55 protein-coding genes and 1 pseudogene (1 of these 56 only partly in view) are annotated in these 56721 nt (G+C 68.1%); 6 read left to right on the top strand and 50 right to left on the bottom strand.

Annotated features, from left to right (window positions below):
* Positions 1–9: 9 nt before the first annotated feature.
* From E3T40_RS02845 to pyrR, 16 genes are all read right to left on the bottom strand, one after another.
* Positions 10–273 carry a phosphoribosyl-ATP diphosphatase gene (locus E3T40_RS02845; RefSeq protein WP_104171004.1) on the bottom strand — a complete coding sequence of 88 codons (264 nt, stop codon included), beginning with the start codon at positions 271–273 and terminating at the stop codon, positions 10–12.
* Positions 274–285: 12 nt separating this feature from the next.
* Entirely contained in the window at positions 286–954 is a 669-nt protein-coding gene (rpe, locus tag E3T40_RS02840; RefSeq protein ID WP_104171005.1) for a ribulose-phosphate 3-epimerase, read from the bottom strand.
* A gap of 744 nt (positions 955–1698) precedes the next feature.
* Positions 1699–3147: an RsmB/NOP family class I SAM-dependent RNA methyltransferase gene (locus tag E3T40_RS02835; RefSeq protein WP_104194875.1), complete on the bottom strand. Its 1449-nt coding sequence runs from the start codon at positions 3145–3147 to the stop codon at positions 1699–1701.
* Positions 3144–4061, bottom strand: a complete 918-nt coding sequence (gene fmt, locus E3T40_RS02830; protein WP_104100522.1) for a methionyl-tRNA formyltransferase — start codon at positions 4059–4061, stop codon at positions 3144–3146. Before fmt ends, E3T40_RS02835 begins: the two co-directional genes overlap by 4 nt.
* Positions 4062–6152, bottom strand: coding sequence for a primosomal protein N' (locus tag E3T40_RS02825; protein WP_134542613.1), 2091 nt, complete (start codon positions 6150–6152; stop codon positions 4062–4064). It abuts the gene before it with no gap.
* A gap of 19 nt (positions 6153–6171) precedes the next feature.
* The gene (gene metK / locus E3T40_RS02820; protein WP_104171008.1) at positions 6172–7365 is read right to left on the bottom strand and encodes a methionine adenosyltransferase; all 1194 of its coding nucleotides are present in this window, start codon (positions 7363–7365) and stop codon (positions 6172–6174) included.
* Positions 7366–7550: 185 nt separating this feature from the next.
* The gene (gene coaBC, locus E3T40_RS02815; protein WP_134542612.1) at positions 7551–8765 is read right to left on the bottom strand and encodes a bifunctional phosphopantothenoylcysteine decarboxylase/phosphopantothenate--cysteine ligase CoaBC; all 1215 of its coding nucleotides are present in this window, start codon (positions 8763–8765) and stop codon (positions 7551–7553) included.
* Positions 8766–8785: 20 nt separating this feature from the next.
* The gene (rpoZ, locus tag E3T40_RS02810) at positions 8786–9043 is read right to left on the bottom strand and encodes a DNA-directed RNA polymerase subunit omega (RefSeq protein ID WP_104100518.1); all 258 of its coding nucleotides are present in this window, start codon (positions 9041–9043) and stop codon (positions 8786–8788) included.
* A 61-nt stretch (positions 9044–9104) separates the two neighbouring features.
* Positions 9105–10025, bottom strand: coding sequence for a guanylate kinase (gene gmk, locus E3T40_RS02805; protein WP_134542611.1), 921 nt, complete (start codon positions 10023–10025; stop codon positions 9105–9107).
* A complete protein-coding gene (gene pyrF / locus E3T40_RS02800) occupies positions 10018–10932 on the bottom strand; it encodes an orotidine-5'-phosphate decarboxylase (RefSeq protein ID WP_370287856.1) in 915 nt (304 codons plus the stop codon). The genes gmk and pyrF overlap by 8 nt, the downstream gene beginning before the upstream one ends.
* On the bottom strand, positions 10929–14216 hold the full coding sequence (carB, locus tag E3T40_RS02795) for a carbamoyl-phosphate synthase large subunit (RefSeq protein ID WP_134542610.1): 3288 nt from the start codon (positions 14214–14216) through the stop codon (positions 10929–10931). Before carB ends, pyrF begins: the two co-directional genes overlap by 4 nt.
* Positions 14216–15409 carry a glutamine-hydrolyzing carbamoyl-phosphate synthase small subunit gene (carA, locus tag E3T40_RS02790; protein ID WP_174843634.1) on the bottom strand — a complete coding sequence of 398 codons (1194 nt, stop codon included), beginning with the start codon at positions 15407–15409 and terminating at the stop codon, positions 14216–14218. Before carA ends, carB begins: the two co-directional genes overlap by 1 nt.
* Positions 15393–15926, bottom strand: coding sequence for a hypothetical protein (locus E3T40_RS02785; protein WP_104194880.1), 534 nt, complete (start codon positions 15924–15926; stop codon positions 15393–15395). The genes carA and E3T40_RS02785 overlap by 17 nt, the downstream gene beginning before the upstream one ends.
* Positions 15919–17268 carry a dihydroorotase gene (locus E3T40_RS02780; protein ID WP_134542609.1) on the bottom strand — a complete coding sequence of 450 codons (1350 nt, stop codon included), beginning with the start codon at positions 17266–17268 and terminating at the stop codon, positions 15919–15921. Before E3T40_RS02780 ends, E3T40_RS02785 begins: the two co-directional genes overlap by 8 nt.
* Positions 17269–18219, bottom strand: a complete 951-nt coding sequence (locus tag E3T40_RS02775; RefSeq protein WP_104171013.1) for an aspartate carbamoyltransferase catalytic subunit — start codon at positions 18217–18219, stop codon at positions 17269–17271. It lies immediately after the preceding gene.
* Positions 18219–18782, bottom strand: a complete 564-nt coding sequence (gene pyrR, locus E3T40_RS02770) for a bifunctional pyr operon transcriptional regulator/uracil phosphoribosyltransferase PyrR (RefSeq protein WP_134542608.1) — start codon at positions 18780–18782, stop codon at positions 18219–18221. Before pyrR ends, E3T40_RS02775 begins: the two co-directional genes overlap by 1 nt.
* Positions 18783–18955: 173 nt before the next feature.
* Between pyrR and E3T40_RS02765 the strand changes: the two genes are divergently transcribed.
* Positions 18956–19165 (top strand): hypothetical protein, encoded by a 210-nt coding sequence (locus E3T40_RS02765; RefSeq protein WP_134542607.1) that lies wholly within the window; start codon positions 18956–18958, stop codon positions 19163–19165.
* A 17-nt stretch (positions 19166–19182) separates the two neighbouring features.
* Here E3T40_RS02765 and E3T40_RS02760 read toward each other — a convergent pair whose 3' ends face one another.
* The 5 genes from E3T40_RS02760 to cyoE form a co-directional block, all read right to left on the bottom strand.
* Positions 19183–20172, bottom strand: coding sequence for a DUF4190 domain-containing protein (locus E3T40_RS02760; RefSeq protein WP_166786553.1), 990 nt, complete (start codon positions 20170–20172; stop codon positions 19183–19185).
* Positions 20173–20194: 22 nt separating this feature from the next.
* A complete protein-coding gene (gene nusB, locus E3T40_RS02755; RefSeq protein WP_104100510.1) occupies positions 20195–20614 on the bottom strand; it encodes a transcription antitermination factor NusB in 420 nt (139 codons plus the stop codon).
* Positions 20614–21174, bottom strand: coding sequence for an elongation factor P (gene efp, locus E3T40_RS02750; RefSeq protein WP_104100509.1), 561 nt, complete (start codon positions 21172–21174; stop codon positions 20614–20616). Before efp ends, nusB begins: the two co-directional genes overlap by 1 nt.
* A gap of 110 nt (positions 21175–21284) precedes the next feature.
* On the bottom strand, positions 21285–21734 hold the full coding sequence (locus tag E3T40_RS02745; RefSeq protein ID WP_104171017.1) for a type II 3-dehydroquinate dehydratase: 450 nt from the start codon (positions 21732–21734) through the stop codon (positions 21285–21287).
* Between the two features lie 46 nt (positions 21735–21780).
* Complete coding sequence (cyoE, locus tag E3T40_RS02740) at positions 21781–22731, bottom strand: heme o synthase (protein ID WP_158252050.1); 951 nt, start codon at positions 22729–22731, stop codon at positions 21781–21783.
* Positions 22732–22916: 185 nt separating this feature from the next.
* On the opposite strand from cyoE, the gene E3T40_RS16220 reads away from it, so the two are divergent.
* Both E3T40_RS16220 and lepB read left to right on the top strand, forming a co-directional pair.
* Complete coding sequence (locus E3T40_RS16220) at positions 22917–23093, top strand: DUF1508 domain-containing protein (RefSeq protein ID WP_158252179.1); 177 nt, start codon at positions 22917–22919, stop codon at positions 23091–23093.
* A 126-nt stretch (positions 23094–23219) separates the two neighbouring features.
* Positions 23220–23954 carry a signal peptidase I gene (gene lepB, locus E3T40_RS02730; protein WP_104171019.1) on the top strand — a complete coding sequence of 245 codons (735 nt, stop codon included), beginning with the start codon at positions 23220–23222 and terminating at the stop codon, positions 23952–23954.
* A 413-nt stretch (positions 23955–24367) separates the two neighbouring features.
* Here the strand turns inward: lepB and E3T40_RS02725 are convergent, their stop codons facing one another.
* From E3T40_RS02725 to E3T40_RS02655, 16 genes and pseudogenes are all read right to left on the bottom strand, one after another.
* Positions 24368–24868: a histidine phosphatase family protein gene (locus tag E3T40_RS02725; protein WP_134542604.1), complete on the bottom strand. Its 501-nt coding sequence runs from the start codon at positions 24866–24868 to the stop codon at positions 24368–24370.
* Positions 24869–25082: 214 nt separating this feature from the next.
* The gene (locus E3T40_RS16215) at positions 25083–25244 is read right to left on the bottom strand and encodes a hypothetical protein (protein ID WP_166786552.1); all 162 of its coding nucleotides are present in this window, start codon (positions 25242–25244) and stop codon (positions 25083–25085) included.
* 97 nt (positions 25245–25341) lie between these two features.
* Positions 25342–25746, bottom strand: coding sequence for a DUF779 domain-containing protein (locus tag E3T40_RS02720; RefSeq protein WP_104171021.1), 405 nt, complete (start codon positions 25744–25746; stop codon positions 25342–25344).
* Between the two features lie 140 nt (positions 25747–25886).
* Positions 25887–27405 (bottom strand): annotated as a pseudogene (locus E3T40_RS02715) (aldehyde dehydrogenase family protein).
* Between the two features lie 222 nt (positions 27406–27627).
* Positions 27628–28755: a GAF domain-containing protein gene (locus tag E3T40_RS02710; protein ID WP_134542603.1), complete on the bottom strand. Its 1128-nt coding sequence runs from the start codon at positions 28753–28755 to the stop codon at positions 27628–27630.
* A gap of 194 nt (positions 28756–28949) precedes the next feature.
* On the bottom strand, positions 28950–30056 hold the full coding sequence (aroB, locus tag E3T40_RS02705; RefSeq protein WP_104171025.1) for a 3-dehydroquinate synthase: 1107 nt from the start codon (positions 30054–30056) through the stop codon (positions 28950–28952).
* Positions 30053–30568, bottom strand: coding sequence for a shikimate kinase (locus E3T40_RS02700; RefSeq protein WP_174843633.1), 516 nt, complete (start codon positions 30566–30568; stop codon positions 30053–30055). Before E3T40_RS02700 ends, aroB begins: the two co-directional genes overlap by 4 nt.
* Positions 30569–30586: 18 nt before the next feature.
* On the bottom strand, positions 30587–31792 hold the full coding sequence (gene aroC, locus E3T40_RS02695) for a chorismate synthase (protein WP_134542602.1): 1206 nt from the start codon (positions 31790–31792) through the stop codon (positions 30587–30589).
* A gap of 5 nt (positions 31793–31797) precedes the next feature.
* Positions 31798–32718: a shikimate dehydrogenase gene (locus E3T40_RS02690; protein ID WP_241981648.1), complete on the bottom strand. Its 921-nt coding sequence runs from the start codon at positions 32716–32718 to the stop codon at positions 31798–31800.
* Positions 32696–33937, bottom strand: coding sequence for an endolytic transglycosylase MltG (mltG, locus tag E3T40_RS02685; RefSeq protein ID WP_134542601.1), 1242 nt, complete (start codon positions 33935–33937; stop codon positions 32696–32698). The genes E3T40_RS02690 and mltG overlap by 23 nt, the downstream gene beginning before the upstream one ends.
* Positions 33934–34458 carry a Holliday junction resolvase RuvX gene (gene ruvX, locus E3T40_RS02680; protein ID WP_174843632.1) on the bottom strand — a complete coding sequence of 175 codons (525 nt, stop codon included), beginning with the start codon at positions 34456–34458 and terminating at the stop codon, positions 33934–33936. Before ruvX ends, mltG begins: the two co-directional genes overlap by 4 nt.
* 3 nt (positions 34459–34461) lie before the next feature.
* A complete protein-coding gene (gene alaS, locus E3T40_RS02675) occupies positions 34462–37116 on the bottom strand; it encodes an alanine--tRNA ligase (RefSeq protein ID WP_134542600.1) in 2655 nt (884 codons plus the stop codon).
* Between the two features lie 117 nt (positions 37117–37233).
* The gene (locus tag E3T40_RS02670) at positions 37234–37464 is read right to left on the bottom strand and encodes a hypothetical protein (RefSeq protein ID WP_104171029.1); all 231 of its coding nucleotides are present in this window, start codon (positions 37462–37464) and stop codon (positions 37234–37236) included.
* Between the two features lie 131 nt (positions 37465–37595).
* The gene (locus E3T40_RS02665; RefSeq protein ID WP_104171030.1) at positions 37596–37973 is read right to left on the bottom strand and encodes a DUF948 domain-containing protein; all 378 of its coding nucleotides are present in this window, start codon (positions 37971–37973) and stop codon (positions 37596–37598) included.
* Positions 37974–38107: 134 nt separating this feature from the next.
* The gene (gene rpsD / locus E3T40_RS02660; RefSeq protein WP_104100497.1) at positions 38108–38737 is read right to left on the bottom strand and encodes a 30S ribosomal protein S4; all 630 of its coding nucleotides are present in this window, start codon (positions 38735–38737) and stop codon (positions 38108–38110) included.
* 217 nt (positions 38738–38954) lie between these two features.
* The gene (locus tag E3T40_RS02655; RefSeq protein ID WP_104194886.1) at positions 38955–40295 is read right to left on the bottom strand and encodes a replication-associated recombination protein A; all 1341 of its coding nucleotides are present in this window, start codon (positions 40293–40295) and stop codon (positions 38955–38957) included.
* Positions 40296–40470: 175 nt separating this feature from the next.
* On the opposite strand from E3T40_RS02655, the gene E3T40_RS02650 reads away from it, so the two are divergent.
* The 3 genes from E3T40_RS02650 (at position 40471) to E3T40_RS02640 (ending at position 43277) form a co-directional block, all read left to right on the top strand.
* Positions 40471–41271, top strand: coding sequence for a peptidylprolyl isomerase (locus E3T40_RS02650; RefSeq protein ID WP_134542599.1), 801 nt, complete (start codon positions 40471–40473; stop codon positions 41269–41271).
* 89 nt (positions 41272–41360) lie between these two features.
* Positions 41361–42593, top strand: coding sequence for a DUF349 domain-containing protein (locus tag E3T40_RS02645; RefSeq protein ID WP_134542598.1), 1233 nt, complete (start codon positions 41361–41363; stop codon positions 42591–42593).
* 105 nt (positions 42594–42698) lie between these two features.
* The gene (locus E3T40_RS02640; protein WP_134542597.1) at positions 42699–43277 is read left to right on the top strand and encodes a hypothetical protein; all 579 of its coding nucleotides are present in this window, start codon (positions 42699–42701) and stop codon (positions 43275–43277) included.
* A 38-nt stretch (positions 43278–43315) separates the two neighbouring features.
* Here the strand turns inward: E3T40_RS02640 and E3T40_RS02635 are convergent, their stop codons facing one another.
* From E3T40_RS02635 to thrS, 13 genes are all read right to left on the bottom strand, one after another.
* Positions 43316–45589 (bottom strand): bifunctional (p)ppGpp synthetase/guanosine-3',5'-bis(diphosphate) 3'-pyrophosphohydrolase, encoded by a 2274-nt coding sequence (locus E3T40_RS02635; RefSeq protein ID WP_104100492.1) that lies wholly within the window; start codon positions 45587–45589, stop codon positions 43316–43318.
* A 103-nt stretch (positions 45590–45692) separates the two neighbouring features.
* Positions 45693–46706, bottom strand: a complete 1014-nt coding sequence (gene secF, locus E3T40_RS02630; RefSeq protein ID WP_134542596.1) for a protein translocase subunit SecF — start codon at positions 46704–46706, stop codon at positions 45693–45695.
* Entirely contained in the window at positions 46706–48442 is a 1737-nt protein-coding gene (gene secD / locus E3T40_RS02625) for a protein translocase subunit SecD (RefSeq protein WP_104171036.1), read from the bottom strand. The genes secF and secD overlap by 1 nt, the downstream gene beginning before the upstream one ends.
* A gap of 67 nt (positions 48443–48509) precedes the next feature.
* Positions 48510–48896, bottom strand: a complete 387-nt coding sequence (gene yajC, locus E3T40_RS02620) for a preprotein translocase subunit YajC (RefSeq protein WP_134542595.1) — start codon at positions 48894–48896, stop codon at positions 48510–48512.
* A 97-nt stretch (positions 48897–48993) separates the two neighbouring features.
* Positions 48994–50025, bottom strand: a complete 1032-nt coding sequence (gene ruvB, locus E3T40_RS02615; RefSeq protein ID WP_134542626.1) for a Holliday junction branch migration DNA helicase RuvB — start codon at positions 50023–50025, stop codon at positions 48994–48996.
* A gap of 32 nt (positions 50026–50057) precedes the next feature.
* On the bottom strand, positions 50058–50681 hold the full coding sequence (ruvA, locus tag E3T40_RS02610; RefSeq protein ID WP_134542594.1) for a Holliday junction branch migration protein RuvA: 624 nt from the start codon (positions 50679–50681) through the stop codon (positions 50058–50060).
* A complete protein-coding gene (gene ruvC, locus E3T40_RS02605; protein ID WP_104100487.1) occupies positions 50678–51280 on the bottom strand; it encodes a crossover junction endodeoxyribonuclease RuvC in 603 nt (200 codons plus the stop codon). Before ruvC ends, ruvA begins: the two co-directional genes overlap by 4 nt.
* Positions 51281–51286: 6 nt before the next feature.
* Positions 51287–52051, bottom strand: a complete 765-nt coding sequence (locus E3T40_RS02600) for a YebC/PmpR family DNA-binding transcriptional regulator (protein ID WP_104100486.1) — start codon at positions 52049–52051, stop codon at positions 51287–51289.
* A 150-nt stretch (positions 52052–52201) separates the two neighbouring features.
* Positions 52202–52744, bottom strand: a complete 543-nt coding sequence (locus E3T40_RS02595; RefSeq protein ID WP_134542593.1) for a DUF1697 domain-containing protein — start codon at positions 52742–52744, stop codon at positions 52202–52204.
* 9 nt (positions 52745–52753) lie between these two features.
* Complete coding sequence (gene pdxT, locus E3T40_RS02590; RefSeq protein WP_104171041.1) at positions 52754–53347, bottom strand: pyridoxal 5'-phosphate synthase glutaminase subunit PdxT; 594 nt, start codon at positions 53345–53347, stop codon at positions 52754–52756.
* A gap of 10 nt (positions 53348–53357) precedes the next feature.
* Positions 53358–54254: a pyridoxal 5'-phosphate synthase lyase subunit PdxS gene (pdxS, locus tag E3T40_RS02585; protein WP_104100483.1), complete on the bottom strand. Its 897-nt coding sequence runs from the start codon at positions 54252–54254 to the stop codon at positions 53358–53360.
* Between the two features lie 68 nt (positions 54255–54322).
* Entirely contained in the window at positions 54323–54886 is a 564-nt protein-coding gene (locus E3T40_RS02580) for an HIT domain-containing protein (RefSeq protein WP_104100482.1), read from the bottom strand.
* Position 54887: 1 nt separating this feature from the next.
* Positions 54888–56721, bottom strand: partial view of a threonine--tRNA ligase gene (thrS, locus tag E3T40_RS02575; protein WP_241981652.1) — the 3' portion only. Its footprint extends 89 nt past the window's final position; only the last 1834 of its 1923 coding nucleotides appear in the window; its start codon lies off the right edge, out of view; the stop codon is at positions 54888–54890.

Genomic DNA, 56721 nt, shown 5'->3' with positions numbered 1-56721 from the left:
GATGACGCGTCACAGATGGCGGTACAGGTCGGCGAGGGTCAGCCCCTTCGCCAGCATCATCACCTGCACGTGGTACAGCAGCTGGCTCATCTCGGCGGCGGTTTCGTCGTCGCTCTGGAACTCGGCGGCCATCCAGACCTCAGCGGCTTCTTCGACGATCTTCTTGCCGATGGCATGTACGCCGGCGTCGAGTTCGCGCACGGTCCCCGAGCCGTCGGGGCGGGTCCGTGCTTTGTCGCTCAGTTCAGCGAACAGGTCGTCAAAAGTCTTCACCTGACTAGGGTACTAGTGCGCGTGCTGGTGTTCGGTCGCGGCGGCGCGCAACAGGGCGATCTGCTTCGCCGGGTCCGCGGAGTTGAACACGCTGGAGCCGGCGACGAACGTGTTCGCCCCGGCCTCGGCGGCGATGACGATGGTGTCCTCGGTGATGCCGCCGTCGACCTGCAGCCAGACGTCCAGGCCGGACTTCTTCACGGCCTCCGACAGGGTGCGGAGCTTGCGCATGGTGGAGGGCATGAAGCTCTGCCCCCCGAAGCCGGGTTCGACGGTCATCACGAGCACCTGGTCGAATTCGGGCAGAAGCTCGAGGTAGGGCTCGATGGCCGTGCCGGGCTTGAGGGCGATGCCGGCCCGGGCGCCGATCGAGCGCAGCTTGCGGGCCAGGCCGACCGGGTTGGTCGTGGCCTCCGCGTGGAAGGTGACCGAGAACGCGCCGACTTCGGCGTAGCCGAGCGCCCAACGCTCCGGGTTCTCGATCATCAGGTGCAGGTCGAAGGGCAGCGGGGAGACTTGGGCGAGGCGGTCGACGACGGGCGGTCCGAACGTCAGATTCGGTACAAAATGGTTGTCCATGATGTCGACGTGCACCAGGTCGGCGGTGCGGATGCGCCCCAGGTCCCGTTCGAGATTGGCGAAGTCGGCGGCGAGGATGCTGGGGTTAATCCGGGTGACCATGCCTTCACCCTACTGCGGCGAGCCCCGGCGGCTCGAAAGTCCCATGCCGGTCGAGTCCAAGGCCCTGGAGCGATCCCGTCCCGAACGAATTCGACGGAGATTTTGCCGAAATGGGCCTAGAACCTTTCAAAAAAGTAGTTTTCAACCAGAATCTCCGTCGAATTCGTTCGGGCTGCGACGGAAAAGGATTTGGGTGCCTGGACCTCACAAGCCCTGCCGCAGATCCGGCGCGCGTTGTGGCTTACGCAGGAGATCCGTCCGGCTACACCGGCATCCGCAGTAGTCCCGTACTCGTCCGCGGCGGCTGGGCAGCCCGGACGACGGATGTCCTGAGTTGGCCACGCGGCGCGCGGGCGCGGCCGGGGCGACGCCGGCCCGCCCGCATGCCGGCTGGCCGAGGCAGAGCCGCGGCCGCAGGAACGACGCATCCACCGGATGCCGTCGGGCGGGCCGGACACTCGCCCCGCCCGCACAAGAACCGCTGCGCATTCGCGAGTGTCGTGGTCAACTCAGGAGATCCCGCCGGCCGGGTCGGATATCTACCCCGGTGCCGCACTGATTCGCGGAACCGGTGAACGCGCGCGACGGATGTCCTGCCTTAGCCACACGCGCGGGCACGGCCGGGCCATGCTCACGGAAGAACCAGGGGAGCCAGAATCTCCGTCAGATTGGGTCGAGGCCGGGGCCCGAATGCGCAGGGCACGAATGCGCAGGGCAGGAATGCGCCGGGTCCGGGTGCGCGGGCTACTCCGTGCGCTCGAGCAGGGTGATGAACATAGCGTCAGTGCCGTGCCGATGCGGCCACAGTTGCACGCTGCCCCCGTCGCCGGGCAGATCGAGCTCGGAGCTGCTCAGCCCCTGCAGCACGGATGCCGTGTCGAGAGTGCGCACACGGCCCTCCCATTTCTTGAGCGCGGTGGCCACGATCCCGCGAGTCTCCGCGATGTGCGGTGAGCAGGTGACGTAGGCCAGCACCCCGCCCGGCTTGAGCGCGCCAAGGGCCGCGTGGATCAGCCCGGACTGCAGATCGGAGAGCTCGGCGACGTCCTTGGGCTGCTTACGCCAGCGGGCCTCCGGGCGCCGACGTAGCGCGCCGAGCCCGGTGCAGGGAGCATCCAGCAGGATCCGGTCGAACTCCTTCGGATGATCGTCTCCGAACCGGGTGCCGTCCTCCTCCCAGACGGGCACCTCGCCGGGCACGGCGGCCAGCGCCTTACGCACGAGGGCGGCCCGGGCCGGGACGAGCTCGTTGGCGACGAGGCTGGCCCCGCCGGCCAGCGCCTCAGCGGCAAGCAGGGAGGCCTTGCCGCCGGGGCCCGCGCACAGGTCGAGCCAACGCTCCCCCGGCGCAACCGGGCGGGCCCGACTGAGCGTGAGGGCCGCCAACTGGGATCCCTCGTCCTGCACTCGGAGGCGTCCGCCGCTGTCCTGCATCAGGTGCACGGGGTCGCCGCCGGCCAGCACAAAACCGATGGGCGAGAAGTCGTTGGCAACGCCGAGACCGTCGGTGTCTTCGGTGTTGCTGAGGCCGGGCAGAATGACCATGTTCACCTTGGGCGCGGCATTGTCGGCCGACAGCAGCTCCTCGAGCTCGGTCTCTCGGCCCTCGAGGCGCAGCGACTGCCGGAACGCCCGCACCACCCAGATCGGGTGTGAGTGCTCCGCGGCAAGGCGGTCATCATCACTGGTGGCTTCGGTGAGCACGCGTTCGCGCCACTCGTCGGCGCTGGAGCGGGAGATGGTGCGCAGCACCCCGTTGGTGAAGCCGGTGGCGGCGTGGGAGCCCACCTGACGGGCGAGTTCGACAGACTCGTTCACGGCGGCGTGGGTGGCCACCCGGGTGGCGAGCAACTGGTGCGCACCGAGACGTAGCACGTCCAGGATGGCTGGGTCGATCGCGGTGACGGGCCGACCGGCCGCGTCGGCGATCACCCGGTCGTAGAAGCCCTGCATGCGCAGGGTGCCGTAGGTCAGCTCGGTGGCCAATGCGGCATCCGCGGTGCTGAGCGCCGCCCGCTTGATGCGGCTGGGCAGCAGCAGGTTCGCGTAGGCGTCTGATTCCCGCACGGCGGCGATGACCTCGTAGGCCACCCGCCGGGCCGGCTGCACGAAGTCGGTCTGCGGGCGCTCCAGGCCGCGGCCGCCCTGAGCACGGACGTCGTTCTTTCGCCCCTGGCGACGGTCGTCGCTCATGAGGCGACCACCTCCGTCCAATTCACTCCGCGCCACCAGTCGATTGCCTTCATCTGTGTCTTTCCGGCCGGTTGCACGGTGACCAGCTCGAGCGGCTCGGTCCCCGTTCCAATCAGCACTTTCTTGTCGATCTCACGGATCAGACCGGCCGGTTGCGGCTCGGATCCCTGGGTCAGGGCAACGCCCTGGAGTTTGAGGCGGGCGTCGCCGAGCACCGTGAACGCGCCCGGCTCCGGGGTGACCCCGCGCACCCGGTTGCGCACCGAGACGGCCGGTTCGGACCAGTCGATACGGGCATCCGCGAGAGTCAGCTTGGGGGCCAGGGTGACCGGACCGGACTGCGGGGTCGCCTGGACGCCGCCGGCTTCGAGGGCGTCGATCACCTGCAGCAGCAGGCGCGCGCCGCTGTCGCTGAGCGCCCGCAACAGGCTGCCCGCGGTGTCGTCCTCGACGATCGCCCGCGTCAGTTGCGCGAACACGGCGCCCGCGTCGAGTTCCGGAACCAGCTGGAATACGGCGGCGCCAGTCTGCTCGTCGCCGGCCATGAGTGCGCGCTGCACGGGAGCGGCGCCGCGCCAGCGCGGGAGCAGGGAGAAGTGCAGGTTGATCCAGCCGAGCCGGGGCACCGACAGGAGCGGTTCGCGCACGAGCCCGCCGTAGGCGACGATGACGCCGAGGTCGGGTCGCAGTGCGGCGATTTCCACGGTCGCGGCCTCGTCGAGGCGATTGGCCTTGATCACGTGCAGCCCGTTCTCGACAGCGGCTCGCGCGAGCGGCGAGGGGGTGAGCACGCGTTTGCGGCCGAACGGGGCATCCGCCCGGGTGATCACGGCCGCGAGGTCGTGGTGGGACTGAGCCAGGGCGCCCAGGCTGGGCACGGCCGCCTGCGGCGTGCCGGCGAAGACGAGTTTCATTTAGAGCAGCTCCGGGTCATCGAATCGTACTTTGAGTGTAGGCGCGGGGCGGAAGGCCGCCCCCTTCGGGCGCCGGCGGCGGGCGGCATTGCGCACGACCGCGGCCTTGAGCGCACGGGCCACGGCGTCACCGCTGGCATAGGGCAGCCGCACGATCGCACGCACCAGGGGGTTTTCCGTGGTGACCGGGCCGAGTACATCGACGCCGTCCATCCCGGCCAGCTCTGCCAGGGCCAGGGCGACGTCGGCGTCGGTGCCGGTGACGGATGCCGCACGCACTGCGGGCGGGAATCGCAGTTGGCGGCGATCGGCCAGTTCCGACGCGGCGAGCATCTCGGGCTGCCAGGAGTTCAGCGCCCGGGCGACGAGCCCGCCCACGCCGACCAGGACCACAGCGGCACCCGGGGCCGCCAGGGATGCGGCGTTGGACCACCAGCGCAGGCAGTCCTCCCCGACCCGCAGGGATTCCCGGGCGAGCATCCGTTCGCCGTCGAGCAGCAGGATGGCTCGGTACCCACCCGTCGGGATGGGCTCCGCGCCGCGGGTGGCGATCACCAGGGCCGGGGCGTCGCCGAGGTGCTGCAGCGGATGGTCGCCGTCGGCGACGATAATGCGCGCGCCGGGGAACGCCCGGCCGAGTTCTTCGGCGGTTCGCCCGGTGCCGAGGGTGACGACCCGCAGGGCGCGCCCCTCGCAGTGCGTGCAGCTCCAGTTGGCGGCCAGCGCCCCGCACCAGCGACACGACGGGGTGGAGTCCTTGGAGGCCAAAGCGAGCGGCCCCTGACAGGTGGTGCAGCGGGCGGCCTTCTTGCAACTCTGGCAGGCGAGCATCGGGGCGTAGCCGGGGCTGGCCACCTGCACCAGCACGGGGCCGTGGGCCAGCGCCTCCTTGGCGGCCCGCCACGCGGCCGTCGGGATGCGCGCGGCGCGGGCCTGCTGGTCGGGCTCGGACTGGAAGTCGGTGGGGATGATCCGCGGATGCCGGTTCTGCGCGGGGTGCACCGCAGTGAGCCAGCCCAGCTCGACCAGGCGCTGCACCTCGACGGTGCGGGTGTGGCCGAGGAATACGAGGGCGCAGCCGGACTGGCCCTGGCGCACGAGCGCGGCGTCGCGGGAGTGCGCGTAGGGGCTGAGCGGTTCGCCGTGCAGCGGGTCGCCATCGTCGAAGAGCGCGATCAGACCGAGGTCGTGGGCCGGCGCGTAGACGGCCGACCGATTGCCGAGCACGATCCGGGGTTCCGGGGCGAGGGCGGCCAGGAAGGCCCGATAGCGTTCCGGGTTGGGCTGGCGTGCATCGACGCGGCTGACCGAGTCGGCCGGGGCCAGCAGGTCGAGGGCGGCCTGAAGCTGGTCCTGGTCGCGGTAGTCCGGCACGACGAGGATGGCGCTCCGCCCGGCGGCCAGGCCGGCTACCGCGAGCTCGGCCAGGGTGATCGCCCACTTCCCGATGGTCTGCCCGTCCGGCAGCCGTTGCAGCTCGGGCACCGCGGCCACGCAGAGGCGCGCCCCCGTGGCGACGGCCGTGTCGAGGGTGCCGGCCGGGTAATCGGCACAGGCCGGCCCGGCGGGGGTGGCGGGGTCGGCCACATCGCCAGGCTCGGCCACGGTGGCAGCACCGGCCGTCCCGTCGGCCGGGGCGGAAGCATCCGCTGCTCGCGCCGCCAGCCAGGCCTTCTCCACCCGCACCTGGCGCGGGGGCACGGCGAGACGGATGATGTCGCTCGCGTTCCCCGAGGCCCGGTCGGCGACCCGACGGGCGAGCTCCCAGACCTCGGGGGTGAGCACCTGGGCGGCGGAGACCACGCTCTCGATCGGGCTGAGCGCGCCCCGGAATTCGGTGCCAGCCTCGAGACCCGGCAGCGCCTCCGGGCCTGCGGCCGGTCCGACCGCACCGCGCCTCTCGGCCGCACCCAGCACCTCGATCAGGTATCCGTCGGCGACGCGACCGGCCGAGCGCAGCGGCACCCGCACGCGCACGCCGGGCCGGGCGATGCCGGCAAGCTCGTCGGGAATGCTGTAATCGAACAGGTGGTCGAGCTGCGGCAGCGGCGAGTCGATGAGCACCCGGGCCACGAGGCCGGAGCGGGTCATCGGCGCTGCGCCTGCCCGGTCACAGTCCGGCAGCGCTTCTCAGCTCGTCGACCCGGTCGAGGCGCTCCCAGGTGAAGTCGGGAAGCTCGCGGCCGAAGTGGCCGTAGACGGCGGTCTGCGCGTAGATCGGGCGCAGCAGGTCAAGGGAATGGATGATCGCGGCCGGGCGCAGGTCGAAGACCGCGCGGATCGCCGCGGTGATGTCCCGGTCGGCCATCACCCCGGTGCCGAAGGTCTCCACGTAGAGCCCGACGGGCGAGGCCTTGCCGATGGCGTAGGCCACCTGAATCTCGAGACGGTCGGCCAGCCCGGCGGCCACGGCGTTCTTGGCCACCCAGCGCATCGCGTATGCTGCGGAGCGGTCAACCTTCGACGGGTCCTTGCCGCTGAACGCGCCCCCGCCGTGCCGGCTGGAACCGCCGTAGGTGTCGATGATGATCTTGCGCCCGGTGAGGCCGGCGTCGCCCTGAGGGCCGCCGATCTCGAACCGCCCGGTCGGGTTGATCAGCGTATTCAGTTCAGACGAGTCCAGTTCCACGCGGTCGAGCACCGGGCGGATGACGAGTTCCTCGACCTCCGCGCGCAGCTGCTCGTTGGACACCTTCGGCGAGTGCTGGGTCGACAGCACGACGGTCTCGACCGAGCGCGGCGTGATGCCGTCGTAGCCGATGGTGACCTGGGTCTTGCCGTCGGGCCGGAGGTAGTCGAGTTCGCCGGACTTGCGCACCTCGGCGAGGCGTTCGGCGAGGCGGTGTGCGATCCAGATCGGGATCGGCATCAGCTGAGGGGTCTCCCGGGTGGCGTATCCGAACATGATGCCCTGGTCGCCGGCGCCCTGGCGGTCGAAGTCCTCGACGCTGGACTCTTCCCGACGCTCGAAGGCGTTGTCCACGCCCTGCGCGATGTCGGGCGACTGGCCGCCGATGGAGATCTCCACGCCGCAGGAGCGGCCGTCGAACCAGACGTCCGAAGAGTCGTAGCCGATATCGGTGATGCACTTGCGCACGATTGAGGGGATCTCGACGTAGGCCTCGGTCGTGACCTCGCCGGCGACGTGTACGAGACCGGTGGTGACGAGGGTCTCGACGGCGACCCGGCTGTGCGGGTCTTCCGTCAGGAGCGCGTCCAGAATGCTGTCGGAGATCTGGTCGCAGATCTTGTCGGGGTGACCTTCGGTTACCGACTCCGAAGTGAAAAGGCGTAGATCGCGCATCTGGCCCGTCTCTGTTGCAGAACAACGTGTAAAAGAAATGAACGTGGAAAATTCCCCGCTGAGACCGGGCCGAGCCGACCGGGTACCCGGTCGTGCCGGTCGGGAAGCGGCGGAGACCCTGCCCTTGCCGGCGACGGCAACGGCAACGGCAACGGCAACCCAGGTGACCGGATGCCCGAGCGGTCTCAGCCGATCAGGTCAAGGATGCGCCCGGCCACCGACATTTTGGTTCCGGAGACCTGACACACTATATCTCCGTCGTGATCGAGCACCGTGATCGCGTTACGGTCCGAGGCGAAACCCTCCGCCCAGCCCACACGGTTGACCACCAGGAAGTCGCAGCCCTTGCGTGCCATTTTCTCGCGGCCGAGTACAAGCAGGCGAACCGGATCCGGCTCCGTCTCCGCGGCGAACCCGATCAGTACCTGGCCCGTCCGCTTCGTCCGGGCGAGCCCGGCGAGGATATCGGGGTTGCGGGTCAGTTCGAGCAGCAGGGTGTCGCCGGTCTCGTCTTTCTTGATCTTGCCGGCGCTCACCTGCACCGGCCGGTAGTCGGCGACCGCGGCCGCCATGATCACGGCGTCGGCCCCGGCGGCGGCATCCGTGACGGCCGCCTCGAGCTCGAGCGCGGTGCCCACGAGCCGCAGTTCCGCCGCTGTTGGTGCGGCAACCTCGAGGTTCGCGGCGATTAGGGTCACGGACGCACCCCGAGCCAGGGCGGCCTGCGCCAGGGCGACCCCCTGCTTGCCGCTGGAACGGTTGCCGAGGAAGCGCACGGGGTCGAGGGGCTCGCGAGTGCCGCCAGCGGTAATTACGACGTGCTTGCCGACCAGGTCGGCGCCTGGCCCATCGGTGCGGTCGGCCGCGGCAAGGGCGGCGAGGGCCGCGGCGACGATGGTGTCGGGCTCTTCCATCCGGCCGGCTCCGGTGTCGGCGCCGGTGAGCTGGCCGACCCCCGGTCCGACGACGATGACGCCGCGGGCGCGGAGGGTGGCCACATTGGCGACCGTGGCCGCGTTGTTCCACATCTCCGTGTGCATCGCCGGGGCGATCACGAGCGGGGCGGTGCTGGCCAGGATGGTGTTGCCGAGCAGGTCGTCGGCGAGGCCGGTGGCGAGCTTCGCGATGGTGTTCGCGGTGGCCGGGGCCACGACGATCAGGTCGGCGGATTGGCCGATGGCCACGTGCCGCACCTCGGCGACGCCCTCATAGAGATCCGTGTGCACGGGGTTGCGGGAGATGGCCTCCAGGGTGGGCTTGCCGACGAATCGCAGCGCCGCCGTTGTCGCCACGACGTGCACGCAGTCCCCCCGCAACACGAAAGCGCGCACGACGTTCACGGCCTTGTAGGCAGCAATGCCGCCGGTTATCCCGACGACGATCGTGCGACCTGACGACATCCTGCGCGCTTGTGGGTGCGTTACTCGGCGATGGGGCGGGAGGTGAGCTTGTCTTCGTTGATCTCGCGGAGGGCGACGGACAGCGGCTTGTCGTCGACGGTCGAGTCGACGAGCGGGCCGACATTGTCGAAGAGGCTGCCTTCGTGCAGGTCCGCATAATAGTCGTTGATCTGACGCGCGCGCTTGGACGCGAAGACCACGAGGGCGTACTTGGAGTCGGCCTTGGTGAGCAGGTCGTCGATGGGCGGGTCAATGATGCCAGTGAGCTTGGTAGCCATTGGTGTCACTCCTTCAGAGCGGTTTGTGCTGCGGGACGCGCAGAATCACGGAAAACGGGCGCTACGGCAGCAACGGCGCCGTACGCAGATTCATCAAGTCTACGACCTCGCGCGCCGCTTCGCCCACGTCGTGGTTTATGACCCGATAATCGAACTCCCCCTGGGCGGCCAATTCGAGTTTGGCCGTCTCGAGCCGGCGGGCCTGTTCGGCGGGCGCCTCGGTGTCCCGGCCGATCAGCCGGCGCACCAGTTCGTCCCAGCTCGGCGGAAGCAGGAAGACCAGTCTGGCCTCCGGCATGGCCCGGCGAACGGCCCGGGCTCCTTGGATGTCGATCTCGAGGAGCACGCTGTGGCCCTCGTTCAAGGCCTCCGTGACCGGACCCCGCGGGGTGCCGTAGCGGTACGCGTTGTGCACGGTCGCCCACTCGAGCAGGTCGCCGGCCGCGACCATCCGGTCGAATTCGGCGTCGTCGACGAAGAAGTAGCTCACGCCCGCGGTCTCGCCTGGGCGAGGTGCCCGGGTCGTGGCCGACACCGACAGGTGCACGCCCGGGTGATGCTGACGGATGTGCGCCGCGACGGTTCCCTTGCCGACCGCGGTGGGACCGGCCAGCACGACAAGCTTCGCGGAGGAATCGCCGCGCCTCGCGGCGGTGCGCTTTTTGAGAAAATCTCGCAACCGATCGCGTTGGTGCTTGCCCAGCCCCCCCAATCGCTTCGACGGCGAGATCTCGAGCCTCTCCATGATGCGGTGCATCTTGGTGACGCCGATCGCCGGAATGCTGATCAGGAACTCGGTCACCCGCAGGCGCCCTTCGACGCCGTCCGGGCTCTCGGTCGCGGCGGACAACACGTCGAGCGCGCTACGTTTTCCCCGCGCAATCTGGCCTTTAACTTCGGCGCGTGCGCGGCGAGCCGCCACGGCGGCGCGCGAGGCGGCAACCCGATCGACGTCGGGTGGGGTGGGGCGATTCTCAGCCACGGGCAGCTCCTGCTTCAACTACTCGGCGCGCAATCGCTTGTTTGATTCGGTCGGGGCCGACCGCTAGAACGCTGCGCGATTCACTCACGATAACGCCTTCCGCGTACCCCCCGTACAAGTTCTTCAGATCGGCGACCTGCGCGCCCTGGTGGCCGAAGCCGGGAGCGAGGATGGGGGTGAGCCCCCGGGCGGGCGCCACAGAGAGGTCCAGTCCGAACGTGGCCAGGTCCAGTGTGGCGCCGAGCACCACCCCGACCGAGCCGAGCGAGGAAGCCCCGGACCGGGCATTCCGCTCGGTCACGGCGCCGAAGACGGATTGGGCGACGCTTTGGCCGGTCTGATTCCCCTCGGCGATCACGGCCCGCTGAAGCGCCGCCGCCTCGGGGTTCGAGGTGGCGGCCAGCACGAAGATCCCCTTGCCGGTCTGGGCTGCAAGGCTGAACACCGGTTCCAGCGACCCGACGCCCATATACGCGTTCACGGTGATGGCGTCGACCTCCAGGGGGGACTCCTCGCTCAGCCAGGCCTGGCCGTACGCCTCCACGCTGGTACCGAGGTCGCCGCGCTTGACGTCCGCGATCGTGAGCAGTCCGGCGGCGCGGGCATCCGCCAGCACCCGTTCCAAGGCGAGGTACCCGGCGGAGCCGAAACGCTCGTAGAAGGCCACCTGGGGCTTCACCAGGCCGACCTGGCCGGCAGCGGCGGCCACGACCTGGCGGCCGAAAGACTCCGCCCCGGCGGCCGTGTCCGGCAGACCCCAGTCGGTCAGGAGCCAGGCGTGCGGGTCGATGCCGACGCAGACTTGTCCCCGCACCGAGAAGACATCACCCAGCCGGTCGCCGAAGGCGGCCGGTGCGGCCAGGCCGACCGCTGCGGTCGACCCGTCCTGTTCGTGCGCGCGGCTCACAGGGCCGCCGTCCGGGTGAGGGCGTAGTCCTGCAGCGAGGTCACCTCGAAGCCGCCGCGAATCGCGTCGATCGAGGCCACCGCGGCGCTCAACTCGGCGATGGTGGTGAACAGCGGCAGGTCCGCGGCGACCGCGGCCGCGCGGATCTCGTAGCCGTCGGCTCGGGCGGTGCGACCGCCGGGGGTGTTGATGACGATCTGCACCTCTTCGCGGCGGATCAGTTCCACGATCGACACGTCCGCCTCGTCGGCCTTCTCACTGAACTTGGTGACGATGGCGGCGCGGATGCCGTTGCGTTGCAGAACTTCGGCGGTCCCCTCCGTGGCGGTGATCGAGTAGCCGAGCTGCTGGAGGCGCAGCATGGGCAGGATGATCGCGCGCTTGTCCCGGTCGGAGACCGACACGAACACGGTGCCGGTGAGCGGGATTCCGCCGTAGGCGGCGAGCTGGCTCTTGGCGAAGGCCCGCGGGAAGTCGCGGTCGATGCCCATGACCTCACCGGTCGAGCGCATCTCCGGGCCGAGCACGGAGTCCACGACGAGACCCTCGGGCGTGCGGAACCGGTTGAACGGCAGCACGGCTTCCTTCACGGCGACCGGAGCATCCATCGGCACCCGCGAGCCGTCGATCAGAGGTAGCTTGCCCTCGGCCTTGAGTTCGGCGATGGTCTTGCCGACCATGATCAGCGCGGCGGCCTTGGCCAAGGTGATGCCGAGGGCCTTGGCCACGAACGGCACCGTACGCGAGGCGCGGGGGTTCGCTTCGAGCACGTAGAGCACGCCGGCGCCGATCGCGAACTGCACGTTGAGCAGGCCGCGCACGCCGATGCCGCGGGCGATGCCCAGCGTCGCCTCGCGCACACGGTCGATCTCCGCACGGCCGAGGGTGACCGGCGGCAGGGTGCAGCTCGAGTCGCCGGAGTGGATCCCGGCCTCCTCGATATGCTCCATCACGCCGCCGATGTAGAGCTCGGTGCCGTCGTAGATGGCGTCCACGTCGATCTCGATGGCGTCGTCGAGAAACCGGTCCACGAGCAGCGGATGCGACGGGCCGATGATGCCCTGTCCGGCCATCCGGTTGAAGTAGTCGGCCAACGCTGCGGAGTCGTAGACGATCTCCATGCCGCGGCCGCCGAGCACGTAGCTCGGGCGCACGAGCACGGGATAGCCGATCTCCTCGGCAACGACCACAGCGCCGGCGTAGTCGGTGGCGACGCCGTTGCGGGGGGCGAGGAGGCCGGCCTGGTCGAGGATGCCGGAGAAAAATCCGCGCTCCTCCGCCAGGTCGATGGCCTCCGGGGTGGTGCCGAGTATCGGGATGCCCTCGGCCTCGAGGCCCTTGGCGAGGCCGAGCGCGGTCTGGCCTCCCAGCTGCACGACCACGCCGACGAGCTCGCCGCTCTGGCTTTCTGCGTGAATGACCTCGAGCACGTCCTCGAGGGTGAGCGGCTCGAAGTAGAGCCGGTCGGAGGTGTCGTAGTCGGTCGAGACCGTCTCCGGGTTGCAGTTGATCATGATGGTCTCGTAGCCAGCCTCGGAGAGGGCAAACGAGGCGTGCACGCAGGAGTAGTCGAACTCGACGCCCTGGCCGATGCGGTTCGGGCCGGAGCCGATGATGACGACTTTTTTGCGGTCACTGGGCACGACCTCGGTCTCCTGGTCGTAGCTGGAGTAGTGGTACGGCGTGAGTGCGGGGAACTCCCCCGCGCAGGTGTCGACGGTCTTGAAGACCGGGCGCACGCCGAGGATGTGGCGCACCGTGCGCACATCCGCTTCGCCGAAGCCGCGCAGCTCGCCGATCTGGGCGTCGGAGAAGCCGTGGTCTTTGGCGGTGCGGAGGACGTCCGTGTCGAGGCGCTCGGCGGCGGCGATCTCGTCCGCGATCTCGTTGATCAGCACGATCTGGTCGATGAACCACGGGTCGATCTTGGTGGCGTCGAAAACCTGCTCGGTGGTGGCGCCCTTGCGGAGCGCCTGCTGCACGGTGACGATCCGGCCGTCGGTGGGTACTTCGGCGACCGTGAGCAACTCGTCGACCGTGCGGGTCTCGGCTCCCCAGTGGAACGACGAACCGCGCTTCTCGAGCGAGCGGAGCGCCTTCTGCAGCGCGGAGGCGTAACTGCGGCCGATGGCCATCGCCTCGCCCACGGACTTCATGGTGGTGGTCAGGCGCTGGTCGGCGGCGGGAAACTTCTCGAACGCGAACCGGGGCACCTTGACCACGACGTAGTCGAGGGTGGGTTCGAAGCTGGCCGGGGTGACACCGGTGATGTCGTTCGGGATCTCGTCGAGCCGGTAGCCGAGCGCGAGCTTCGCGGCGATTTTGGCGATCGGGAAGCCCGTCGCCTTGCTCGCCAGGGCGGAGGAGCGGGACACGCGCGGGTTCATCTCGATCACGATGATGCGACCGTCGGCCGGGTTGATCGCGAACTGGATGTTGCAGCCGCCGGTGTCCACTCCCACGGCGCGGATGATGTCGATGCTGATGTCGCGCAGCTTCTGGTACTCGCGGTCGGTCAGAGTCAGCGCCGGGGCGACGGTGATCGAGTCGCCGGTGTGTACGCCGACCGGGTCGACGTTCTCGATCGAGCAGACGACGACCGTGTTGTCGGCCGTGTCGCGCATCATCTCGAGCTCGAATTCCTTCCAGCCGAGGATGGATTCCTCGAGCAGGACCTCGCTGGTGGGGCTCTGGTGCAGCCCGTCGCCGACGATGCGGCGCAGTTCCGGCTCGGTGTAGGCGAAGCCGGAGCCGAGGCCGCCCATGGTGAAGGAGGGGCGCACGACGAGCGGGTAGCCGAGGTCCTCGGCGAAGCCGACGGCCTCCTCGACCGTGTGGGCGATGTAGGACCGGGCGACGCCGGCGCCCGCGTCCAGCACCAGTTGCTTGAAGATCTGGCGGTCTTCACCCTTCTGGATGGCGTCGAAGGAGGCACCGATGAGTTCGACGTCGTACCTGGCCAGGATGCCGCGCTCGTGAAGCTGGATGGCGGCGTTCAGCGCGGTCTGCCCGCCGAGGGTCGGCAGAATCGCGTCGGGGCGTTCCTTGGCGATGATCGTCTCGAGGATCTCCGGGGTGATCGGCTCGATGTAGGTGGCGTCGGCGAAGTCGGGGTCGGTCATGATCGTGGCCGGGTTGGAGTTGACCAGGATGACCCTGACCCCCTCGGCCCGCAGCACCCGGCAGGCCTGAGTTCCGGAATAGTCGAACTCGCAGGCCTGGCCGATCACGATCGGACCCGATCCGATGACGAGAACGCTGTTGATGTCGTCGCGCTTGGGCATTACTTGGCGTCTCCTGCTCCGGTGGCCGCACGATGCGCGACCACCACATCCCTGAACCGATCGAAAAGGTACTCGGCGTCGTGTGGGCCGGCCGCCGACTCCGGGTGGTACTGCACCGAGAAAGCGGGGATATCGAGGCAGCGGATGCCCTCGACCACCTGGTCGTTGAGGCTGTAGTGGCTCACCTCCACCCGGCCGAAGCCGGTGCGGGACTCATGCACTCCCTCGATGGGCATGTCCACGGCGAACCCGTGGTTCTGCGAGGTGATTTCCACCCGGCCGGTGGTCTTGTCGAGCACGGGCTGGTTGATTCCCCGGTGCCCGAAGGGCAGCTTGTAGGTGCGGAAGCCGAGGGCGCGGCCGAGCAGCTGGTTGCCGAAGCAGATCCCGAAGTAGGGCACACCGGCTCGCAGCACCTCCTGTAGGAGGTTCACGTGTAGGTCGGAGGCTGCCGGGTCGCCAGGGCCGTTGGAGAAGAACAGGGCCGACGGGGTGAGGGACAGCACGTGCTCGGCGGTGACCGACTGGGGCAGCACCAGCACCTCGAAGCCGCGCGCGGCGAGGTGGCCCAGGGTGGAGGTCTTGACCCCGAGGTCGAGCACGGCGACCGAGCCGATGCGCTCGCCCTGCGCGGGCACCGAGAACGGTTCGACCGTGGAGACCTCATCGGACAGGTTGCGGCCACGCATGCCGGCGCCGGCACGCACCAGCTCGAGCTGCTCGCCATCGGAGAGGCCGAAACGGTCGCCGGAGAAGATCCCGCTCTTCATGGCCCCGGACGAGCGGATGTGACGGGTGATCGCACGCGTGTCGACACCGCTGATCCCGACCACTCCCCCGCCCGTCAGGTCGTCATCGAGGCTGCGGGTGGACCGGAAGTTGGAGGCGATGCGGGCAGGCTCGCGCACGACGAAGCCGGAGACCCAGATGCGGTGGGATTCCATGTCCTCGTCGTTGGCACCCGTGTTGCCGATGTGCGGCGCCGTCATCAGCACGATCTGCCCGGCGTAGGACGGGTCGGTGAGGGTCTCCTGGTAGCCGGTCATGCCGGTGGCGAAGACGATCTCGCCGAGGGTCTGCCCCACGCTGCCGTAGGAACGGCCTTCGTAGCGGCGGCCGTCCTCGAGTACGAGCACGGCAGGAGTCGGTCGGTCGGGGGTCGTTGCGTTGCTCACGCTACGCCTCGCTTTCATCGCGCGCGGCCGGGCGCCGGGCGTCGGCCGCAATGGTTCGAATGGCGTCGTTCACGCTGACGCGGTCGGATGGGTCAAGGATTCGGAAATAGCTATCGACGATCTGTCTGTCGGCGCCCGGCAGCCGCCAGCCGAGCAGCAGCAGGCCGTCGGTCTCGACGGCGCGGTCGATTGCCACGGTGGCGTCTTCCAGCACGGCGATGGCCGAGGCAGGGATGAACACCGCCTCCTCGCCGGCCAGGGCCAGGATCAGACCCGCGTCGGTCACGGTCAGGCGGGCCCTGGCCCGGAAACCCAGGCCAGGGATGTTCAGGCGTTCGAGCGGCTGGGCGCGGAGGGTCGTGGCGACGTAGAACACGGCGGCGGAGGCCAGCTCGAGTGCCGCGTCGACGGGCAGCGGGTAGCCGGCCGGCAGGGCGGCATCCCGGCGGCTGCGACCCCGCCAGCTGCGCAGCATGAGGCCGAGCAGGCCGAGCAGCACGGCGACGGTGATGACGGTGGCGATGGTCCTAGCCATGGGTTCGCTCCTCGAGTGCCGCGATCTCGTCGGCGGGCCGCAGCGCACCGTCCAGAACCGTGGCGTAGCCCCGGTGGAATGTGGCCAGCACCCGACCCGGCAGGGTCATCGCCAGGTAGGGCGAGTTGGCGCTCCTGCCGGCCAGGTTGCCGCGCTCGAAGACGCGGCTCGCGGCGGGATCGTAGAGGGTGAGCTCGGCGGGAGCCCCGACGAGCAGACCCTGGCCCTGGCCGGCGAGCCGGCCGATCCGGGCGGGGCTGCTGGAAAGCACGCGAGCGATGTCCGTCCAGTCGAGCAGCCCGGTGTTGACGACGGCCGCGTGCACCACGGAGAGGGCGGATTCGAGGCCGACCATGCCGTTCGCCGCGGCGTCCCACTCGCAGTCCTTCGCCTCGACCGGGTGCGGGGCGTGGTCGGTGGCGACGATGTCGATGGTGCCGTCGGCGAGGCCGGCGCGCAGGGCTTCGACGTCTTCGCGGCGGCGGAGCGGCGGGTTGACTTTGAACCGGGCGTCGTAGCCGACGACCAGGTCCTCGGTGAGCAGCAGGTGGTGCGGGGTGGCCTCGGCGGTCACCTGGATGCCGCGGGCCTTGGCCCAGCGGATGACGTCGACCGAGCCGGCCGTCGACACGTGGCACACGTGCAGACGCGACCCGACGTGCTCGGCGAGCAGCACATCGCGGGCGATGATCGACTCCTCGGCGACCGCGGGCCAGCCGACCATCCCGAGTTCGCTTGAGAGTGCCCCCTCGTTCATCTGCGCCTTCTCGGTCAGGCGCGGTTCCTGGGAGTGCTGGGCGACAACGCCGTCGAACGCCTTCACGTACTCGAGGGCCCGGCGCATCAACAGCGGGTCGGAGACGCAGAAGCCGTCGTCGGAGAAGACCCGCACCCGGGCACGACTGGTGGCCATGGCGCCCAGTTCGGCCAGGCGCTCCCCCGCAAGCCCGACGGTGACGGCGCCGATCGGCTGCACGGTGACATAGCCGGCGCGCTCACCGAGGGCGAGAACCTGGTCGACGACGCCGGCGGTGTCCTGCACGGGCGAGGTGTTGGCCATCGCAAACACGCTGGTGAAGCCGCCCACGGCCGCGGCCTGACTGCCGGTCAGGATGGTTTCACTCTGTTCGAAGCCCGGTTCGCGCAGGTGCGTGTGCAGGTCGACCAGGCCGGGCAGAGCGATCAGGCCGGCCGCGTCGACGACGGTTGCGCCGGCACCAGAAAGCCCGGAACCGATCTCCACAATCTTGCCGTCGGCGAGGATAAGGTCGGCGCGGGTGCCGTCCGCGAGTGTCGCACCTCGAATCAAGTACGGCGTGCTGGCCGCGCTGTCGCTGGACATCTATGAATCCTCCCGATCGCCGGACAACAGCAGGTACAGTGCCGCCATCCGCACTGAAACCCCGTTTGCGACCTGTTCGCGCACGGTTGAGCCGGCCGAATCGGCCGCCGCTGAAGATATTTCCAAGCCGCGATTCATGGGGCCGGGGTGCATCACAATGGTAGTCGGGGCCAGACGGCCGAAGCGCTCATCGTCCAGGCCCCAGCGACGCGAGTACTCGCGGCTGTTCGGGAAGAAAGCGGCGTCCATGCGTTCCTGCTGGATGCGCAGCATCATCACCACGTCGGGCCCGGCGTCGATGGCCGCGTCCAGGTCGAAGCCCGACTCGGCCGGCCAACCGCTCATGTCCATCGGCAGCAGGGTGGGCGGAGCGATCAGGCTCACGTGCGCGCCGAGCGTGGTGAGCAGCCAGAGGTTCGAGCGGGCCACCCGGGAGTGCAGGATGTCACCGACGATGGTGACCGTGACGCCGTCCAGGCCCCGACCGCGCGCGGCACCCTGGTGCAGCCGGCGACGGATGGTGAACGCGTCCAGCAGCGCCTGGGTCGGATGCTCATGGGTGCCGTCGCCCGCGTTGATGATGCCGGCGTCGATCCAGCCGCTTTCGGCCAGCACGTGGGGTGCCCCGGAGGCCGGGTGGCGGATGACGACCCCGTCGGCACCCATCGCGGCGAGGGTTTGGGCGGTGTCCTTGAGGCTTTCGCCCTTCGACACGCTCGAGCCCTTGGCGCTGAAGTTGATCACGTCCGCGCTCAGCCGTTTCGCGGCGGCCTCGAAGGAGATCCGGGTCCGCGTCGAATCCTCGAAGAACAGGTTGACCACGGTCTTGCCGCGCAGGGTGGGCAGCTTCTTCACCTCGCGGTTGGCGACATCAGCCATGTCCTCGGCGATGTCGAGCAGCAGGATCGCCTCGTCGCGGCTCATGCCCTTGGTCGAGAGGAGGTGCCTCATCACGCGACCCCCTCGTCAGCGCCTTCGAGGGGTCCGCCGTCGATGCTGACGAACTCGTCGCCGTCGACCTCGAGCAGGTGCAGGTTGATGCGTTCCGCGGTGGAGCTGGGCAGGTTCTTGCCCACGAAGTCGGCCCGGATCGGCAGTTCGCGGTGGCCGCGGTCCACGAGCACGGCCAGGCGCACGACGGTCGGCCGCCCGTGGTCGCCGAGTGCGTCGAGGGCGGCGCGGATGGTGCGGCCCGAGTAGAGCACGTCGTCGACGAGCACCACCGTGACGCCGTCGACGCTGCCGGGCACCAGGGTGCGGGACGGCGTGCGGGTGCGGGTGCGGCCGAGGTCATCGCGGTACATGGTGACGTCGAGGGAGCCGACCCGGACATCCGTCGCCGTGGGCTCGATGCGCGCGATGGTCTCGGCGATGCGCCGGGCCAGAACGACCCCGCGAGTGGGGATGCCGAGGATCACAAGATTCTCGGGGCCTCGATTGGACTCCAGGATCTCGTGGGAGATCCGAGTCAACGCTCGAGCGATATCAGCCTGGTTCAACACGGTGCGTGCCATAAACCCGACCTCCTTCCCCGCCTCACCGGACGGCTGTTAAAGGATGTCATTTCCGGGGTTCACACTAGCACCCGACGCGGGCTCCCTCGTGCTGGGCCTAACCGCCCCCAGGGGAGCCGATGTGGCTGCCGACTTTGATTGGTTGCCGGCCCCAGGCGAGGGAGGACGACGCCATGTCGCCCCAGGGCAGCGAGAAGAACATCGAGAAGTCCCCGGGCCCATCCCCGTCCGCGTCCGAGGTGAGCGCCCCGGCCGTCAGCAGCCAGCGGCGGGCATTCACGGACCTCGACGTCACCCTGCAGCTGCAGGGCACCACCCCTATGCGCTCGGCCTGGCCATCCTTCATCGCCGGCACCGTTGCCGGCATCACGGTCTCCACCTGAGACCTTCGCGGCTGAGCTCAGCCGACCGAGTTGCTACTGAGGAAGTCCAGGAATTCCGCCGGGTCGGTCAGTCCGCCGTCGTAGACCCTGCCGTTGACGAGCACGGTCGGCGTGCCCCGGATCCGGGTGATCTCGGCATCCGCAATCACGCCGTTCAGGGCTTGCTCGGTGTTGGCCCGGGACCAGGCCTGGTACTCGCCGGCCGCGAGGCAGTCGTCGATGTCGACGGGGTTGTCGACGAGGGCCGCGAGCTCCGAGTCGCCGAGCCCCGCGGTGCTCTCGGAGGGCTGGTTCGCGAACAGGGCCGCCTGGTAGGCGAGCAGGTTCTCCGGGTTGAGGGTGGCCTGGCAGGTAAGCGCGGCGGATGCCCTGGTCGAGTAGGCCGTTCCCTGCGAGACCCGGTCGAGGAAAGTGAGCGAGTGCAGCCGCAGGGTGATGGTCCCGTCAGAGGCGAGGGCAGCCAGCTCGCCGCCGTTCGTCTCCTCGAACTGCCGGCAGTACGGGCACATCGGGTCGAAGTAGACGTCGACGAGCGCGGCGCCGGTGCCGACCGACAGGTAGCCGTCGTCGAAGTGGGCCGCGCCGACGGTGCCCGTGGGCAGGGCTTCCTGCGACGCATCCCCGTTCGCCTCATCCGCCTGCGGCTCGCTCGTGGATGAACTCCACGGCTGGTCGCCCACGGCTCCGTTCACGGCCGCCGCGATGAGCGGAATCACGGTCGCGGTGACGACGAGGGCGATCACGAGCGCCAGGGTGGTGGCGGCGATGCCCACGTAGCCGAGAACGAGCCCGGTGATCGCCAAACCCCGGCCGCCTTCATGGGTGCGCCTGATCTGCCCCAGGGCGAGGTGCCCGGTGATCACGGCCGCCAGGGACACGAAGAACGCCGACACCAGGGAGATGATCGCCAGTGTGTTCGTCTTCGGCGCCGCCGGGAAGGGCGACTGTCCGTAGGCCGGCGGATACGGCTCCGGGGCGCGGGGCGGTGCGGGCTCGGTGTTGGTCATGCGTTCCCCCTGGCAGAACGGATTACGCGGATGGTGCGGTTTGGGCGATGCGCCCGAGGAGTCCATTCACGAATCCGGCCGAGTCATCCGTCGACAGGATTTTGGCGGCCTCGACCGCCTCGTCGATGGCGACAGCGTGCGGGACGGCGTCGTTGAAGAGGATCTCCCAGATGCCGATGCGCAGGATGGCGCGGTCGAGGACGGGCATGCGAGCCAGCGTCCAGCCCTGCGAGTACGTCTCGATGAGTTCGTCGATCTCCTCGCGGTGATCCACGACGCCGTCGATGATGTCCCGGGCGTAGAGCCAGGAGGCCATCCGGGCCGGCTCGCTCGCGGCGCGCTGCGCCTCGAGGGCGAGCGACTCCGGGATGGTGCTCTGCCGCACGTCTGCGGCATACAGGATGTCGATCGCACGCTTGCGCGCCTTGGTCCGAGCGCTCACTAGTTGACGCGGCCCAGGTAGTCCCCGGTGCGGGTGTCGACCTTGACTCGGGTGCCCTGCTCGAGGAACAGGGGAACCTGGATCTGGAAGCCCGTTTCGACGGTGGCCGGCTTGGTGCCGCCGGTTGAGCGGTCGCCCTGAAGGCCCGGCTCGGTGTAGGTGATTTCGAGAACGACGGAGGCCGGCAGCTCGACGTAGAGGGGGTTGCCGTTGTGCAGGGCGATCGTCACGTTCTGGTTCTCGAGCATGAAGTTGACGGCGTCGCCCACAACGACGGCCGGCACGTGCAGCTGATCGAAATCGGACACGTCCATGAAGACGTAGGAGTCGCCGTCCGCGTACAGGTACTGGAAGTCCTGGCGGTCGACGTTCTCGGTTTCGATCTTCGCGCCGGCGTTGAAGGTGCGGTCGACGGTCTTGCCCGTCACGACGTTCTTCAGCTTGGTGCGGACGAAGGCGCCGCCCTTGCCCGGCTTGACGTGCTGGAAATCGGTGACTGCCCACAGCTGGCCATCGATGTTGAGCACGACGCCATTCCGGATATCGGCGGTTGATGCCATGAAAATGTGTTCCGTTCACTGGGTTCAATTAGAAAGGTGCGCGGCCGATTCGGCCATCATCGAGTGTAGTTGCCCGCAGCCCGCGCACCAAAGGCGCGAGACCCGGCCGGTCAGGCGGTCGCCGGCACCGACCTCGCGATGAAGTCCAGGGCCAGACGGTAGGAATCGAAGCCGAACCCGGCGATCACCCCGGTGGCCACGGCGCTGACGACGCTCGTGTGGCGGAACGTTTCCCGGGCGTGCGGGTTGGACAGGTGCACCTCGACCAGGGTGACGCCGGCCTTCGTCACGAGAGCGGCGGCATCCCGCAGCGCGTAGCTGTAGTGCGTGAACGCCGCCGGGTTCAGGATGACGGGGATGCGCTCGTCGACGGCCTCGTACAGCCAGTGGATGAGCTCGGCCTCGTCATCCGTCTGGCGCACGTCGACCGTCATCCCCGCCGGGGCGGCCCGCGTCAGCATCGCGCGCAGCTGATCGAGGTCGGCCGACCCGTAAACGTCGGGTTCGCGACTGCCGAGCCGCCCCAGGTTCGGGCCGTTCAGAACGAGAACTGTACTCATTCCCACAGCCTAAAGGAGTACGCGGGCGCCGAAGGCCAGGGCAGGATCAGGGCAGGATCGGCCCGACCGAGATCATCACGCAGTACACCAGGATCATCACCAGCGAGTAGCGGAACATGCGCCTGGCCCAGGCGGCGGGATCGGCGGCGCGCAGGCCGATGACACCCAGCCAGATCCAGTAAGCGCCGAGCACGCCCATGACCGCCGTATAGACGTAGCCCACGTAGCCGAATACCGACAAGAGGAGGGTGGAGACAACGAATCCGACCGTGTAGACGAGGATCTGAACTGTGGTCTTCGGGACGCCCCGCACCACGGAGATGACGGGCACGCCGGCGCGGGCATATTCGTCGTGGCGGTAGATGGCGATGGAGTAGAACTCGGGCATCTGCCAGAGGAACACGGCCAGGAAGGCGAGCACGGCTGCGATGTCGATGGCGCCGGTGATGGCGACGTAGCCGGCCAGGATGGGCGCTGCGCCCGAGACGCTGCCGACCAGGGTGCCGTGTATCGACATGCGCTTGGACAGCATGCCGTAGAGCACGACATAGACGAGGAAGCCGCCCAGGCCGACGGCGACGACGAGCCAGTTCGTCCAGGCGATGAGCGTCGCCATGCCGAAAACGAACAGCAGGCTTGAGAAGGTGACCGCGTTGCGCACGCCGATGCGGCCGGTGACCGTGGCCCGCTTCTTCGTGCGTTCCATCACCGTGTCGATGTCGCGGTCGAGCACGTTGTTGAGCACGGTGGCCGAAGCAATCACGAGCGTGGTACCCAGGCAGAGAGCCGCGAACAGGAAAAGATCCACCTGGCCCCGGGCCGCGAGGAGAAAGCCCGCCGCGGCTGTCAACGCGTTGCCGTAGAGAACGCCGGGTTTGGTCAGGGAGTAGTACCGCGTGACCGTGTCACGGATGCCCGTGCCGTCGGCCCGGCCGGCGAGAGCCCCGTCGGTGCCGTCCACCCGATTGCGAACGAAGAATGGTACGCGCGCAGTCATGCGGAAAGGGTTCCCATCGGGTCGTCGGTCGTGATCAATCATATGCCGCCGAATCTGTGCACGACCCGTGCCGGCCGACATCACACTGGCGCGCGCCGCGGTGCCTCTATCCGGCGCTGATCCAGGGCGGTAGGGTGTCGAAGCCGGTCGTTTGGTCGGCGCCAGGCCAAGGACAAGGGTGTGACATGGCCGGAAGATTCACCATCTATCGGGACCAGTCGGGCCGCTACCGATTCTGTTTCTCCGCGGACAACGGGCAGAGCATCCCGTCGCCGGAGACCTATTGCACGGAGGACGAGGCCCGGAAAAAAGTTGATTCTCTGCGCTCCAACGTCAGCCCACGCAGCCGCCGCACGCACTGAGGCCATCGCCTGTCTCCGCGCCGTCATCCCCGTGGCGACAGGGGTGCAACCGCACTGCTCACCCTGGCCTTGCAGTCGCCCTGCATCGGTCGAATTGGCCCACCACGCGTCACGTCAGGGGAGAAATTGACAGACCACGAGAGCGCGGGTCGTCGGCCCCGCGCCGCCTGGCGCGGATCTGCGTCGGGTAGCGCCAACGCCCGCACACCACGGAGGCGTCGCGTCCTCCGAGACCTGCTCGTCATCCTGGCCAGCGCCCTGGTCGTCTCGTTTCTGACCGAAGCATTCCTGATCCGCACGTTCTACATCCCGACCGGATCGATGCAGGACACCCTGCAGATCGACGACCGCATCATCGTGAACGAGCTCGTCCCCGACGTCGTCGACATCGATCGCGGCGACATCGTCGTTTTCAGGGATCCCGGCGGATGGCTCGGTCCGGTCGAGCCAGCCCCGATCGAGGCAGGGAACACCGTTGTCGACGGCATCCAGTGGCTCGCCGCTGAGGCCGGCCTCCGGGTTCCGGATTCCGATGACCACCTCGTCAAACGCGTCATCGGCCTCCCCGGCGACGATGTGGCCTGTTGCGACGCGGTGGGCAGCACCACCGTCAACGGCGAGCCGATCACCGAGCCCTACCTCAAGCTGCCGCCCGGGGCCATCCGAACGTCGGAGTACGACTTTTCCGTGACCGTGCCAGCCGGCGGTCTCTGGGTCGAGGGCGACAACCGTTACAACTCGGCGGACAGCCGGCTGCACACAGACACACCCGGCAACGGATTCGTGCCCGTCTCCCATGTGGTCGGTCGGGCGTTCGTGATCAACTGGCCGCTCAGCCACTGGTCCTGGCTCGGCGGCTGACCCGCCGCCCCCGACACCGCCCCCGCCCCAAAACCAGTCCCCCAGTCTCGGACGAACTCTTCGGAGATTTTGGCCCCACGCGTCCCAAACCGGCCAAACCGTGCCAGATTGCGCAAAATCTCCGTCGAATTCGTTAGTTCCATGCGGTCGCGCTGCGTGGGACTACGTCGGCGAAAAAGCGCCGTCTGGCCAGCGTCGCACAAGCCGGATACGACGAGACGACGAGTCAGAAGCAGATGCCAGCGCTGGCACCCTCGAGTGCCTCCCGGCGCGAGAGCACCGGCATCCGTTGGCGCGCTTCCCGACGCTCCGCAACGCCCTGGAACGTCGTGGCGTGCCCCGCGGCCTGACCACGGGATCGGTTGCCGCCGCGGTCGTCCTCTTTCTCGGCGCGTTCAAGCAGCCCTGCGCCGCTAGCGAGGAGGCGCGTTCACCCTGGGCGGCCGGCCCTGGGCCAGGAGGGCCGCCGGGGACTCTCCGGCGGACGACCAGGGACCCTCCCAGCCGATCACGGCGAAAGCCGAGGTCGGCAGAGACACGGTCGTGCCGGCGAGAGCGGTGGCCAGATCCTCGAGGCCGGGATTGTGGCCCACCAGGACGACGGTGTGCGCGGTGCCCGGCAGCGCCCGAACAATGCTCTGCAGTTCGCCGGCCGAGGTTGCATACACGGCATGGTCGACACGGATCGGCGGAGTGCTCTCGAACTCGGCCGCCACGAGGTCCCAGGTGGCCCGCGCGCGCTCCGCCGGTGACACGACCGCGAGATCGATGCGGTAGCCGCTGTGGGACAGCCACGCTCCGGTGAGCGGCGCCTGCCGCACCCCACGTTTTGCCAGCGGCCGGTCGACGTCGGCCTGGCCGCCCGCCCAGTCCGACTTGGCGTGCCGCAACAGGATCAGGGTGCGTTCAGGCATCGACCGGCCCCGCGCCCACCCGGCCGGCAACACAGGCGTTGACACTTTCGAATCGCTCACCGCTGATCATCATCCTGTCAGTCTGCCACTGCATCCACGACGGTGGCCGGGAGTTCGCAGACGCCCTCGTCGTGGGCGACGAACATGCCCGTGATGCGCACCACTTTGCCGAAGGATTCGGCGAGTTCCCGGGCCCAGGCCTGGCCGGGCGCGGTTAGCGCCGCGGTGCCCGGTCGCTCGAGGGTGAGGATGACGCTGCCGCACGGGCCGTGCTCGGACAGGAGCCGACCGACCGCACGAGGTCGGCCACCCGGTCTCGCGCCTGCTCGGTCGTGGTCACTGGGGCAGCGTCTTCGACGCGCAGAGGGGTTGTCATGCCACCCAGACTGGACGCGCGGACATCCGTCGCGGTCCCCGTCCACAAGGCCGGGCCCGGGAGGGAGCGGTGGAGGAGAGGACTCCGTGAGCACGGACTACTCGGACGAGTCCATCAGCCGGGAGCGCAGCAGGAACCGCACACCGCGCGGCGCTTCGACGGAGAATCCGCGGCCGGGAACGACGTCGACCGTGAGGAAGGTGTGGCTCCAGTAGTCGAACTGTTCGGCCGACATCCAGAAGTCGATCGGCTGCGCGGCCTCTCCCGATGGGGCGATGTCGAGTCGGCCGAGGAGTACGTCCCGGTCCGAGGTGATGAATTCGCCGTCCGGATAGCACGTGGGTGAGGAGCCGTCGCAGCAGCCCCCGGACTGGTGGAACATCAGTGGACCGTGTTCGTCCCAGAGGCTGCGGAGCAGCTTGACCGCGACGGCGGTGAGCGCCACCCGCGGAATCGTCTCCCCCGGGATGGTGATCGATGCGGTGACGCCTGCCTCCGGCATGGCCGTTCACTTCTGGTTGCGGGCCGGGTCCGAAGGCCGCCGAGGACTCGTGTCTCGACGGTCCCCTGAGCCTCGACCCCGGTGAGGTGCTGCGTGTGGTCCGGCTTGTGCTCCAGCGCAAGCCGGACCGGCACCGCGGTTTAGAAGAAGCCCAGGGCGTTCTCGCTGTAGGACACGAGCAGGTTCTTCGTCTGCTGGTAGGCGCTCAGCGCGAGCCTGTTGTTCTCCCGGCCGATGCCCGAGCTCTTGTAGCCGCCGAACGACGCCCCCGCCGGGTAGGCGTGGTAGTTGTTCACCCAGACGCGGCCAGCCTGGATGTCCCGCCCCGCCCGGTAGGCGATGTTGCCGTTGCGGGACCAGACCCCGGCCCCGAGACCGTAGAGCGTGTCGTTGGCGATCGAGATGGCGTCGTCGTCGGTGAAGCTGGTGACCGCGAGCACCGGGCCGAAGATCTCCTCCTGGAACAGGCGCATCTTGTTGTGTCCCTCGAAGATGGTGGGCTGCACGTAGTAGCCTCCGCTGCTCACCGCCGAGGTCGACCCGCTCGCCGCCGATCGCCAGCTTCGCACCCTCCTGCTTGCCGATGTCGATGTAGGACAGGATCTTCTCAATCTGGTCGTTACTGGACTGCGCGCCGACCTGGGTCGCGGTGTCGAGTGGGTTGCCCTGGATGACCTCATGGGTGCGCTCGACGGCGTCGCTCAGCAAGTCATCGTAGATCGGCTTCTGCAGCAACGCCCGGCTGGGCGCGGTGCAGACCTCGCCCTGGTTGAACGCGAAAAGCACGAACCCTTCCAGGGCCTTGTCGTAGAACGCATCCTTCTCCTGGGCGACATCGCCGAAGAAGATGTTGGGGCTCTTTCCGCCGAGCTCCGTGGTCGACGGGATGATGTTGGAGCTCGCGTACTGCATGATCCGACGCCCGGTCGAGGTCTCTCCCGTGAACGCGATCTCGCGGATACGATTGGACGACGCGAGCGGCTTGCCGGCCTCGATGCCGAAACCGTTGACGACGTTGAGCACTCCCGGCGGCAGCACGTCGCCGATCAGTTCGATCAGCACGAGGATCGACACCGGGGTCTGTTCGGCCGGCTTCAGCACGATCGCGTTGCCGGCGGCCAGGGCCGGGGCCAGCTTCCAGACGGCCATCAGGAGCGGGAAGTTCCTCGGGATGATCTGCCCGACAACGCCGAGCTCCTCGTGGAACTGGTAGGAGACCATGTCGCCGCCCAGCTCGGCGTGGTCGCCATCCTGGGCGCGGATGGCGGCAGCGAAATAGCGGAAGTGGTCGGAACAGAGCGGGATGTCCGCGTTCAACGTCTCGCGCACCGGCTTGCCGTTCTCCCAGGTCTCGGCGACCGAGAGCAGGTCGAGGTTCGCATCGATGATGTCGGCGATCTTGTTGAGCACGGCCGCGCGCTCGGTCGACGAGGTCTTGCCCCACGCCGGCGCTGCACTATGCGCGGCGTCCAGGGCCAGTTCGATATCTTCCGCAATGCCGCGGGCCACCTTGGCGAACGGCCTCCCGTTGACGGGCGAGATGTCTTCGTAGTACTGGCCCCTGACGGGCTTGACCCACTCGCCGCCGATCCAGTTCTCGTAGCGGGGCTTGAAGGTGACGAGGGCGCCCGGTGTTCCGGGGTTGGAATAGGCGGTCATGATGTCTCCTCGTCGACGACGTCGTCGGTGCGGAACCGCGGGACGCGGACCTGGACCATGATCCTAGGAAGGAGAACGTTGCTTCAGCGTTGCGGGATATTGCGGGCGGGGGCCGCGGAGCCGTCGGGGCGCAGCTCGTCCTCGACTCGGTTCAACCGGGCGACCACGGATGCCCGCTTCGGCGACCGCGCCGGCAGCAGTTCGAGGCACGCGCGCCAGACCTCAGCGTCGTAGGTGGCCTCGTCGGTGCGGGGCGTACTCCAGCAGGAGTTCGGCGGACGCGTCGCTGAGCATGGCCTGCCAGAGCCGCGCAGAGATCTCGGCGCGGATCTGGACGATTCCCGGCGCGGTCGAGCTCGGTAGCACGGGCCCCCGGTAAGCCCCCAACGCCACCCGGTGCGCGCCGCGCTCCAGGGATGCCAGCACGCGCTGGGCGTCCAGTTCGACGGATGTCTCGAGCCGGTAGGGCCGGGAGGCGATGCCGATACGGGGGCTGGTCTGCTCGAGCACCCCGCGCAGCCGCACCATCTCGGCACGCAGGTTGTCGACCGCGTTGGTTTGGTCGGTGAGCAGCAGCGAGAGCCGGTCGGCGGAGAGCCCGTCCCGGTTCCACGCCAGCAGGGTGAGGATCTCGGCGTGCCGGGGGCTGATCTCCACCGGGCCGCCGGCGCTGTCGAGCCGGCCGTGGTCACGGCCGAGCACCGCCAACCGGACCGGGCACGGCCGCGCCGGAGCGGCCGGCGGCGGGGATCCGAAGAATCGGGCCACCGTGGGTGGGTCCGCGGCCACGCTCAGCCGTTGGATGCGCAGTTCCGCTTCCAGGGCCGCGACGGCCGCCTCCACGAGCGGGAGAGTCTGCGGGGCTACCGCCTCGTCGCCGCCCGTGATATCGATGACGCCGAGGATGGAGCCGGAATGCGGGTCGTGGATAGGCACGGCCGTGCAACTCCACGGATGCGCCAACTGGTTGAAATGCTCGGCCCGCTGAATCTGGATTCCGTGATCGAGGGCCAGGGCCGTGCCCGGCGCGCTCGTGCCGACCCGGCGCTCGGACCAGTCCGACCCCCGGACGAACAGCATCCCCTCCGCCTTACTCCGCACGGTTCGGTCCCGGTCGATCCAGAGCAGGCGGCCGAACTCGTCACCGATGGCCACGATCAGGCCGGAGTGGAAGGCGTGCCGGATGAGCAGGTTGTGCACGACCGGGGGCACGGCGGCCAGCGGATGCCGGTCGCGCAGCTCGCGTCGCTCGTCGGAGCTGAGTTCGTGTTCGTGTTCGGGGACGAGCCTCAGCGGATCAAGGCTGAGGGCGAGCGACCGTTGCCAGGACTCCTGCACCAGCTTGCGCACGCCCGGACCGATGAACCGTTCCGTGACTGCCGCCTCATGGGCCGCCGCCAGGTCCGCGAAGTCTCCGCCTCCGCTTTCGCCGGCCGCACGGACGATCCACGGACTCGTCCTGAAACCTCCGAAAGCTCCGGTCAGCGGCGACCGGCTGCGCCGGTCTGGGAATCAGTCTGGGCCCACCGATGCGGCGCGAATGGTTAGGAGCCGATCTCCTGGTAGGCGGCGAACAACAACGATGAGTCCGGTCCTTCGAGCACGGTCGGCTTCCCGATGTCGTCGAGCACGATGAATCGCAGCATGCCGCTGCGGGTCTTCTTGTCGCGCTGCATGGTGGCGAGCAGGGTGCTCCAGCGGCCGACCGGATAGGTGGTGGGCAGGGTGAGCGATTCGAGGATGCGACGGTGCCGGTCGACGGCCTCGTCCGAGAGCCGGCCGCTCAGCCGGGCGACCTCCGCCGCGAACATCATGCCGACGGCAACGGCCGCCCCGTGCCGCCAGCCGTAGCGTTCGGCGTGCTCGACGGCGTGGCCGAGGGTGTGCCCGTAGTTCAGAATCTCACGCAGGCCGGACTCCCTGAAGTCTTCCCCCACGACCCGGGCCTTCATCCCGATCGCGAGTTCGAGCACGCGCCGGAACTGCGGGGTGTGCGGGTCGGTGACGGCCGTGACATCCGCTTCGACGATGTCCAGGATCTCGGGCAGCTGGATGAACCCGGCCTTCACGATCTCGGCGAAGCCGGCCAGGATCTCGTTGCGCGGCAGGTCGTCGAGCACGTCCAGGTCGCAGATGACGGCGGCGGGCGCGTAGAAGGTGCCGACAAGGTTCTTGCCCTCGGCGGTGTTGATGCCGTTCTTGCCGCCGACGGCGGCGTCGACCATGCCGAGCACGCTGGTCGGGATCTGCACCAGGCGCACGCCACGGAGCCAGGTCGCGGCGACGAAGCCGGCCAGGTCGGTGACGGCGCCGCCGCCGAAGCCGATCACGGCATCCGTACGACTGAAGTCGGCCTGACCCATGACCTGCCAGCAGAACGCGGCCACCTCGACGCGCTTGGCAGCCTCTGCGTCGGGCACCTCGGCGATCAGCACCTCGAATCTGCCGAGCAGGCTCTCGCGCAGGGCGACGGCGCGGGCGCCCAGGTGTGAGGTGTGCACGATGAGCACCTTCGCCACCTTCGGGCCGAGCTGTTCGACGACGTCGTCGACGAGGCCGCGACCGATCAGAACGGCGTAGCTGTCGGCGCCGGTAACCGTGATGACGGTGGTGGCGGGCTCGGTGGAATCAGGCACAGGTGCTCCGGTCATGATCTTTTCTTGGTCCATTTCACGACGTCATCAGCGATGGCGCCCAGGGGACGGTGCGAGGTGTCGAAACGGATGCCGGCCAGCGCCTCATAGATCGGGCGCCGGAGGGCGTAGATGCGCTTCCAATCGGCGATTCCGCCCGTGAGCAGCGGCCGTTTCGCCCCGCCGATCCGGGCCCCGACGGCTCGAGCGGACACGCTCAGGTACACCACGGAGCACTCGGCAAGGTCGGCCTGGGTCTCCTCGTCGAGCACGGCTCCCCCGCCGAGCGAGACCACGGCCTGCTCGGTGAGGGCCTGCACCACGGCCTGGCGTTCGAGCACCCGGAAGTGCTCTTCACCGTGCTGCCCGAAGATGTCCGTGATCGGCCCGTGCAGGGCGACGATGCGGTGGTCGGTGTCGATGAACGCCACATCGAGGGACTTCGCCACTCTCCGGCCGATCTTGGTCTTGCCGGCGGCCATGGGACCGATGAAGACGAGGGGCAGGATCGGATGCGTCGGCGCGGCCATTGTGGTTCTCCGACGCCTCTAAAGGGAAGCGTCGCTGGACGCGCCCGTCTGGAGATTCGCCGGCATGCCGGCCAGGTAGGAATCCAGGTTGCGGCGCGTCTCCACGATGGAGTCACCACCGAACTTCTCCAGGACCGAGTTGGCCAGCACCAGAGCGACCATGGCTTCCGCGACCACGCCGGCGGCCGGCACGGCACAGACATCCGACCGCTGGTGGTGCGCGGGGGCAGCCTCGCTCGTGGCCACGTCAACCGTGCGGAGGGCGCGCGGGATCGTGGAGATGGGCTTCATGCCGGCGCGCACGCGCAACACGGTTCCAGTGCTCATGCCGCCTTCGGTGCCGCCGGCCCGGTCGCTGACCCGCTGGATGCGACCGTCGGCCTGCACAAGCTCGTCGTGCGCCTCCGACCCGCGCCGGGTGGTGGTCAGGAAACCGTCCCCGACCTCGACCCCCTTGATGGCCTGGATGCCCATCAGCGCGGCCGCCAGCTGCGAATCGAGGCGGCGGTCCCAGTGCACGAACGAACCGAGTCCGGGAGGAAGGTTGTAGGCCAGCACCTCGACGACCCCGCCGAGGGTGTCGCCCTCCTTGTGGGCCAGGTCGACCTCGGCCACCATCCGGGCGGAGGTGACGGCGTCGAAGCAGCGCAGCGGGTCGGCGTCGAGGGCGTCGACGTCGCCGGGTAGCGGTAGCGGGGCGTCGACGGGCACGCGAACCGGCCCGATCGACAGGGTGTGGCTGACCAGGGTGATGCCAAGCTCGGCCAGGAACGACCGGGCGACGGCGCCCAGCGCGACGCGAGCCGCGGTCTCCCGGGCGCTGGCGCGCTCCAGTACCGGGCGGGCCTCGCCGAAGCCGTACTTCTGCATGCCGACCAGATCGGCGTGGCCGGGCCGGGGACGGGTCAGGGGGGCGCCGCGGCCGCGCACGGACGTGGTCTCCACCGGTGCGGGGCTCATCACCTCGGCCCACTTGGGCCATTCAGTGTTGCCGATCCGCAGGGCAACCGGTCCGCCCATGGTGAGGCCGTGGCGCACGCCGCCCGAGATGTTCAGTTCGTCCTGCTCGAACTTCTGGCGCGCGCCTCGGCCGTAGCCGAGTTTGCGGCGTGCCAGATCGAGGCGGATCGCATCTAGAGTAACCGGGATTCCAGCGGGCAAACCTTCGACAATGGCGATGAGTTCGGGGCCGTGGGACTCTCCGGCGGTGAGCCAACGAAGCATGACCACTATCCTGTCACAGCCTTCCCGGTCAGGGCGCCGCGCATGGCGTGCAGCACCACGTCCTCATTCGGCAGCGGCTCGAACGGGTCGCCGGAGACGAAGATGCGCACCTGGATCAGGGCCTGGTGCAGCAGCATCCCCTCTCCGGACACCGCGGTGCCGCCCGCCGACGACCAGGACCGGGCGAGGGCGCTGGGCCAGGGGGAATAGCTGACGTCGAACAGGAGCGCCTGCCGGCGCAGCCCGGCGGGAAACTCGGCACCCGGGTCGCTGCCCCCGGGCAGGGTGCTGATCACCAGCTCGCTGACGCGGGCAGGGTCGGGCAGGTCGGTGAGCGGGTATACCCGTACCACGACCCCGAGGCTCTGCCCCAGTTCGACCAGATCGGCCGCCTTCGCCGGGGTGCGCACGAGTACGTCGACCAGCTCCGCGCCCAGCTCAGCCGCGGCGACCAGGGCGGATGCCGCGGTGGCGCCGGCGCCGAGCAGGCACACGTGCACCGCGCGGCGCACTCCGGCTTCGGCGAGGGCACGCACCAGGCCGGTGACGTCCGTGTTGAAACCCTGCAACGTGCGCCGGCCGTCGGCTTCACCGAACAGCACCGTGTTGACGGAGCCGGTCTGAGCGGCGACCCGGTCGATGCCGTCGAGCTGCGCCTGGACCTCGTGCTTGAGGGGCATCGTGAGGGAGAGGCCGCGCCAGTCTGCGCCCCGGGACGCGAGGAAGTCCGGCAGTCCGCCCGCCGCCACCCGCACGGCGTCGTAGCGCCAGTCCAGGCCGAGCGCCTGGTACGCGGCCCGGTGCAGTGCCGGGGAGAGGGAATGCTCGACGGGCGAGCCCAGCACCGCGAGACGACGAACGCGGGCAGGGTCACGGGCGGGGGCCGGCACGGATGCTTCGGGCTCAACCATATTCGGGGTGCTCATCCATCCAGGCCAGCCATTTGTCCACGGCGGCGTCGTGCTCCGCGATCGTGGTGGAGAAGATCGTCTCCCCCGTGTCGAGGTTCCAGGACACGAAGTACAGCCAGGTGCCGTCGGCGGGGTTTACGGCGGCGTCGATCGCGATGTCGCCGGGGTTCGAGATCGGCCCCACGGGAAGCCCGGGGTGCACATAGGTGTTGTAGGCGTTGGCAGCGTCGGCGCGTTCGGCATCCGTTGTCTTCACCCGGTCGGTCGCCCCGGTCCCGTAGGCCACGGTCGCGTCGGACTGCAGGAGCCCGCTCTGCCACTGCGCCGGGTCGAGCCGGTTCAGGAACACGCGCGAAACCTTGTAGAAATCCTCCGTGAGCCCCGCTTCGCGTTGGATCAGGGCCGCGATAACGATGGTCTTCCAGCGGTTCTCGGGCGCGACCCCGGCAGCGTCGAGAGCCTCGAACTGTCGGTCGACGAGCGTGCGGATGGCCTCGGGCGCCGTGGTCTCCGGGGGGAACGTGTAGGTGGCCGGGAACAGGAACCCCTCGAGGGTGGTTGCCTCGCCCGGCAGGCCGTAGGGCTCGACGTCGGCAGCCGCGGCCTCGAGATCGGCCAAGGGAATGCTGGTGCCCTCGCTGATCAGCTGGAGCACCGAGGCGGTCGTGGTTCCCTCGGGTATCACCACGGTCTGTTCGAGCTTGTTGTCCGGGTCGAGCAGGGCGTCGAGGGCGGCACGGCCGCTCATCTTGCCGGCCAAACGGTAGGCGCCGGGCTGGAAAACGGGTGCCGGGCTCTCCGCGCGGAGCACCTCGTAGAACGCGTCGTAGCTCTTCACCACGTCCTGGGCGACGAGGGAGTTCGCGACGTCCTGACCCGTTTCACCGTCGTGGATCATCACGATGACCTCGTCGCCTCCGGCGCCGTCGTAGTCCGCCGGGCCCTGCACCATGCCGATCACGGAACCGATCGGCTCCTGGAGCAGGAGGGCGGCGGCACCGGCGAGTCCGGCCAGGATCAGGAAGACGATCAGGCAGCCCCAGGCGCCCCGGCGGCCCCTCTTCTGCGGCACCGGAGCGGAGTCCAGCAGGGCGCGACGACTGGACCGGGTGCCTTCGTCCCGTGACTCACGGATGGCCCGACGCGAACTGAGAGGGTCCGCCGGGTCGATGGGGCTTGTCGGGTCGCCCGGCTCGGCCGGGGCTCCGGTGCTGTCGGCGGGAGGGGGTGTCATCGTTGAGGCTGCCCTTCATTCGGTGCGGCAGCTGGCGGGGGCCCGGCTGGAAGCTGGTCGCGCACGAGATCGACGGCGGTGCCGGCGGGTGTGCCGAGGGTGCGTTCGGTGTCGAGGGCGTGCTGGAGGATGATGACCGCGGCGACTTGGTCGATCACGGGTTTCTGGGTTTTGGCCTTCCGCCCCGCGGAGCGCAGGACCGACTGCGCCGCGACGGTGGACAGGCGCTCATCGACCAGGCGAACCGGAACGGTCAGGGACCGGGCCAGCAGCTCGGCGAACCCCACCGCATCGTTGGTCGACGCGGTGCGGTTGCCGGAGAGCGCGAGCGGCAGCCCGACCACCACCTCAACGGCGTCGAGCTCGGCCACCACGGCCACGATCCGGGCCACGTCCAGGCTGCCGGAGTGGTCGCGGCCCACGGTCTCGACCGGGGTCGCCAGCAGGCCGTGCGCGTCGCTGCGGGCCAGGCCGATCCGGGCTTTCCCGACGTCGACTCCCACCCGCACACCGTGACGCATGGTTCAGCCTGCTACGGCGGATCGAACGGCCGCGAGGGCGTTCGGGATGGCTGCTGCGTCGGTGCCGCCGCCCTGGGCGAGGTCATCCTTGCCGCCGCCGCCGCCGCCGAGGATGCCTGCGACCTGCTTCGCCAAGGCTCCCGCACGCTGGCCGGCCTCCCGGGCCGCGGGGTTGGTGGCCACGATGACGACGGGCTTGTCGGCGACCACGGCCGCGAGGGCCACGACCGCCGGCGTGCTGCCGAGCTGCGTGCGGGTGGCCGTGACCAGCATCCGCAGGTCGTCAGCGGAGCCCAGCGTGCCGACCTGCTCGGCCACGACATTGACGGAACCGGCCAGCTTTGCCGAGGCGACGAGGGCAGGCACCCTGTCGGAGAGGGCCCGCGCCTCGAACGCGGCGATCTTCTTCTCGGCGGTCTTGAGGCTCTGCACGAGCTCGTTGATGCGCTCTGGCAACTGCTCCCGCGGCGTCTTCAGGTGTGAGGTCAGCTGGGAGACGAGGGCGCGCTCGGCGGCCAGGTCGCGGAAGGCCTCGAGGCCGACCAACGACTCCACCCGGCGGTTCGTGGAACCGACAGAACCCTCGCTGACAAGGTTGATCATGCCGATCTCGGCGCTGGAGGCGACGTGGGTTCCCGCGCAGAGTTCGCGAGACCAGGGGCCGCCGATATCGACGACGCGCACTCGGTCGCCGTACTTCTCGCTGAACAGGGCCATCGCGCCGAGCGCCTTCGCCTCGGCCAGGGGCAGCTCCCGGGTGAGCACGGGCAGGTTGTCCCGGATGGCGTTGTTGGAGATCTCTTCGATCTCGCTTCGGGTTGCCGGGGACAGTGCCTGGTTCCAGGAGAAGTCGAGGCGGAAGAAGCCGGCCTTGTTGTACGAGCCGGACTGGTGGGCGTTCGGGCCGAGCACCTGGCGGAGGGCGGCATGCAGCACGTGCGTGCCGGAGTGCGCCTGCCGGGCACCGCGGCGCCAGTCGGGGTCGACGACGCTGGTGGCGGAGTCCCCGACGCCGACTTCGCCGGTCCGCACCTGCACCTTGTGACTGATCAGGCCCTTGACGGGCTTCTGCACGTCGAGCACCTCGAGCTCGTAGCCGGTGCCCACGATCAAACCGGCATCGGCCTCCTGGCCGCCGGACTCCGCGTACAGGGCCGTCTCGGCGAGGATCACCTCGGCGATGTCACCGGAGACGGCGCGGTCGACGGAGAGACCGTTGACGATGATCCCGAGCACGCTGGATTCGGTCTGCAGGGCGTCGTAGCCCGTGAAGACGGTCTCCCCCGCCGCGCGGAATGCGCTGTAGACCGACAGGTCGGCGAGGTGCGTCTTCTTGGCCTTGGCGTCGGCCTTGGCCATCGCGCGCTGCTTGGCCATCAGTGTGTCGAAGGCCTCGCGGTTGACGCTGAGCCCGGCCTCCTCGGCCATCTCGAGGGTGATCTCGATCGGGAAGCCGTAGGTGTCATGCAGGAGGAACGCGGTGTCGCCCGGCAGAACGACCTTATCGGCCTTTTTGGTCTTCGCGACGGCGAGGTCGAGCACGGCGCTGCCACTGGCGAGGGTGCGCAGGAAGGTCTCCTCTTCGGCATACGCAGCCTGGCTGATGCGGGCGTAGTCCGCCTTGATCTCGGGGTACGCGACGGCCATGGCGTCGCGCGAGGCCGGAAACAATTCGGGAAAGGTCGCGGCGTCGACGCCGAGGAGGCGCATGGCGCGCACGCTGCGGCGCATCAGGCGGCGCAGGATGTACCCGCGGCCCTCGTTGGACGGCATCACTCCGTCGCTCATCAGCATCAGGGACGACCGCACATGGTCGGCGACGATGCGCATCCGCACGTCGTCGTCGTGAACGGCCCCGTAGCGGCGACCGGATAGTTCCGCGGCCCGGTCGAGGACCGGGCGCACCTGGTCGATCTCGTACATGTTCTGAACGCCCTGTTTGAGGAAGGCGACACGTTCGAGCCCCATGCCGGTGTCGATGTTCTTCTTCGGCAGGTCGCCGAGGATGACAAAGTCGTTCTTGCTGGTGCCCTCGCCGCGGAGGTACTGCATGAAGACGAGGTTCCAGATTTCGACGTAACGGTCGTCGTCGGTGGCCGGGCCGCCGTCGATGCCGTAGGCCGGGCCGCGGTCGAAGAAGATCTCGGAGCAGGGTCCGGCGGGCCCGGGCTGACCGGTCGACCAGTAGTTGGAGTCCATGCCGAGACGCTGGATGCGGTGCTCGGGCAGGCCGAGGGCGCGCCAGTACCGAAAGGCCTCATCGTCGTCCTCGTAGACGGTGACCCAGAGGTCCTTCTCGGCGAAGCCGTAGCCGCCGTCGGCATCTGAGGTGGTGAGCAGCTCCCAGGCGTAACCGATCGCCTCTTCCTTGAAGTAGTCGCCGAACGAGAAGTTGCCGTTCATCTGGAAGAAGGTGCCGTGACGCGGGGTCTTGCCGACCTCTTCGATGTCGTTGGTGCGGATGCATTTCTGAACACTCGTCGCTCGCGGGTAGGGGGGCGGCACGAGACCGGTCAAATACGGTACGAACGGGACCATCCCGGCCACCGTGAACAGGAGTGTGGGGTCGTCGCTGACAAGCGAAGCGGAGGGGACGACGGTGTGACCGCGATCGGCAAAGAAGTCGAGCCAGCGCCCGCGAATTTCAGCAGTCTGCATTAGTTCCGTAGTTCGTTGTAGTGAAAAAGATTTGGATGATACCTACCTGGCGAGCACGTACTTGGCGAGTACTTACTTGGCAAGTACTTACTTGGCGAGTACTTACTTGGCAAGTACTTACTTGGCAAGTTTTTCGATCGTGATTTCGGTCTCCGACGCGATTTCGCCGATGGCGTCCCGCAGCTCGGCCTCACGCTTGCGGTAGCCGTCCGAGATGGCCTCACCGAATTCGCGCGCCTTGGTGTCCAGATCGGCGAAGAATTGCTTCCCCTGACGCGTCTTGCCGGCTTCGCGGGCGATGAGCAGCCCCGTGGTGACACCGACGACAAACCAGATGAAATTCTTCATAGCAATGCTCCCTGAATATGTGTGGAGACCCTGAAAAGTGGTGAAAAGGTCGGTTCACGGCGGTTGAACGTCTGGAACGACCGTCTGACCGGCGAATCCCAGACGGGCCGGCTCCGTTCCAGAGTACCCGACTACCTGTGGCGGCGGCGGCGGGTACCGCCCGGGCGGGCAGCCCCCAGGGCCGCGCGAACCCCCGCGGAGAAGCCGGCCACTTTGACCAGCGGGCCGCCGACGGTCGCCGCGACGAGGGCGACCAGAGCGGAGACGTTGCCCGTGACATCCGCAACGTTCGAGGTGATGGTGTCCACCCGGGCCAACTGCGCGTTGGTCTCCTGAATGGTCTTGGTGGATTCCTCAAGCAGTGGGGTGACGGTGTGGGTCAGGTCGCGGATGGCCACGGTCGTCTCGTCGAAGACGCGGCCGAGCTTGACCAGGGGCAGGGCCAGGAACCCGACCAGCATCAGGAAGGCAGCGGCGAACACGAGCCCGACAATATCTCCACCAGACATTGACCAACCATCCATTCCAGATTCGGCATTCACGAGCCAGGTGCGCGTACACAAAGAGCGGACCACCCCAGGGTGATCCGCTCTCCAGCGTAGTTCAGTTGCAGCGCCTGACGGCGGTGCGGGTGAAAAGGAGCCTAGCGGGCCGCGTAGTACTCGACGACGAGCTGGACTTCACAGGTCACGGGAATTTCGATGCGCTTCGGGCGGCGCACGAGGCGGGCCTGCAGCTTGTCGATCTCGACCTCGAGGTAGGCGGGGAGCTTGGGCAGAACGTCGACGTGACCGCCGGCGGCTGCGACCTGGAACGGCTCCATGGCCTCGCTCTTGGGCTTGACATGGATGAGCTGTCCCGGCTTCACGCGGAAGGAGGGACGGTCGACCAGCTGGCCGTCGATCAGGATGTGACGGTGCACGATCATCTGACGGGCCTGGGCGGTGGTGCGGGCGATCGCGGAGCGAACGAGAAGAGCGTCGAGACGGGTCTCGAGGATCTCGACGAGGTTCTCACCGGTCAGTCCCTGGGCGCGGCGAGCTTCCTCGAACGCGATCTTGAGCTGGGCTTCGCGGATGCCGTACTGGGCGCGTAAGCGCTGCTTTTCGCGGAGGCGAACGGCGTAGTCGGAGTCGGTCTTGCGCTTGGTGCGACCGTGCTCGCCCGGGGCGTACGGACGCTTCTCCAGATAGCGCGCGGCCTTCGGGGTCAGGGCGATGCCCAGGGCCCGCGAGAGGCGGGTCTTACTGCGGGTACGTGACTTGGTAGACACGGTGTCCTTTCGATGGAACTGCAAACAAGGGAAACCAGGGCGGGGGCCGCGCAGTGAGACAGCACAGGCTCAACGTCATGGGAGTTCAGAGGGGTGGTGCCACGGGACGCCCGGCTACAGGGCGAGACCATCCAATCCGGAATCGGACGCAGCCGCATGCCGATTCCATTTGTAGGCAGCCTTTAGATTAGCACATCGGGTTGTTCGGCCGTTCCGTTCAGCGGGCACGGATGATCTTGCGCAACTTGGCGAGGCGGGCCGAGACCTCGCGCTCGTGGCCATGCTCGGTGGGCTCGTAATAGCGCACCTCGGCGAGCTCGTCCGGCGGGTACTGCTGGGCCAGCACGCCGAGGGCGTCGTCGTGGGGATACTTGTAGCCCTTGCCGTGGCCGAGGCGTTTGGCGCCTGGGTAGTGCGCATCCCGCAACGGTTTGGGCACCCGGCCGGTCTTGCCGTTCCGCACGTCGGCGATCGCCGCATCCAGGGCCATGTAGGCCGCGTTGGACTTGGGTGCGGTGGCCAGGTGCACGACGGCCTGGGCGAGCGGGATGCGGCCCTCGGGCATGCCGATGTATTGCACGGCGTCGGCGGCGGCGATGGCGATCACCAGCGCCTGCGGGTCGGCCATGCCGATGTCTTCGGAGGCCAGCACGATGATGCGGCGGCAGATGAACCGGGGATCTTCGCCGGCCTCGATCATGCGCGCGAGATAGTGGAGGGACGCGTCGACATCCGAGCCGCGTACCGATTTGATGAAGGCGCTGATGACGTCGTAGTGCTCGTCGCCGTTGCGATCGTAGCGCAGAAGCGCACGGTCGACAGCGAGGGCGACGACCTCGGTGGTGATGACCGGCTTCGCGTCGGACTCGGCGTCGACGGAGGACGCCGCCGCCACCGACCCGGCTTCCAGGGCGGTCAGCGCCCGTCGGGCGTCACCGGACGCGAGCCGGATGATCGCGGCCCTGGCTTCGGGGTCGAGCACGAACCGGTCGGCCAGGCCGCGCGGGTCGACCACGGCCCGGTCGACAACGACACCGAGATCGTCGTCGCTGAGCGTTTCGAGGGTGAGCAGTAGGGAGCGGGACAGCAGCGGCGAGATGACGGAGAAGGACGGGTTCTCGGTGGTGGCGGCCACGAGGATGATGACCCCGTTCTCCACCCCGGGCAGGAGAGCGTCCTGCTGCGCCTTGCTGAACCGGTGGATCTCGTCCAGGAAGAGCACGGTGGAGAGTCCGTAGAGGTCCCGGCTGGTGCGCGCCTCTTCCATTACCTGGCGCACGTCCCGCACTCCGGCCGACACGGCGGACAGCTCGACAAACCGGCGGCCCGAGCTGCGCGCGATGGCCTGGGCCAGGGTGGTCTTGCCGGTGCCGGGCGGGCCCCACAGGATGACAGAGACCGCGCCCTGCTCCCCTGTCTTGTCACTGGCCAGGCTGACCAGCGGGGAGCCCGGTGTGAGCAGATGCTTCTGACCGGCGACCTCCTCGAGGCTCGTCGGGCGCATCCGTACGGCGAGGGGTGTGGCCCCGCTGCGCAGTCCCGGTTGTGAATCCACCATGGGTCCAGCGTAGTTTGTGCCGGTGACCGGGCCGCTCCTGAACCGGTGCTGCCCGGAGCGGATGTTTGTCTGCCCTCTCCGGGTTGCGTAGAGTTCAACATGGTTCGGGCGCCAGACGCTGGAGCCGTCCCCGTTCGATCGGGCCTTCCGAAGGAGGCCGCCTGGAGGCTACGACGTGGTACCGAACAAGAAGCAAGAACGTGAAGCCCGCGAGGCGCGCGTGCGTGTACGCGCCTTTCAGGCCCGGCGTTCGGTGAATGCGCACCAGGTGAAGCGGCGCCGGCGGGACAACCTCATCGCCGGCGTCAGCGTGGCTGTGGTCGTGGCGCTGGCCGTCGGCGCCCAGGTGCTGTTCTTCACCGGAGGCCCCGGCAGCCCGGCACCCTCCGTGGCCGACACCGCTTCCCCCTCCGCGTCGGCCGCACCGTCCGACAGCGCGAACAGCGGCGAGGTGCCGCCCAGCACCCTGGCGGAAGACCGCACCTGGACCGGCACGCTGGCCCTCAACGGCATTCCGCTCGAGATCGAGCTCGATGGAGCCCTCGCCCCTCAGGCGGTGTCCTCGACCATCAACCTGATCACCACCGGCTTCTATAAGGAAGTGACCTGCCACCGGCTCACCGACGGCGGTTTCTTCGTGCTGCAGTGCGGGGACCCGACCGGAACGGGATCGGGTGGCCCCGGCTACAGCTATGGACCGATTGAAAACGCCCCGGCCGACGATGTGTACCCGGCCGGCACACTGGCCATGGCCCGCCAGGGCGGCAACGCCTACAGTATGGGCAGCCAGTTCTTCATCGTCTACGACGACACGACCATCCCCGCCGACGCGGTCGGCGGCTACACGGTGCTCGGCCGGGTGACCGATGGACTGGACGAAATCAAAGCGCAGATCACGGCTGCCGGCGTCGCCGACGGCTCTTCGGACGGCACCCCTCAGGTGCCGACCAGCATCACTCAGGTATCAGTTCAGTAGAACAGACGAACAGCGCGCGGGCTTGCAATAGGCTTGACCGGGTATTGGCTCACTTGTGAGCACACAACGACATCAATAAGGTGAGGCTCTTGACTACGACAGATCAGCAACCATGGGGTCGCGTAGACGAAACCGGCACGGTTTACGTGCGCGAAGCTACAGGCGAGCGCGCCGTGGGACAGTATCCCGACGCGACGCCGGAAGAGGCGCTTGCCTACTTCGAACGGAAATACGTTGAGCTCAACGGCCAGGTCACGCTTCTCGAACAGCGCGCCAAGGGTGGCGCACCTGCCGCAGATATCGCGAAGTCCGTCAAACATCTGACCGAGGCCGTGGCGAACGCCAACGCGGTCGGCAACCTGGCAGCCCTGGCTACCCGCCTGGGTGCCCTCGGCGGCGCGGTGACCGAACTCACCGAGCAGCAGGGCGCCGAAGCGAAGGCCGCAGCGACCGCCGCCGTCGCCGAGCGTGCCGCGATCGTCGCCGAGGCCGAGGCTCTCGCCGCCGAAGACCCGGCTAAGACGCAGTGGAAGCAGACCAGCGCTGCTCTGGAAGCCCTGTTCGCGAAGTGGCAGGCCCACCAGCACGATGCTCCGCGCATTCCCAAGGGCGAGGCCAATGACCTCTGGAAGCGGTTCCGCGCGGCCCGCACCACGATCGAGCAGAACCGCAAGGCATTCTTCGCCGAGTTGGACAGCGCCCACAAGGACGTTCGCAACCGCAAGCAGCACCTGATCGAACGGGCCGAGGCCCTCGCCCCCAAGGGCGCCGATGGCATCCCGGGCTACCGCAATCTGCTCGACGAGTGGAAGCTCGCGGGTCGCAGCGGCAAGAAGCAGGACGACGCCATGTGGGCCAAGTTCAAGGCAGCCGGCGACGTGCTTTACTCGGTCAAGTCCGAAATCGACGCGCACGACGACGAGGAGTTCGCGGGAAACCTGACTCTCAAGGTCGAGCTGCTCACCGAAGCCGAACTTCTGCTGGCCGAGACGGACCGCACCAAGGCGCGCAGCGCGCTGAGCTCCATCCAGCGCCGGTGGGACGCCATCGGCAAGGTTCCGCGCGACTCGGTCAAGTCCATCGAGGACCGCATGCGCAAGGTCGAGGCAGCCGTGCGCAAGCTCGACGACGACCACTGGAAGCGCAACAACCCGGAGACCAAGGCTCGCGCCGAGGGTCTGGCCGGCCAGCTGCACGATGCCATCGTCAAGCTCGAGGCCGAACTGGCCGCGGCGCAGGCCGGCGGGGATGCCGCGGCGATCACGGAAGCCACCGAGGCTCTCGAGACCCGCAAGGCGTGGCTGAAGGCCATCGGCCAGTAGCCCGGCCGTCCACAGCACGACGAGTGGGGATCTGTCCACAGATCCCCACTTTTTGTGGGCGGGAGAACACACCCGGCGCACGCTGAGTCGATGAACCCACAGTCGATGAACTCACGCCTTCCCGTGGTGCTCTCTGCCCACGACCTGCCGCTCGCGGAGCTGTGCGGCGCCCGTCTCGACGGGGAACTCTTCACCCTGGGCGACTTTTGGTGCCCGGTCGACGAGGTCGATGACCGGGTGCGACGCGCCCGAGCCGTCGGGTTGCTGCTTGCGTCCCCAAGGGCCATCGCCGAGCGGATGACCGCTGCCTGGATCTACGGTCTGGCGCCGGAACCTCGCCGCCACCACTTCTGCGTGCAGAGTTCCGCCCGAATGAAACTGGTCCCGTCGCCCCGAATGCAGATCCGCGAGGTCAGCTGCCCGTCCGACCAGCTTCAGGCGATCTCCGGCCTCCGGGTCACGCTGCCCCTGCGCACCGCCGTCGACCTCGTCCGCTGGCACGACGAGCCCACCGACGGTGACCGGGTTGCCCTGATCGCCGCCCTGCTGCGCCTGGCCGGCTGCACCAGCACCGACCCGGCCAGTCGCCTATGCGCGGCACCCAACCTGCCGTTCAAGGCTCCGGCCCTCACCCGACTGCGGGAGGTGCAACGGTACCTCGACGAGCATCCGCGCCTCACCTGATGTCTCTACCGGGAGGCCAATGCGAGCTGAATGGCCGCTCAGCCCTCGTTGACGCGATAGACGTCATAAACGGCGTCGATACGGCGCACCGCATTGAGCACGCGATCGAGGTGCGTGGTGTCGCCCATCTCGAAGACGAACCGGCTGATCGCGAGTCGGTCGGAGGAGGTGTGCACCGTCGCCGACAGGATGTTGACGTGATGCTCCGACAGCACCCGGGTGACGTCTGAGAGCAACCCGGAGCGGTCGAGAGCCTCGATCTGGATCTGCACCAGGAACAGGCTCTTGGAAGTGGGCGCCCAATCGACGTCGATCATGCGCTCGGGTTCCTTGAGCAGGGACTGCACGTTGCGACAGGATGCCTGGTGCACCGATACCCCGGCGCCGCGCGTGATAAACCCCACGACTTTGTCGCCCGGCACGGGAGTGCAGCAGCGGGCAAGCTTCACCAGGATGTCGGGGGCGCCGCGCACGAGGATGCCCGAGTCGCTGTTGCGGAGCGTCTGGGTGCGGCCGTGGGGCGCGAACGGCAGGTCCGTGGCGTCGCTCTCCTCGACGCTCTGCAGGGTGGCGACCACCTTCTCCAGCACCGACTGCGTCGACACATGCCCCTCGCCGACGGCGGCGTACAGCGCAGAGACGTCTTCATACTTCATCACCGCGGCAACCTCGGCGAAGGAGTCCTGGTTCATCAGTTTCTGCAGCGGCAGGTTCTGCTTGCGCATAGCGCGCGCGATGGCGTCGCGGCCCTGCTCGATCGCCTCGTCGCGGCGCTCCTTGGTGAACCACTGGCGGATCTTGTTGCGAGCCCTGGGGCTCTTGACGAAGTTCAGCCAGTCCTTACTCGGCCCGGAGTCGGGATTCTTCGACGTGAACACCTCGACGACGTCACCGGTGACGAGAGGGCTCTCCAGCGGGACGAGGCGCCCGTTGACCTTGGCGCCCATGGTGCGATGGCCGACCTCGGTGTGCACGGCGTAGGCGAAGTCGACCGGGGTGGCGTCGGCCGGCAGACCGATCACCCGGCCCTTGGGGGTGAAGACGTAGACCTCTTTGGCGCCGATCTCGTAGCGCAGCGAGTCGAGGAACTCCCCCGGGTCGGCCGTTTCGGCCTGCCAGTCGGAGATGTGGGCGAGCCAGGCCATGTCGGTGTCGCTCTGCGGGCCCGGACCGGAACTCTTGCCTGTGGTCTGCTCCTTGTACTTCCAGTGCGAGGCCACGCCGAATTCGGCGCGCTGGTGCATTTCCTGGGTGCGGATCTGGATCTCCACGGCGCGCCCGCTCGGGCCGAGAACCGTGGTGTGCAGCGACTGGTACAGGTTGAATTTCGGGGTGGCGATGTAGTCCTTGAACCGGCCGGGAAGCGGCGTCCACCGGGCGTGGATTGCGCCGAGAACCGCGTAGCAGTCCCGCACCGAGTTGACGAGAACTCGAATGCCGACCAGGTCGTAGATGTCGTCGAACTCGCGCCCGCGCACGACCATCTTCTGGTAGATCGAGTAGTACTGCTTGGGCCGGCCGGCGACCTTGCCGCGGATGCGGGCGGCCTTCAGGTCGTCGACGATCGAGTCGATGACGTGCTGCACGAACTCTTCGCGCTGCGGAGTGCGCTGCTTGACAAGACTGTCGATTTCGGCGTAGAGCTTGGGGTACAGCACCGCGAACGAGAGGTCTTCGAGCTCCCACTTGATAGCCTGGATGCCCAGGCGATGCGCGAGCGGCGCGTAAATCTCCAGCGTCTCGGTCGCCTTCCGAACCGCGGACTCGGCAGGCACGAATCCCCAGGTGCGCGCGTTGTGCAGCCGGTCGGCGAGCTTGATGATCAGCACACGGATGTCCTTGGACATCGCCACGATCATCTTGCGCACGGTCTCGGCCTGGGTGCTGTCGCCGTACTTGACCTTGTCCAGCTTGGTGACGCCGTCGACCAGCATGGTGATCTCGTCGCCGAAATCGTGCCTCAGCTGGTCGAGAGTGTACTCGGTGTCCTCCACGGTGTCGTGCAGCAGTGCCGCCGAGACGGTCTTAGGGCCGATGCCCAGATCCGCCAGGATCTGCGCGACCGCGACCGGATGTGTGACGTACGGCTCTCCGCTGCGGCGAAACTGGCCCTCATGCGCCTGCTCCGCGGTGACGTAGGCCCGCTCGATGATCGAGAGGTCCACCTTGGGATGGTGCATCCGCACGGTCTTCAGCAGCGTGTCGACCGCGCCGACCGGCTGGGCCCGGGAAAAGATCCGAGGCACGAGGCGCCGCAAGGATGCCGGCGGGAGCGGAGCCGGGTAGGCAGGAGGAGTCGTCAGTTCGGTCATCTGGCCACCTCCATCCACTTGATCAATTATCACTGCTCCCGAGCCGGATCGGGTACCACTTCCGGCTCGGGTGCGGGCCTCCTCCGGCGGTGATCAGGGCCGACTAGGTGCTGACTTCGGCGGCCACCTTCAGCGCGGGGCCGGCCTTCGCCCGCTGGGCGAGAACCTTCTGGTCGGCGCGGCGCACGGTCGGCTCCGCGGAGCGGATTTGAGCGTACAGCGGCGACGCGATGAAGATCGTCGAGTAGGCGCCGGCGACGATGCCGATCAGGAGTGCCAGCGAGATGTCCCGAAGGGTTCCTGCCCCGAGCACGAGCGTTCCGATGAAGAGGATCGAGGCGACCGGCAGCACCGCGACGACGGAGGTGTTGATCGAGCGCACCAGGGTCTGGTTGACGGCCAGGTTTACGGATTCGGCCAACGTGCGCGTCTCGGCGCCCGCCTCCGAGGTGTTCTCGCGGATCTTGTCGAAGACCACGACCGTGTCGTAGAGCGAGTAGCCGAGGATCGTGAGAAATCCGATCACGGCGGCCGGGGTGATTTCGAAACCGGTGATGCCGTAGATCCCGGCGGTGATGACGAGGTCGTGCATCAGCGCGGTCATGGCCGCGACCGACATCTTCCAGGTGCGGAAGTACAGTGCCATGCCGATGGCGGCGAGCACGAGGAAGATGAGGAGTCCGCGCACGGCCTGGCCGGTGATGTCCTGGCCCCAGACCGGACCGATGAAGGACGCGGTGACCTGCTCGATCGGCACGGCGTAGGCATCCGCCAGCGCGGCGCGAATCTCCCGGGTCTCGTCGCTGGTGAGCTGGTCGGTCTGCACTCGGATGCCGGTGGTGCTGACGCTCGACACCCTGGGCGTCGCCAACGGGACGACCTCGGTCACGGCATCGGCGGCAGCTCCCTGGTCCTGGTCGGCGACCTGGGAGATCTTGAACTCGGAGCCTCCCGTGAACTCGATGCCGAAGACGAAGCCGCCACGCAGCTGGGGAACGACGATGGCCACGAAGAGTGACACGACCGCGACCAGGTACCAGGTCTTGCGCCGCCCGACGATGTCGAACGAGCGCTTGCCGGTGTGCAGGTCGTTGCCGAACTGGGAAAAGCTGGCCATTAGGAATCCTTCCCGTCAGTCGTTCGATCCGCACTGGAACCGACGAGTTCTGACGCCTTGCGCTCGGCGATGGTCTGGCGCTTGGCTGCCTCACGGCTGGCCGAGGACAGTTTGGCGGAAGGGAGGTCATCCGAGGGACGGAATTTCGCCCGCCCGCGGTAGGTCGCGCCCAGGGCCCGCGGGTCGAGGCCGCTGAACTTGTGTCCGTCGCTGAAGAACTTCGTGCGCGCCAGCAGCTGGAGCATCGGGTGGGTGAAGAGCATGACCACGAGCACGTCGACGAGGGTGGTCAGCCCCAGGGTGAGGGCGAAGCCCTTGACGTTGCCGACGGCGACGATGAACAGGACGCCGGCGGCCAAGATGTTGACCGCGTCGGAGGCGAGGATGGTGCGCAGGGCGCGCTTCCAGCCGGCCTCGACGGAGGATTCGAGCCCTCGTCCGTCCCGGAGCTCATCACGCACCCGCTCGAAGTAGACGATGAAGGAGTCGGCGGTGATGCCGATCGCGACGATCAGACCCGCGACGCCGGCCAACGACAGCCGGTAGCCCTCGCGCCAGGACAGGATCGTGATCAGCAGGTAGGTGATGATCGCGGCGACCGTGAGCGACGCCACTGTGACGAGGCCGAGCAGGCGGTACTGGATCAGCGAGTAGAGCACGACCAGTACGAGTCCGATCAGGCCTGCGATCAGGCCGCCGGTGAGCTGGCTGGAGCCCAGGGTCGCCGAGATGGTGTCCTGGCTCTGCACGGTGAAGCTGATCGGCAGGGCGCCGAACTTGAGCTGGTCGGCGAGGGCCTTCGACGAGTCCTGGTCGAAGTCACCGCTGATCTGAGCGTTGCCGTCGGTGATGGCCGCCAGGGTGCGCGGGGCCGAGATGACGTTGCCGTCGAGCACGATCGCGAACTGGTTCTGCGCTGCGGTGAGCGCGTTCAGCCGGGTGCTGACGTCGGCGAAGGCCTTGGTTCCGGTTCCGTCGAAGGTGATGTTGACGACCCATTCACCGGTCGTGGCGCCGCTCTGCGTGGTCTGCTGGCCGTTGGTCGCGTCGGAGACGTTCTCGCCGCTGACTTCGACCGGGCCGAGGATGTACTTGATGGAGCCGTCGGCCTCACAGGTGACAAGCGGCTCCGCCGCCGGTGCCACATTGGTGGTATCGATCTTGCTGCAATCGAAGGCCTCGTACCGGGCCTGGAGCGCGGGGGTGATCCAGTTCAGGTCGCTCCCGTCGGTGGGCACCGCGGTCGGGGTGCTTTCCAGACTCGGGTCGACCGTGGGGGTCGGTACCGGGGTCGCGACCCCGTCCTCTCCGACAACGTCTTCACCGACGCTGGCCGCGGACGGGGCACCGGCCACGAGCACCGGTCGGAACTCGAGCTTGGCTGAGGACTCGATTCGGTTGATCGTCGCGTCGTCCGGCACGCCGGGGATGGACACGACGATGTTCTGGCCACCCTGGGTGTTGATCTCCGCCTCGGAGACGCCTGCCGAGTCGATGCGCTGCCGAATGATCTTCACGGCCTCGTTGAGCTGCTCCGAGGAGACGGACTGCCCGGACTCGAGCTTCGGCGCGAGGATGATCTGCGTGCCGCCCTCGAGGTCCAGGGCCAGCTTTGGGGTCCAGGATCCGCCGCCGGTGAGCACGCCGGCCGTGTTGAGCGCAATCAGGCCGACGATGATCACACCCAGCCACGTGAGTGAACGCCAGGCCTTCTTGGCCGAAGACGACTTTGCCACCAGAGAACTCAGCTTTCTATGCTCATGCTCATGCCCGCGCCGAGGCGCGGGCATGGAGAGGGATTGGTTAGGCGTCGCCCTTTTTGGGCTCTTCGTCGGTGTCGGCGACGCGCTGACCGAAGTCAGGTTCGCCCATAACGGTGGTGCTGCCCTGGTTCAGCTCGGCGACGCCCTCATCTTCGGGCTCGGCCACGATCGGCTCCACCACGCGGGCGATGGTCTGACGGTGCAACTGCACGACGGTTCCGGGGGCGATCTTGAGGGCAACCTTATTCGCCTCCTCGTCAATCGCGAGGATGGTTCCGTACATGCCGAAGTTGGTCATGACCTCGGCGCCGACGACCATCTGGGCCTGCAGGGCAGCGAGGTCCTTCTGGCGTTTGCGGCTGTTGCGGAACATGAAGAACACGAGCGCCGCGAGAACGGCGAGCATGACGAGAGTCAACGGATCCATAAAACTGTGGGACCTTCCGGTTGCGGCGCGAGGGCCGAAGTCTGTGCGTCTGGCTCGGGGGAACCAGCACGAGTGGTTCGAGGCGAACCAACTCGAATTATAGGTCATCCAGCATAAGAGGGATTGGCGGCCCGCCCACCAGAGGCGCCGTCAGGCCGAAATGCCGCCACGCTTCCGCGGTCGCCACCCGGCCGCGCGGGGTGCGCATCAGGAAGCCGATCCGCACCAGGAACGGCTCCACGACGGCCTCGATGGTCTCGGACTCCTCCCCCACGGACACCGCCAGCGTGTTCAGACCCACCGGCCCTCCCCCAAAACGGGTCAGGATGATGCGCATCACCTCCCGGTCGAGCCGGTCGAGCCCGATGGCGTCGACGTCGTACAGCTCGAGAGCCGCGTACACCGCGGCCACATCGGCGTCTCCACCGTGCACCAGCGCGTAGTCCCGCACCCGCCGGAGCAGGCGGTTGGCGATTCTGGGCGTGCCGCGGCACCGACCGGCGATCTCGGCGATGGCGGCCGTGTCGATCGCCAGGTCGAGCAGTTTGGCTGCCCGGCCGAGCACCTGCTCGAGTTCGTGGTCGGCGTAGAACTCGAGGTGGGCGGTGAAGCCGAACCGGTCGCGCAGTGGGTTGGGCAGCAGTCCGGACCGGGTCGTGGCGCCGACCAGGGTGAACGGCGCCAGGTCGAGGGGTACCGAGGTGGCGCCGGCCCCCTTGCCGACCATGATGTCGATGCGGAAGTCCTCCATCGCCAGATAGAGCATCTCCTCGGCGGAGCGGGCCATGCGGTGGATCTCGTCGATGAACAGCACCTCGCCGGGCACCAGCGAGGAGAGTACCGCCGCCAGATCACCGGCGTGCTGGATGGCCGGGCCGCTGGACATCCGCAGCGGGCGGTTGCCCTCGTAGGCGATGATCATGGCCAAAGTGGTCTTGCCGAGTCCGGGCGGGCCGGCCAGAAGGATGTGGTCGGGGGTGCGGCTCTGCATGGTAGCGGCGGTCAGGAGCAGCTGCAGCTGCCCGCGAACCTTCTGCTGGCCGACGAACTCGCCGAGGCTGCGCGGACGGAGGGCACCCTCGAAGGCCAGTTCGGCGTCGCCCTCGAGTTCCGGCCTGGTGAGCTCCACGCCGGAATCTCCGGCCAGACCCTGTGCGCCGGTCACGGGCGACGCTCCGATGCCTGCTGGGCCGGGCCGAGCCTGACGAGTACGAGGCGAAGGAGCGCTGCGACGCCGACCTGCCCGGGTTCGACGGTCTCCGCGAGGGTCTCGTCGACGGCCTCGGCGGCCACCTTCTCCGACCAGCCGAGCCCGATCAGGGCGGCCTGCACGTTCGCCGACGCGCTGGTGGGCTCCGGGCGGGCGGATGCCGCGGCCGTGACGGTCACGAACACCTTGCCGGCCAGGGAGAGCACAATCAGTTTGGCCGTTTTCGGGCCGATGCCGCTGACCTTGCGGAAAGCGCCGTCGTCTTCTGCCGAGACGGCCTGCGCGATCTGGACGGGGCTGAGCACCGCGAGTACGCCGAGGGCCGATTTCGGGCCGACCCCGGTGACGCCGACCAAAAGCTCGAAGACCTCGAGTTCGTCGGGGGACGGGAATCCGAAGAGGGTGAGCGAGTCCTCGCGCACGATAAGGGTGGTCGAAAGCCGGGCCTCCGTGCCGACGCGCAGGGAGAGCGCAGTGGCCGGGGTGACCTGTACGGCCAGACCGACTCCCCCGACCTCGATCACGGCCGTGGAACCCACGGCAGACAGGACAAGGCCACGAACGGAAGCAATCACCGCTTCAGACTACGGGGCACCGGCGACACTGCGCTGCGCTCGGCGGCGCGCCACGCCTTCTGGGCCGGGGTCAGGGTGCCGGGGACCACGTCGGCGCTGGTGGGCAGGGTGCCGCCGGCCGCCCCGGTGCGCCAGGCATGGCAGATCGCGATGGCCAGCGCGTCCGCGGCATCCGCGGGCTTGGGCACCTCGGCCAGGCCCAGCACCCGCGCCACCATGGCGCCGACCTGGGCTTTGTCGGCGGACCCGTAGCCGGTGATGGCTGCCTTGACCTCGCTCGGGGTGTGCAGGGTGACCGTCAGCCCACGCTGAGCGGCCAGGAGCAGCGCGACGCCGCTCAGCTGGGCGGTTCCCATCACGGTGCTGACATTGTCCTGAGCGAACACCCTCTCGATGGCGACGACCGCCGGCTTGTGCCGGTCGAGCAGGTCTTCCAGGCCCCGGCTGATCAGCAGGAGCCTCTGCTCGAGCGGCAAGTCCGGCGAGCTGCGCAGCACGGTCACGTCGACCAGGGACGCGGATCGGTTGGCGGCGACGTCTACGATTCCGACGCCGCAGCGGGTCAGCCCGGGATCGATGCCCAGAACCCGGACCGACACAGCGCGCTACTCGGCTTCGGCCTGAAGCTCCGCGATGACCTCGGGCGACACGTCGTAGTTACTGTAGATGTTCTGCACGTCGTCGAGTTCTTCGAGGGCGTCGATCAGCCGGAACACCTTGCGGGCGGTCTCGGCGTCGACCTCGACCTTGAGCTGGGGCACGAACGCGATGTCGGCGGAGTCGTAGTCGATCCCGGCGGTCTGCAGGGCGGTCCGGGTCGCGACGAGATCGTGCGCTTCGCTGAAAACCTCGAACTTCTCACCGTCGTCGACGACCTCTTCGGCGCCCGCGTCGAGCACGGCGAGGAGCACGTCATCTTCGCTGAGGCCGTTGCTCTTCGGCACGACGACGATGCCCTTGCGGTGGAAGTTGTACGCGACGCTGCCGGGGTCGGCCATGTTGCCGCCGTTTCTGGACATGGTGGTGCGCACCTCGGCGGCCGCGCGGTTCTTGTTGTCGGTCAAACACTCGATCATGACGGCGACGCCGTGCGCGGCGTAGCCCTCATACATGATGGTGGTGTAGTCGACTACTTCGCCGGACAGGCCGGCGCCGCGCTTGACGGCACGGTCAATGTTGTCGTTGGGAACAGAGGTCTTCTTGGCCTTCTGGATCGCGTCGACCAGGGTCGGGTTGCCCGACAGGTCGGCGCCACCCATGCGGGCCGCGACTTCGATGTTCTTGATCAACTTGGCGAAGGCCTTGGCCCGACGCGAGTCGGTGACCGCCTTCTGGTGCTTTGTTGTCGCCCACTTGGAATGTCCGGACATGAGTCTCCCGTTGTCTTTGGCTGTCGTGACGTGGCTGTCGATTGGCGCGGAGTTGTCGCCGCCGTGCTGGTCGCCGCACTACTGGTGCCATTGGTCGCTGCACCGTGGGGTGCGCCTCATTCTAACCCGCGATGCCTGATGGGCCGGGCTTCACGCGCCCGGGGCCGCGGCGATCAGTTTGTTCAGGGTGCGGAGGTTGCGGGTGGTCGTGGTCGACCGGTACCGGGCCTTGCCGCTCAGCTTGCTGAACGGACTGTTGATGCCGATGCTTCGGCGCACCTGCCAGTAGAGCACGCCGGTTCCGGGCCGAACCTGCTCCGTTTCCGGGTCCGGTTCCCCAGCCGCCTCGAGCAGTTCGTCGAGCGCGGTCTGCGCCGATCCGAACACGACATACGGATGCCAACCGTCCCGCTCCGCATCGAATGGGAACGCCCGCGCCACCCCGTCGAGGGTGTCAACGCCGAGCAGCACGATCCACGCCTGATAACCGAAGTTGTCGGAGAGAGCGCGTTCGATTGTGGCCTTGAGGGCCGCGGCATCCGTCTCGCCCGCCGTGAAGATCACGTTGCCGCTGGCCAGAATCGTGCGGACATCCGTGTAGCCGAGCCCGCGGAACACGGCCCGCAGGTCCGTCATCGTGATCGTGATCCCGTTGACGTTGATTCCGCGCAGGAGCGCCACCCAGCCGCCCATGACCGGAGCCTAGTAGCGGAAGCCGGCGGCGGCCACCTTCTGCAGGAAATAGTCGTGGAACCGGTACTCCCCGGTGATCTCGGGGTGGAATGAGGTTCCGAGCAGGTTGTCCTGCTCGACCGCGACGCAGCGCCCGTCCGAGAGCGTGGCTATCGCGCGCGCCCGGGTCCCGACGGACTCCACCACGGGGGCGCGGATGAAAATGGCGTGCACCGGCGGCTCACCGAGCACCGGCACGTCGAGGTCGGTCTCGAAAGAGAGCGTCTGCGAACCGAAGGCGTTGCGACGCACGGCGATGTCGAAGCCGCCGATGCTCTGCTGCCCTTCGATCCCGTCGATGACGGTGTCGGCGAGCATGATCAGGCCCGCGCAGGTGCCGTAGACGGGCAGGCCGGCCCGCACGGCCTCGGCCAGCGGTTCCGCCACGCCGAACGCGCGGGCCAGTTTGTCCATGACGCTGGATTCGCCGCCGGGGATCACGAGCCCGCTGATGCGGTCCAGTTCCTCCGGGCGGCGGATGAGTTCGACTTCGGCGCCGAGGGACCGCAGTACCTCGGCATGCTCACGAAAGTCACCCTGCAGGGCGAGAACTCCAACGCTCACGAACGGGTATCTACCAGCCGCGCTCGGAGAGGCGGTGCGGCGCAGCCAGATCGGACACGTTGATGCCGACCATGGCCTCGCCGAGTCCGCGCGAGACGGATGCGATGACGCTGGGGTCGTCGTAGAAGGTGACGGCCTTGACGATGGCGTTGGCGCGGGCCTGCGGGTTGCCCGACTTGAAGATGCCGGAGCCGACGAATACACCGTCCGCACCCATCTGCATCATCAGGGCCGCGTCGGCGGGGGTGGCCACGCCACCCGCGACGAAGAGCACGACGGGGAGCTTGCCGGTGGCGGCGATCTCGGCGACGAGTTCGTACGGCGCCTGCAGTTCCTTCGCGGCGACGTACAGTTCGTCCTTGGTCAGAGCCGACAGGCGGGCGACCTCACCCTTGATGGTGCGGATGTGCTTCATGGCCTCCGAGACGTCGCCGGTGCCGGCTTCGCCCTTGGACCTGATCATGGCCGCGCCCTCGTTGATGCGGCGAAGCGCCTCACCCAGGTTGGTCGCGCCACAGACGAACGGGACCGTGAAGTTCCACTTGTCGATGTGGTTGACGTAGTCGGCCGGGCTCAGCACCTCGGACTCGTCGATGTAATCGACGTTCAGGGCCTGAAGGATTTGAGCTTCGACGAAGTGGCCGATGCGCGCCTTGGCCATCACCGGGATGGATACCTCGGCGATGATGCTGTCGATCAGGTCGGGGTCGCTCATGCGGGCAACGCCACCCTGGGAACGGATGTCGGCGGGAACCCGCTCAAGGGCCATGACGGCGACAGCACCGGCGTCCTCGGCGATGCGAGCCTGCTCGGCGTTGACGACGTCCATGATGACGCCGCCCTTCATCATGTCGGCGAGACCACGCTTGACGCGGCTCGAACCAAAGGCGGAAGTGGTTTCAGTCATAGCTTTGATTCTATTCCTTGGGTGGTGTCGATTCCGCCCGGCGGGTGCCGGTGGAGGGGTATATACGGCTAGTTGCCATCCTGGGGCCAGCCCTCGGCGACTTCGCGCCGCACATCGCCCAGAAGACGGGGAATCGCCTTCGTTCCGGCGATGATCGGGAAGAAGTTCGAGTCGAGCGCCCAGCGGGGAACGATGTGCTGGTGTAGGTGCTCGGCAATGCCCGCGCCGGCAATACGGCCTTGGTTCATGCCGATGTTGAAGCCGTCGCAGTGCGACACCGCCTTGAGCACACGCATGGCCACCTGGGTGAGACTGCCGATCTCGGCGACCTCCTCCGGACTGGCCTCGTCGTAAGTCGCGACGTGCCGGTACGGACAGACCAGCAGATGCCCGCTGTTATACGGGAACAGGTTCAGCAACACGTAGGCGTGCGTGCCGCGGGCCACAATCAGGGCCTTCTCGTCGGTCATGCTCGGGGCTAGGCAGAAGGGGCAGTCATCCGGGTGCGGCTGCTGGCCGTCCTGGATGTAGACCAGGCGGTGCGGGGTCCATAGCCGTTGGAAGGCATCCGGAACCGCGGCGAACTCGGACGACTGCTCGAGCCCCTCGAACTCGTCGCTATGCGTGTCCATCTCAGACCTGGCCCTGGGTCGTGACCTGCGCGCGCATATGGATCGCGGCGATGATGCGACGGATGGCTTCGTCGGCCGGCACGCCGTTCTCCTGGGTGCCGTCGCGGAACCGGAAGCTCACCGAGCGATTGGAGCGGTCATCCTCGCCGACGATCAGCTGGAAGGGCACCTTCGCCTTGGTGTGGTTGCGGATCTTCTTCTGCATGCGGTCGTCGGAGTGGTCGACCTGGGCGCGCACGCCTGCCGTCTCGAGCCGGCCGATGATTTCGTCGAGGTATGGACCGTACTGCTCGGACACGGGGATGCCGACGACCTGCACCGGGGACAGCCACACCGGGAACGCCCCGGCGTAGTGCTCGGTGAGCACGGCGAAGAAGCGCTCGATCGAACCGAATAGGGCCCGGTGGATCATCACCGGGCGCTGGCGGGAGCCGTCGGGGGCGGTGTACTCGAGGTCGAACCGTTCCGGCAGATTGAAGTCCAGCTGGATGGTGGACATCTGCCAGGTGCGGCCGATCGCGTCGCGGGCCTGCACGGAGATCTTCGGGCCGTAGAAGGCGGCGCCGCCCGGGTCGGCCACGAGTTCGAGACCGGATGCTTCGGCGACTTCGCGCAGGGTGTCGGTCGCTTCCGCCCAGGCCTCGTCGGTGCCGACGAACTTCTTCGGGTCCTTCGTGGAGAGCTCGAGGTAGTAGTCCTCGAGGCCGTAGTCGGCGAGCAGCTTGAGCACGAAGCTGAGGGTGCTGGTGAGCTCCTCTTTCATGCCTTCGCGGGTCGTGTAGATGTGCGCGTCGTCTTGGGTCATCCCGCGCACGCGGGTGAGGCCGTGCACGACGCCGGACTTCTCGTAGCGGTAGACCGAGCCGAATTCGAACAGGCGCATGGGCAGGTCGCGGTAGCTGCGGCCGCTGGAGCGGAAGATCAGGTTGTGGAACGGGCAGTTCATCGGCTTGAGGTAGTAGTCGACGCCCTGACGGGTCATGTGGCCGTCGGCGTCGTACTCCGCGTCGAGTTTCATCGGCGGGAACATGCCATCGGCGTACCAGTCGAGGTGACCGGACGTCTCGAACAGGTTCGACTTGGTGATGTGCGGCGTGTAGACGAAGTCGTAGCCGGCCTCGGTGTGGCGCTTGCGGGAGTAGTTCTCCATCTCCTGACGGATGATGCCACCCCTGGGGTGGAAGACGGGCAGGCCGGAGCCGATCTCCTCGGGGAAGCTGAAGAGGTCGAGTTCGGCGCCGAGCTTGCGATGGTCGCGCTTGGCGGCCTCCTCCTGGCGGGCTTGGTAGGCCCGCAGTTCGTCCTTGGTGGGCCAGGCGGTGCCGTAGATGCGCTGCAGCTGCGGGTTCTTCTCGGACCCGCGCCAGTAGGCGGCGGCCAGACGGGTCAGGGAGTAGCCGTTGCCGATCATGCGCGTGTTCGGCAGGTGGGGACCGCGGCAGAGGTCTTTCCAGAGCGTCTCCCCCGTCTTCGGGTCCACGTTGTCGTAGATGGTGAGTTCGGCGCCGCCGACCTCGACCGACTCGTTGTCGACGGTCTCGGCGGCCCCGCCCTTGAGCCCGATCAGTTCGAGCTTGTACGGCTCGGCGGCGAGTTCGTCCCGGGCCTGGTCGTCGGTGACGACGCGGCGCACGAACCGCTGGCCCTGGCGGATGATGCGGTCCATGGCCTTCTCGAGCGACTTGATGTCCTCGGGGGTGAATGCCTCTTCAACGTCGAAGTCGTAGTAGAAACCGTCGGTGACGGGCGGGCCGATGCCCAGGCGCGCCGCCGGGTTCACGGTCTGCACGGCCTGTGCGAGCACGTGTGCGGCCGAGTGGCGCAGGATGCTGAGG

The organism is Cryobacterium sp. TMT1-19 (assembly GCF_004403055.1).
Lineage (GTDB): Bacteria > Actinomycetota > Actinomycetes > Actinomycetales > Microbacteriaceae > Cryobacterium > Cryobacterium sandaracinum.
The sequence above is the reverse complement of the archived record's forward strand: the minus strand, read 5'-3'. Positions and strand labels throughout refer to the sequence as shown.

Bases quoted from the DNA above. Each gene is read 5' to 3' on its own strand.
- E3T40_RS02835 (WP_104194875.1), bottom strand. From the start codon at position 3,147: ATGAGCGACGACCGTCGCCAGGGGCGAAAGAACGACGTCCGTGCTCAG.
- E3T40_RS02780 (WP_134542609.1), bottom strand. From the start codon at position 17,268: ATGTCCAGCGACAGCGCGGCCAGCACGCCGTACTTGATTCGAGGTGCG.
- E3T40_RS02775 (WP_104171013.1), bottom strand. From the start codon at position 18,219: ATGAGGCACCTCCTCTCGACCAAGGGCATGAGCCGCGACGAGGCGATC.
- E3T40_RS02785 (WP_104194880.1), bottom strand. From the start codon at position 15,926: ATGGCTAGGACCATCGCCACCGTCATCACCGTCGCCGTGCTGCTCGGC.
- E3T40_RS02700 (WP_174843633.1), bottom strand. From the start codon at position 30,568: ATGGCCGCGCCGACGCATCCGATCCTGCCCCTCGTCTTCATCGGTCCC.
- rpoZ (WP_104100518.1), bottom strand. From the start codon at position 9,043: ATGGCTACCAAGCTCACTGGCATCATTGACCCGCCCATCGACGACCTG.
- mltG (WP_134542601.1), bottom strand. From the start codon at position 33,937: ATGACACCCCCTCCCGCCGACAGCACCGGAGCCCCGGCCGAGCCGGGC.
- ruvX (WP_174843632.1), bottom strand. From the start codon at position 34,458: ATGCGTCACGGTGTGCGGGTGGGAGTCGACGTCGGGAAAGCCCGGATC.
- E3T40_RS02640 (WP_134542597.1), top strand. From the start codon at position 42,699: ATGAACTCACGCCTTCCCGTGGTGCTCTCTGCCCACGACCTGCCGCTC.
- E3T40_RS02765 (WP_134542607.1), top strand. From the start codon at position 18,956: ATGTCGCCCCAGGGCAGCGAGAAGAACATCGAGAAGTCCCCGGGCCCA.
- E3T40_RS02725 (WP_134542604.1), bottom strand. From the start codon at position 24,868: ATGCCTGAACGCACCCTGATCCTGTTGCGGCACGCCAAGTCGGACTGG.
- E3T40_RS02635 (WP_104100492.1), bottom strand. From the start codon at position 45,589: ATGACCGAACTGACGACTCCTCCTGCCTACCCGGCTCCGCTCCCGCCG.
- coaBC (WP_134542612.1), bottom strand. From the start codon at position 8,765: ATGTCGTCAGGTCGCACGATCGTCGTCGGGATAACCGGCGGCATTGCT.
- E3T40_RS02595 (WP_134542593.1), bottom strand. From the start codon at position 52,744: ATGGGCGGCTGGGTGGCGCTCCTGCGCGGAATCAACGTCAACGGGATC.
- pyrR (WP_134542608.1), bottom strand. From the start codon at position 18,782: ATGGCACGCACCGTGTTGAACCAGGCTGATATCGCTCGAGCGTTGACT.
- E3T40_RS02670 (WP_104171029.1), bottom strand. From the start codon at position 37,464: ATGAAGAATTTCATCTGGTTTGTCGTCGGTGTCACCACGGGGCTGCTC.
- E3T40_RS02665 (WP_104171030.1), bottom strand. From the start codon at position 37,973: ATGTCTGGTGGAGATATTGTCGGGCTCGTGTTCGCCGCTGCCTTCCTG.
- E3T40_RS02720 (WP_104171021.1), bottom strand. From the start codon at position 25,746: ATGCCGGAGGCAGGCGTCACCGCATCGATCACCATCCCGGGGGAGACG.
- E3T40_RS02760 (WP_166786553.1), bottom strand. From the start codon at position 20,172: ATGACCAACACCGAGCCCGCACCGCCCCGCGCCCCGGAGCCGTATCCG.
- E3T40_RS02825 (WP_134542613.1), bottom strand. From the start codon at position 6,152: ATGACCCGCTCCGGCCTCGTGGCCCGGGTGCTCATCGACTCGCCGCTG.
- E3T40_RS16220 (WP_158252179.1), top strand. From the start codon at position 22,917: ATGGCCGGAAGATTCACCATCTATCGGGACCAGTCGGGCCGCTACCGA.
- aroB (WP_104171025.1), bottom strand. From the start codon at position 30,056: ATGACCGGAGCACCTGTGCCTGATTCCACCGAGCCCGCCACCACCGTC.
- alaS (WP_134542600.1), bottom strand. From the start codon at position 37,116: ATGCAGACTGCTGAAATTCGCGGGCGCTGGCTCGACTTCTTTGCCGAT.
- E3T40_RS02690 (WP_241981648.1), bottom strand. From the start codon at position 32,718: ATGAGCACCCCGAATATGGTTGAGCCCGAAGCATCCGTGCCGGCCCCC.
- efp (WP_104100509.1), bottom strand. From the start codon at position 21,174: ATGGCATCAACCGCCGATATCCGGAATGGCGTCGTGCTCAACATCGAT.
- rpe (WP_104171005.1), bottom strand. From the start codon at position 954: ATGGTCACCCGGATTAACCCCAGCATCCTCGCCGCCGACTTCGCCAAT.
- E3T40_RS02580 (WP_104100482.1), bottom strand. From the start codon at position 54,886: ATGGACACGCATAGCGACGAGTTCGAGGGGCTCGAGCAGTCGTCCGAG.
- yajC (WP_134542595.1), bottom strand. From the start codon at position 48,896: ATGGATCCGTTGACTCTCGTCATGCTCGCCGTTCTCGCGGCGCTCGTG.
- carA (WP_174843634.1), bottom strand. From the start codon at position 15,409: ATGAAAGCGAGGCGTAGCGTGAGCAACGCAACGACCCCCGACCGACCG.
- E3T40_RS02600 (WP_104100486.1), bottom strand. From the start codon at position 52,051: ATGTCCGGACATTCCAAGTGGGCGACAACAAAGCACCAGAAGGCGGTC.
- metK (WP_104171008.1), bottom strand. From the start codon at position 7,365: ATGCGCGATCTACGCCTTTTCACTTCGGAGTCGGTAACCGAAGGTCAC.
- pdxS (WP_104100483.1), bottom strand. From the start codon at position 54,254: ATGACTGAAACCACTTCCGCCTTTGGTTCGAGCCGCGTCAAGCGTGGT.
- secF (WP_134542596.1), bottom strand. From the start codon at position 46,706: ATGGCCAGCTTTTCCCAGTTCGGCAACGACCTGCACACCGGCAAGCGC.
- fmt (WP_104100522.1), bottom strand. From the start codon at position 4,061: ATGAAACTCGTCTTCGCCGGCACGCCGCAGGCGGCCGTGCCCAGCCTG.
- carB (WP_134542610.1), bottom strand. From the start codon at position 14,216: ATGCCCAAGCGCGACGACATCAACAGCGTTCTCGTCATCGGATCGGGT.
- E3T40_RS16215 (WP_166786552.1), bottom strand. From the start codon at position 25,244: ATGACAACCCCTCTGCGCGTCGAAGACGCTGCCCCAGTGACCACGACC.
- E3T40_RS02745 (WP_104171017.1), bottom strand. From the start codon at position 21,734: ATGAGTACAGTTCTCGTTCTGAACGGCCCGAACCTGGGGCGGCTCGGC.
- cyoE (WP_158252050.1), bottom strand. From the start codon at position 22,731: ATGACTGCGCGCGTACCATTCTTCGTTCGCAATCGGGTGGACGGCACC.
- aroC (WP_134542602.1), bottom strand. From the start codon at position 31,792: ATGCTTCGTTGGCTCACCGCCGGAGAGTCCCACGGCCCCGAACTCATC.
- E3T40_RS02655 (WP_104194886.1), bottom strand. From the start codon at position 40,295: ATGGTGGATTCACAACCGGGACTGCGCAGCGGGGCCACACCCCTCGCC.